Source organism: Aeromonas aquatica (assembly GCF_000764655.1).
Classification (GTDB): domain Bacteria; phylum Pseudomonadota; class Gammaproteobacteria; order Enterobacterales; family Aeromonadaceae; genus Aeromonas; species Aeromonas aquatica.
Genome location: NZ_JRGL01000005.1, coordinates 1 through 56,513, shown reverse-complemented (window position 1 = coordinate 56,513; position 56,513 = coordinate 1). Strand labels below are relative to the sequence as shown.

General features: G+C 63.0%; 52 protein-coding genes and 1 riboswitch (1 of these 53 running past the window's edge). Of the genes, 34 read left to right on the top strand and 18 right to left on the bottom strand.

What is annotated here, in order from left to right:
- On the top strand, positions 1-1,981 hold the 3' portion of the coding sequence (ligA, locus tag LG30_RS0100270; RefSeq protein ID WP_081965919.1) for an NAD-dependent DNA ligase LigA. Its footprint begins 164 nt before the window's first position; 1,981 of the gene's 2,145 nt are visible here — the last part of the coding sequence; its start codon lies off the left edge, out of view; the stop codon is at positions 1,979-1,981.
- Between the two features lie 61 nt (positions 1,982-2,042).
- Here ligA and LG30_RS0100265 read toward each other — a convergent pair whose 3' ends face one another.
- Positions 2,043-3,020, bottom strand: coding sequence for an ABC transporter substrate-binding protein (locus LG30_RS0100265; protein WP_033128707.1), 978 nt, complete (start codon positions 3,018-3,020; stop codon positions 2,043-2,045).
- A gap of 432 nt (positions 3,021-3,452) precedes the next feature.
- On the opposite strand from LG30_RS0100265, the gene nrdD reads away from it, so the two are divergent.
- From nrdD to LG30_RS21225, 3 genes are all read left to right on the top strand, one after another.
- A complete protein-coding gene (nrdD, locus tag LG30_RS0100260) occupies positions 3,453-5,570 on the top strand; it encodes an anaerobic ribonucleoside-triphosphate reductase (RefSeq protein WP_033128706.1) in 2,118 nt (705 codons plus the stop codon).
- Positions 5,571-5,656: 86 nt separating this feature from the next.
- On the top strand, positions 5,657-6,172 hold the full coding sequence (gene nrdG / locus LG30_RS0100255; RefSeq protein ID WP_033128705.1) for an anaerobic ribonucleoside-triphosphate reductase-activating protein: 516 nt from the start codon (positions 5,657-5,659) through the stop codon (positions 6,170-6,172).
- A gap of 224 nt (positions 6,173-6,396) precedes the next feature.
- On the top strand, positions 6,397-6,567 hold the full coding sequence (locus LG30_RS21225) for a YqaE/Pmp3 family membrane protein (RefSeq protein ID WP_033128704.1): 171 nt from the start codon (positions 6,397-6,399) through the stop codon (positions 6,565-6,567).
- Between the two features lie 98 nt (positions 6,568-6,665).
- On the opposite strand, the gene LG30_RS0100245 is transcribed toward LG30_RS21225, so the two are convergent.
- From LG30_RS0100245 to slyA, 5 genes are all read right to left on the bottom strand, one after another.
- Positions 6,666-7,025: an MliC family protein gene (locus LG30_RS0100245; RefSeq protein ID WP_033128703.1), complete on the bottom strand. Its 360-nt coding sequence runs from the start codon at positions 7,023-7,025 to the stop codon at positions 6,666-6,668.
- A gap of 109 nt (positions 7,026-7,134) precedes the next feature.
- Positions 7,135-8,007 (bottom strand): beta-1,6-N-acetylglucosaminyltransferase, encoded by an 873-nt coding sequence (locus LG30_RS0100240; RefSeq protein ID WP_033128702.1) that lies wholly within the window; start codon positions 8,005-8,007, stop codon positions 7,135-7,137.
- Between the two features lie 525 nt (positions 8,008-8,532).
- Positions 8,533-9,561 (bottom strand): DUF2955 domain-containing protein, encoded by a 1,029-nt coding sequence (locus LG30_RS0100235; protein ID WP_033128701.1) that lies wholly within the window; start codon positions 9,559-9,561, stop codon positions 8,533-8,535.
- A gap of 10 nt (positions 9,562-9,571) precedes the next feature.
- Positions 9,572-10,627, bottom strand: coding sequence for an HlyD family secretion protein (locus LG30_RS0100230; RefSeq protein WP_033128700.1), 1,056 nt, complete (start codon positions 10,625-10,627; stop codon positions 9,572-9,574).
- Position 10,628: 1 nt separating this feature from the next.
- The gene (gene slyA, locus LG30_RS0100225) at positions 10,629-11,102 is read right to left on the bottom strand and encodes a transcriptional regulator SlyA (protein WP_033128699.1); all 474 of its coding nucleotides are present in this window, start codon (positions 11,100-11,102) and stop codon (positions 10,629-10,631) included.
- 271 nt (positions 11,103-11,373) lie between these two features.
- On the opposite strand from slyA, the gene LG30_RS0100220 reads away from it, so the two are divergent.
- The 4 genes from LG30_RS0100220 to LG30_RS0100205 are packed head-to-tail and all read left to right on the top strand — an operon-like array spanning position 11,374 to position 16,526.
- Entirely contained in the window at positions 11,374-12,684 is a 1,311-nt protein-coding gene (locus LG30_RS0100220) for a 2-hydroxycarboxylate transporter family protein (RefSeq protein WP_033128698.1), read from the top strand.
- Positions 12,685-12,696: 12 nt separating this feature from the next.
- Positions 12,697-14,247, top strand: a complete 1,551-nt coding sequence (gene maeA / locus LG30_RS0100215) for an oxaloacetate-decarboxylating malate dehydrogenase (RefSeq protein WP_033128697.1) — start codon at positions 12,697-12,699, stop codon at positions 14,245-14,247.
- A gap of 17 nt (positions 14,248-14,264) precedes the next feature.
- Positions 14,265-15,830, top strand: coding sequence for an ATP-binding protein (locus LG30_RS0100210; RefSeq protein ID WP_033128696.1), 1,566 nt, complete (start codon positions 14,265-14,267; stop codon positions 15,828-15,830).
- A gap of 3 nt (positions 15,831-15,833) precedes the next feature.
- On the top strand, positions 15,834-16,526 hold the full coding sequence (locus LG30_RS0100205) for a response regulator (protein ID WP_033128695.1): 693 nt from the start codon (positions 15,834-15,836) through the stop codon (positions 16,524-16,526).
- Between the two features lie 347 nt (positions 16,527-16,873).
- Here LG30_RS0100205 and LG30_RS0100200 read toward each other — a convergent pair whose 3' ends face one another.
- Positions 16,874-17,773, bottom strand: a complete 900-nt coding sequence (locus tag LG30_RS0100200) for a DMT family transporter (protein ID WP_033128694.1) — start codon at positions 17,771-17,773, stop codon at positions 16,874-16,876.
- 95 nt (positions 17,774-17,868) lie between these two features.
- On the opposite strand from LG30_RS0100200, the gene LG30_RS0100195 reads away from it, so the two are divergent.
- Positions 17,869-18,663 carry an AraC family transcriptional regulator gene (locus tag LG30_RS0100195; protein ID WP_033128693.1) on the top strand — a complete coding sequence of 265 codons (795 nt, stop codon included), beginning with the start codon at positions 17,869-17,871 and terminating at the stop codon, positions 18,661-18,663.
- 90 nt (positions 18,664-18,753) lie between these two features.
- Here LG30_RS0100195 and exaC read toward each other — a convergent pair whose 3' ends face one another.
- Complete coding sequence (gene exaC, locus LG30_RS0100190; RefSeq protein ID WP_033128692.1) at positions 18,754-20,271, bottom strand: acetaldehyde dehydrogenase ExaC; 1,518 nt, start codon at positions 20,269-20,271, stop codon at positions 18,754-18,756.
- 234 nt (positions 20,272-20,505) lie between these two features.
- Here exaC and LG30_RS0100185 point away from each other — a divergent pair, with 234 nt between their 5' ends.
- From LG30_RS0100185 to LG30_RS0100120, 14 genes are all read left to right on the top strand, one after another.
- Positions 20,506-22,155 (top strand): sigma-54-dependent Fis family transcriptional regulator, encoded by a 1,650-nt coding sequence (locus LG30_RS0100185; protein ID WP_033128691.1) that lies wholly within the window; start codon positions 20,506-20,508, stop codon positions 22,153-22,155.
- A 327-nt stretch (positions 22,156-22,482) separates the two neighbouring features.
- On the top strand, positions 22,483-23,763 hold the full coding sequence (locus LG30_RS0100180) for a GGDEF domain-containing protein (protein ID WP_033128690.1): 1,281 nt from the start codon (positions 22,483-22,485) through the stop codon (positions 23,761-23,763).
- An 86-nt stretch (positions 23,764-23,849) separates the two neighbouring features.
- The gene (locus LG30_RS0100175) at positions 23,850-24,260 is read left to right on the top strand and encodes a VOC family protein (protein WP_033128689.1); all 411 of its coding nucleotides are present in this window, start codon (positions 23,850-23,852) and stop codon (positions 24,258-24,260) included.
- Between the two features lie 102 nt (positions 24,261-24,362).
- Entirely contained in the window at positions 24,363-25,052 is a 690-nt protein-coding gene (gene phoB / locus LG30_RS0100170) for a phosphate regulon transcriptional regulator PhoB (protein ID WP_033128688.1), read from the top strand.
- Between the two features lie 8 nt (positions 25,053-25,060).
- On the top strand, positions 25,061-26,356 hold the full coding sequence (gene phoR / locus LG30_RS0100165) for a phosphate regulon sensor histidine kinase PhoR (protein WP_033128687.1): 1,296 nt from the start codon (positions 25,061-25,063) through the stop codon (positions 26,354-26,356).
- A 340-nt stretch (positions 26,357-26,696) separates the two neighbouring features.
- Positions 26,697-27,671 (top strand): PstS family phosphate ABC transporter substrate-binding protein, encoded by a 975-nt coding sequence (locus LG30_RS0100160; protein WP_033128686.1) that lies wholly within the window; start codon positions 26,697-26,699, stop codon positions 27,669-27,671.
- A gap of 157 nt (positions 27,672-27,828) precedes the next feature.
- Positions 27,829-28,638, top strand: a complete 810-nt coding sequence (locus tag LG30_RS0100155; RefSeq protein ID WP_152598955.1) for a M48 family metallopeptidase — start codon at positions 27,829-27,831, stop codon at positions 28,636-28,638.
- Positions 28,626-29,132: a GNAT family N-acetyltransferase gene (locus LG30_RS0100150; RefSeq protein WP_033128684.1), complete on the top strand. Its 507-nt coding sequence runs from the start codon at positions 28,626-28,628 to the stop codon at positions 29,130-29,132. Before LG30_RS0100155 ends, LG30_RS0100150 begins: the two co-directional genes overlap by 13 nt.
- A gap of 110 nt (positions 29,133-29,242) precedes the next feature.
- Complete coding sequence (locus LG30_RS0100145) at positions 29,243-30,145, top strand: ROK family protein (RefSeq protein ID WP_033128683.1); 903 nt, start codon at positions 29,243-29,245, stop codon at positions 30,143-30,145.
- Between the two features lie 41 nt (positions 30,146-30,186).
- Positions 30,187-30,912 (top strand): copper homeostasis protein CutC, encoded by a 726-nt coding sequence (locus tag LG30_RS0100140; protein WP_033128682.1) that lies wholly within the window; start codon positions 30,187-30,189, stop codon positions 30,910-30,912.
- A 297-nt stretch (positions 30,913-31,209) separates the two neighbouring features.
- Positions 31,210-31,821, top strand: a complete 612-nt coding sequence (locus tag LG30_RS0100135) for a BamJ family beta-barrel-assembly machinery protein (RefSeq protein WP_033128681.1) — start codon at positions 31,210-31,212, stop codon at positions 31,819-31,821.
- Positions 31,822-31,943: 122 nt separating this feature from the next.
- A complete protein-coding gene (locus LG30_RS0100130) occupies positions 31,944-32,825 on the top strand; it encodes an ABC transporter ATP-binding protein (RefSeq protein ID WP_033128680.1) in 882 nt (293 codons plus the stop codon).
- Positions 32,822-33,856: an ABC transporter permease gene (locus LG30_RS0100125; RefSeq protein ID WP_033128679.1), complete on the top strand. Its 1,035-nt coding sequence runs from the start codon at positions 32,822-32,824 to the stop codon at positions 33,854-33,856. Before LG30_RS0100130 ends, LG30_RS0100125 begins: the two co-directional genes overlap by 4 nt.
- Positions 33,853-34,155, top strand: a complete 303-nt coding sequence (locus LG30_RS0100120; RefSeq protein ID WP_152598954.1) for a DUF2845 domain-containing protein — start codon at positions 33,853-33,855, stop codon at positions 34,153-34,155. Before LG30_RS0100125 ends, LG30_RS0100120 begins: the two co-directional genes overlap by 4 nt.
- A 275-nt stretch (positions 34,156-34,430) precedes the next feature.
- Here the strand turns inward: LG30_RS0100120 and LG30_RS22840 are convergent, their stop codons facing one another.
- Positions 34,431-34,556 carry a hypothetical protein gene (locus LG30_RS22840; protein ID WP_274518473.1) on the bottom strand — a complete coding sequence of 42 codons (126 nt, stop codon included), beginning with the start codon at positions 34,554-34,556 and terminating at the stop codon, positions 34,431-34,433.
- A 28-nt stretch (positions 34,557-34,584) separates the two neighbouring features.
- Here LG30_RS22840 and LG30_RS0100115 point away from each other — a divergent pair, with 28 nt between their 5' ends.
- The 4 genes from LG30_RS0100115 to LG30_RS0100100 all read left to right on the top strand — a co-directional run bounded on the left by LG30_RS0100115 (position 34,585) and on the right by LG30_RS0100100 (position 38,833).
- Positions 34,585-35,604 (top strand): amino acid ABC transporter substrate-binding protein, encoded by a 1,020-nt coding sequence (locus tag LG30_RS0100115; protein WP_033128677.1) that lies wholly within the window; start codon positions 34,585-34,587, stop codon positions 35,602-35,604.
- 68 nt (positions 35,605-35,672) lie between these two features.
- Complete coding sequence (locus LG30_RS0100110; protein WP_238566361.1) at positions 35,673-36,860, top strand: amino acid ABC transporter permease; 1,188 nt, start codon at positions 35,673-35,675, stop codon at positions 36,858-36,860.
- A gap of 9 nt (positions 36,861-36,869) precedes the next feature.
- A complete protein-coding gene (locus tag LG30_RS0100105; RefSeq protein WP_033128675.1) occupies positions 36,870-37,964 on the top strand; it encodes an amino acid ABC transporter permease in 1,095 nt (364 codons plus the stop codon).
- 125 nt (positions 37,965-38,089) lie between these two features.
- The gene (locus LG30_RS0100100) at positions 38,090-38,833 is read left to right on the top strand and encodes an amino acid ABC transporter ATP-binding protein (protein ID WP_033128674.1); all 744 of its coding nucleotides are present in this window, start codon (positions 38,090-38,092) and stop codon (positions 38,831-38,833) included.
- An 88-nt stretch (positions 38,834-38,921) separates the two neighbouring features.
- Here the strand turns inward: LG30_RS0100100 and LG30_RS0100095 are convergent, their stop codons facing one another.
- A complete protein-coding gene (locus LG30_RS0100095) occupies positions 38,922-39,137 on the bottom strand; it encodes a DUF1107 family protein (RefSeq protein WP_033128673.1) in 216 nt (71 codons plus the stop codon).
- A gap of 230 nt (positions 39,138-39,367) precedes the next feature.
- Here LG30_RS0100095 and yfcD point away from each other — a divergent pair, with 230 nt between their 5' ends.
- From yfcD to LG30_RS0100080, 3 genes are all read left to right on the top strand, one after another.
- Positions 39,368-39,874: an NUDIX hydrolase YfcD gene (gene yfcD / locus LG30_RS0100090; RefSeq protein WP_033128672.1), complete on the top strand. Its 507-nt coding sequence runs from the start codon at positions 39,368-39,370 to the stop codon at positions 39,872-39,874.
- A gap of 127 nt (positions 39,875-40,001) precedes the next feature.
- Positions 40,002-40,475, top strand: coding sequence for a peroxiredoxin (locus LG30_RS0100085; RefSeq protein WP_033128671.1), 474 nt, complete (start codon positions 40,002-40,004; stop codon positions 40,473-40,475).
- Positions 40,476-40,598: 123 nt separating this feature from the next.
- On the top strand, positions 40,599-41,567 hold the full coding sequence (locus LG30_RS0100080; RefSeq protein WP_033128670.1) for a calcium/sodium antiporter: 969 nt from the start codon (positions 40,599-40,601) through the stop codon (positions 41,565-41,567).
- A 150-nt stretch (positions 41,568-41,717) separates the two neighbouring features.
- Here the strand turns inward: LG30_RS0100080 and LG30_RS0100075 are convergent, their stop codons facing one another.
- Complete coding sequence (locus LG30_RS0100075; protein WP_033128669.1) at positions 41,718-42,866, bottom strand: type III PLP-dependent enzyme; 1,149 nt, start codon at positions 42,864-42,866, stop codon at positions 41,718-41,720.
- 508 nt (positions 42,867-43,374) lie between these two features.
- Positions 43,375-43,485, top strand: a riboswitch (glycine riboswitch).
- Between the two features lie 249 nt (positions 43,486-43,734).
- Between LG30_RS0100075 and LG30_RS0100070 the strand changes: the two genes are divergently transcribed.
- Complete coding sequence (locus tag LG30_RS0100070) at positions 43,735-45,105, top strand: alanine/glycine:cation symporter family protein (protein ID WP_033128668.1); 1,371 nt, start codon at positions 43,735-43,737, stop codon at positions 45,103-45,105.
- 208 nt (positions 45,106-45,313) lie between these two features.
- Here the strand turns inward: LG30_RS0100070 and LG30_RS0100065 are convergent, their stop codons facing one another.
- Both LG30_RS0100065 and LG30_RS0100060 read right to left on the bottom strand, forming a co-directional pair.
- Positions 45,314-46,009 carry a lipoyl protein ligase domain-containing protein gene (locus tag LG30_RS0100065; RefSeq protein WP_033128667.1) on the bottom strand — a complete coding sequence of 232 codons (696 nt, stop codon included), beginning with the start codon at positions 46,007-46,009 and terminating at the stop codon, positions 45,314-45,316.
- A 90-nt stretch (positions 46,010-46,099) separates the two neighbouring features.
- Entirely contained in the window at positions 46,100-47,500 is a 1,401-nt protein-coding gene (locus tag LG30_RS0100060; RefSeq protein WP_033128666.1) for a nucleobase:cation symporter-2 family protein, read from the bottom strand.
- A 245-nt stretch (positions 47,501-47,745) separates the two neighbouring features.
- On the opposite strand from LG30_RS0100060, the gene LG30_RS0100055 reads away from it, so the two are divergent.
- The gene (locus LG30_RS0100055; RefSeq protein ID WP_033128665.1) at positions 47,746-48,876 is read left to right on the top strand and encodes a GGDEF domain-containing protein; all 1,131 of its coding nucleotides are present in this window, start codon (positions 47,746-47,748) and stop codon (positions 48,874-48,876) included.
- A gap of 94 nt (positions 48,877-48,970) precedes the next feature.
- Here the strand turns inward: LG30_RS0100055 and LG30_RS0100050 are convergent, their stop codons facing one another.
- Both LG30_RS0100050 and LG30_RS0100045 read right to left on the bottom strand, forming a co-directional pair.
- Positions 48,971-49,219, bottom strand: a complete 249-nt coding sequence (locus tag LG30_RS0100050) for a DUF2498 family protein (protein ID WP_033128664.1) — start codon at positions 49,217-49,219, stop codon at positions 48,971-48,973.
- A gap of 120 nt (positions 49,220-49,339) precedes the next feature.
- The gene (locus LG30_RS0100045) at positions 49,340-50,719 is read right to left on the bottom strand and encodes an MATE family efflux transporter (protein WP_033128663.1); all 1,380 of its coding nucleotides are present in this window, start codon (positions 50,717-50,719) and stop codon (positions 49,340-49,342) included.
- A 120-nt stretch (positions 50,720-50,839) separates the two neighbouring features.
- On the opposite strand from LG30_RS0100045, the gene LG30_RS0100040 reads away from it, so the two are divergent.
- Together LG30_RS0100040 and LG30_RS0100035 are read left to right on the top strand one after the other, a co-directional pair.
- Complete coding sequence (locus LG30_RS0100040) at positions 50,840-51,697, top strand: helix-turn-helix transcriptional regulator (RefSeq protein WP_033128662.1); 858 nt, start codon at positions 50,840-50,842, stop codon at positions 51,695-51,697.
- A 55-nt stretch (positions 51,698-51,752) separates the two neighbouring features.
- Positions 51,753-53,450, top strand: coding sequence for an NAD-dependent malic enzyme (locus LG30_RS0100035; RefSeq protein WP_033128661.1), 1,698 nt, complete (start codon positions 51,753-51,755; stop codon positions 53,448-53,450).
- Between the two features lie 82 nt (positions 53,451-53,532).
- On the opposite strand, the gene LG30_RS0100030 is transcribed toward LG30_RS0100035, so the two are convergent.
- The 3 genes from LG30_RS0100030 to LG30_RS0100020 form a co-directional block, all read right to left on the bottom strand.
- Positions 53,533-54,600, bottom strand: a complete 1,068-nt coding sequence (locus LG30_RS0100030; protein ID WP_033128660.1) for an OmpA family protein — start codon at positions 54,598-54,600, stop codon at positions 53,533-53,535.
- Between the two features lie 230 nt (positions 54,601-54,830).
- Positions 54,831-55,829, bottom strand: a complete 999-nt coding sequence (locus LG30_RS0100025; RefSeq protein WP_033128659.1) for a porin OmpA — start codon at positions 55,827-55,829, stop codon at positions 54,831-54,833.
- A 433-nt stretch (positions 55,830-56,262) separates the two neighbouring features.
- The coding region (locus tag LG30_RS0100020; protein WP_033128658.1) for an OmpA family protein at positions 56,263-56,513 on the bottom strand (251 nt) is incomplete at its 5' end.

Below are 56,513 nucleotides of genomic sequence, written 5' to 3'. Positions count from 1 at the left end.
CCAGCTCAGTGAACTGCTTACTGACTACGGCCATCAGTACTATGTGCTGGACAATCCCACAGTACCGGACGCCGAATACGATCGCCTGATGCGCGAGTTGATCGCGCTGGAAGCCGAGCACCCCGAGCTGAAGACTCCGACCTCCCCCAGCGTGCGGGTCGGCGGCCAGCCGCTCTCGGCCTTCAAGCAGGTTCGCCACGAGATCCCCATGTTGAGCCTGGACAACGTGTTCAGCACCGAGGAGCTGCTGGCGTTCGAACAGCGCATGGGCGATCGCCTCAAGCGCGAGATCAGCTTCCTGTTCTGCTGCGAGCCCAAGCTCGACGGTCTGGCCGTCAGCCTGCTCTATGTGGATGGCCAGCTGGTGCAGGCCGCCACCCGGGGGGATGGCGCCAGCGGTGAGGAGATCACCGAGAACGTGCGCACCATCAAGGCTATCCCGCTCGCCCTGCGGGGCACCGGCTGGCCCGCTCGCTTGGAGGTGAGGGGGGAGGTCTTCATGCCCAAGGCCGGCTTCGAGGCGATGAATGCAAAAGCCCTGGCCGCCGGCGAGAAGGTGTTCGTCAACCCGCGCAACGCCGCGGCAGGCAGCCTGCGCCAGCTCGATTCCCGCATCACCGCCAGCCGCCCCCTGAGCTTCTACGCCTATGGGGTCGGGATCGGCGGTGATGAGTTGGGGAATTCCCACTTCGGCCGTCTGAAGAAACTCAAGGAGTGGGGACTGCCGCTCAGCCCCGAGGTGAAACTCAAGGAGGGCGCCGCCGGCTGTCAGGCGTTCCATGACGACATCCTGGCGCGCCGCGCCGCGCTGCCCTACGAGATCGACGGCGTGGTCTACAAGGTGGACGACATAGCGCTGCAGCTGGAGCTCGGCTTCGTGGCGCGGGCCCCGCGCTGGGCCACCGCCCACAAGTTCCCGGCAGAAGAAGAGATGACCCTGCTGGAAAACGTCGAGTTTCAGGTTGGCCGCACCGGTGCCGTGACCCCGGTGGCCAAGCTCAAACCCGTGTTCGTCGGTGGTGTCACCGTCTCCAACGCCACTATGCACAACGCCGATGAAATTGAACGCCTCGGGGTCATGATCGGCGATACCGTGATCGTGCGCCGGGCGGGGGACGTGATCCCGCAGATCGTCGCCGTGGTGGAGGCCAAGCGCCCGGCCGACGCCCGCGAGATCCTGTTCCCCAGCCAGTGTCCGGTGTGCGGCTCCGCCCTGGAGCGGCTGGAGGGGGAAGTGGTGACCCGCTGCTCCGGCGGCCTGTTCTGCGAGGCCCAGCGCAAGGAAGCGATCAAGCACTTCGCCGCCCGCCGCGCCATGGACGTGGACGGTCTCGGCGACAAGATAGTGGAGCAGCTGGTGGACAAGGGGCTGGTGAAGACGCCGGCAGATCTGTTCCGCTTAACCGCTATCCAGCTGGCGGGGCTCGAGCGGATGGGGCCAAAGTCCGCGCTCAATCTGGTGGCCGCCATCGATGCGGCGCGCAGCACCACCTTGCCGCGCTTCCTGTTTGCACTCGGCATTCGCGAAGTGGGGGAGGCGACCGCGCTCAACCTCGCCAACCACTTCCTGACCCTGGATGCCCTGCGCGCCGCCACTGTCGAGCAACTGCTGGCGGTGGCAGACGTGGGAGAGGTGGTGGCCAAGCACGTCTACTACTTCCTGCGCCAGCCCCACAACGTCGAGGTGCTGGAGGCCTTGCTGGCCGCCGGTATCCACTGGCCCGCCATCGAGAAGAAGGCTGCCGCCGAACAGCCGTTCGCCGGCAAGACCTTCGTGTTGACCGGCACGCTCACCCAGCTCTCGCGGGGCGATGCCAAGGCGGCGCTGCAGGCGCTCGGTGCCAAGGTGGCGGGCTCGGTCTCCGCCAAGACAGATGTGCTGGTGGCCGGTGAGGCGGCCGGCTCCAAGCTGGCCAAGGCCCAGGAGCTGGGCATCACCATCTGGACCGAAGAGGAGTTACAGGCGGCGATCCAGCCCTGATGGGTTGTGGATAGCGCCAAAAACAAACCCGGCTCATGGCCGGGTTTGTCATTTTCAGGGATCAGTTGTGCCATTGGATCTTCGTCTGCCACTTCGGCGGCACCTCGAGCCGCCAGCGTGCCAGCTCGTCCCGGCTGAACACGTACTCACCGCGCAGGGCGGCGCGCGGTGACAGGGCGCCGGGGGTGGTGCCCGCCAGTATGGTATTGACCAGCTCCGCCGCCTTTTCCCCCTGCGCGTGGCCGTTGAGCACCAGGCCGCCAATGGCCCTGCCCTTGCCGACCGAGAACTCCCAGAAGGAGAACAGCGGGACCGGGCTGTGCTGGTTGGTCCATTCGATCACCTGCTGCTCGCTCACATGGGCCCCCTGCTCGTCCACCAGGGTGTGGTAGAGGCCGATGAAGAGCGCCCCGTAGCCGCGCTCCCTGCTGGTGAGCACTATCTCTTGCCAGCGTTTGTAGTCGTCGATTTGCTGGTTGCTGACCAGGGTATGACCAACCCGTTGATCCGTGCTGCCGTTGAATTCATCTTCGATGGCGGTGCGCGAGACCTCGCTTTTATCGAACAGGACAAGCGCCTTGTCGAGCCCCCCCATCAGCTGGCTCATCTCGCTGATGTTGCGTTTGAGCAGCGGTCGCTCCAGCACGCCGGTGATGTTGGGGTGACCGACCAGCCCCTTGTGGCGGGGGTTCTCGTTCATGCCGAGGAACACCACAGGGGTGCCCTGGGCCGCGATCCTGCGGGCGAGGGCATTGATGGCATTGTCGTCGCCGAGCACCACCAGATCCGGTTTGAGCTGCCGGTAGGCGTTCATCGCCCGCTCGGCGATCTGGGCCAGCTCCTGACGGGGCTGGCGCTTGGTGTCCATGTAAAAGTAACTGAGCTGATGGTCCCCCTTGAGATGCTCCTTCAGGCTGGCGCTATAGCTCTGATCCCACAGATTGGCGGGATGGTAGCTGCTGATCACCAGGATCTGGGCGGCCTGGAGCGGGAAAGGCAGCAGAAGTACTAGCAGTAGCCACAGCTTGGTCACATTCATTCTCCGTTGGCGGAAGACTGCCCCCATTATGTGTGTTTTGTGCCAAACCTGCCTTGGTCAATTGTTGTCGGATGACAACGCGGTGACGTCGGCAGCCCGATCGGACGCCAGCCCGCACCCCGTCTGGGATCGCCTCGAAGGGGCGTTTTTTTGACTGGTCGTGAACTGTTCCACTCCTCTCAAAACCTGTTCTGGATCAAGAAATGCGGTATCGCTTTGGTGCCTAATAGACACCACATATAGGGTTGCATTCAAAAAAAACACCCATATATTGTGTTGTTAAGCTGTGTATAAGCTGTTTCCTTCTCATCGTCAGCCCAGGCTTGTCAAGTCTCGGCTGAATTTATTTGCGCCGGGGACCGGGCGTGGAGGAGGGGACCCAACAAGGGTAAGCCGAGGGCGATAGCCTGGCCTTTAAAACGGGGAAAACGCATGAAACCGGTTGTGATCAAACGTGATGGATGTCGCGCACCATTCGATGCCCAGCTGATTGCCGAGGCGGTGGGCCGAGCGGCAGAGGCGGTCGGCCAGGCCAATCCGGCGCTGGGTGAGCGGGTTGCCACCGCCGTCAGTCAGGAGCTGGAAGGGCGCGGTGAGGTGGACATCCACGAGATCCAGAACCGGGTCGAGAACCATCTGATGGCGTCCGACGACAAGGCCATTGCCCGTGCCTATATCGAATACCGTCACGACCGGGATCAGGCCCGCGAGGCCCGTGGCCGCCTGGCCCAGGAGATCCGTGGCCTGGTGGAGCAGACCAATGCGGCCCTGCTCAACGAGAACGCCAACAAGGATTCCAAGGTGATACCGACCCAGCGCGATCTGCTGGCCGGCATCGTCGCCAAGCACTACGCCATCAGCCACATGCTGCCCCGTGACGTGGTGCAGGCCCACGAGAGCGGCGATCTGCATTTCCACGATCTCGACTACTCCCCCTTCTTCCCCATGTTCAACTGCATGCTGATCGACCTGCAGGGCATGCTGACCCATGGCTTCAAGATGGGCAATGCGGAGATCGACACCCCGAAATCCATCAGCACCGCCACCGCGGTGACTGCCCAGATCATCGCCCAGGTGGCGAGCCACATCTATGGCGGCACCACCATCAACCGCATCGACGAGGTGCTGGCGCCCTATGTGACCATCAGCTGGCAGAAGCACAGAGAAGTGGCCGAGGAGTGGGGCATAGCGGACGTGGACGCCTATGCCATGGCCCGCACCGAGAAGGAGTGCCACGACGCCTTCCAGTCGTTGGAATACGAGGTGAACACCCTGCACACCGCCAACGGCCAGACCCCCTTCGTCACCTTCGGCTTTGGCCTCGGCGACAGCTGGGAGTCCCGCCTCATCCAGCGTGCCATCCTCGGCAACCGCATCGCGGGCCTTGGCAAGAACAGGAAAACGGCGGTGTTCCCGAAGCTGGTGTTCGCCATCAAGGATGGCCTCAACCACAAGCCGGGGGATCCCAACTACGACATCAAGCGGCTGGCGCTGGAGTGTGCCTCCAAGCGCATGTACCCGGACATCCTCAACCATGACCAGGTAGTGAAGGTGACCGGCTCCTTCAAGACCCCCATGGGCTGCCGCTCCTTCCTCGGCGCTTATGAGGAGAATGGCGAGCTGATCCATGAAGGACGCAACAACATAGGGGTGGTGAGCCTCAACCTGCCGCGCATCGCCCTGAAATCCCGTGACGAGGCGGATTTCTGGGACAAGCTGGATGCAGCGCTGGCGGTCGCCAAGACGGCGCTCATGTATCGCATCGAGCGGCTCGACGGCGTCAAGGCGCGGGTCGCCCCCATCCTCTACATGGAGGGCGCCTGTGGCGTGCGGCTCAAGGCCGACGACAACGTCAGCGAGATCTTCAAACATGGCCGCGCCTCCATCTCGCTCGGCTATATCGGGGTGCACGAGACCATCAATGCGCTGTTCGGCACCGACACCCATCTGTTTGACAGCGAGGCGCTGCGCCAGAAGGCCATCGCCATCATAGCGCGGCTCAAGGCGGCGACCGACGAGTGGAAGGAGGAGACCGGCTACGGTTTCAGCCTCTACTCCACCCCGAGCGAGAATCTCTGCACCCGCTTCTGCCGCATCGACGCCAAGGAGTTCGGCGTGGTGCCCGGGGTGACCGACAAGGGTTACTACACCAACAGCTTCCACCTCGATGTGGAGAAGCAGGTGAATCCTTATGACAAGCTGGACTTCGAGGCACCCTATCCGCCCATCGCCAGCGGCGGCTTCATCTGTTACGGCGAGTACCCCAACATCCAGCACAACCTGGAGGCGTTGGAGAACGTCTGGGACTACAGCTATGACAAGGTGCCCTACTACGGCACCAACACCCCCATCGACGAGTGCTACGACTGCGGCTTCACCGGCGAGTTCGAGTGCACCTCCAAGGGCTTCACCTGCCCCCGTTGCGGCAATCACGATCCCGCCAAGGTGTCGGTGACCCGCCGGGTGTGCGGCTACCTCGGCAGCCCGGATGCGCGCCCCTTTAACGCGGGCAAGCAGGAAGAGGTCAAGCGCCGCGTCAAGCACATGTAAGGCCGGTTGCTGGCGGTGAGATGGCTCCTGCTGAGGAGCCATTTTTATTGGCGGGCGTGATGTCCGTGACGGGTTGAGGAGAAAAGATGCACTACCACCAGTACTACCCGGTCGATGTCATCAACGGGCCAGGCACTCGTGCCACCCTGTTCGTGTCGGGCTGCGAGCATCAGTGCCCCGGTTGCTACAACCAGGCCACCTGGCGGCTCGATGGGGGCAAGCCGTTCGACCAGGTCATGAGCGATCGCATCATCAACGATCTCAACGACAGCCGCATCAAGCGCCGTGGCCTGTCGCTCTCCGGCGGCGATCCGCTCCACCCTGCCAACGTCCCCCATGTGCTGATGCTGGTGAAACGGGTGCGGGCCGAGTGCCCGGGCAAGGACATCTGGTGCTGGACCGGCTATCTGCTCGGCGAGCTGTCGGCAGCCCAGCGTGAGCTGGTGGCCCTGCTGGATGTGCTGGTCGACGGCAAGTTCGTGCGGGGGCTGGCGGATCCCGGCCTGCTCTGGCGTGGCAGCAGCAACCAGCAGATCCACGATCTCAACGCCTGGCGTGAGAGTATGGAAGAACGGATCCCCTGCGTGACGCTGGTGCGCTGACTGGGATTATCTGACCCCTATTTCGATGTCTGGCGAGAGGGAACGGGAGAACGGATCCCTTGTGTGGCTCCAGTGCGGGTGCGCTGACCGCAGCCAGCTGAACCCTGGCTCAATGCCAGGCGAGAAACGAGGGAAAGGATCCCTGTCGGGTTTGCAGTTGCAGGCAAGGCTGTTTATGGTTAGCCCATCCGAATCACGCGACATCTTTCATGAGGAACCATGAGATGAACAATCTGCTCAAGATCCTGCTGGCCATCTTCCTGCCCCCCGTGTGTGCTTTTATCCAGGTGGGGTTGAGCCTCCATTTCTTTATCAACATAGTGCTGACCCTGCTCGGCGGTCTGCCCGGCATGGTCCATGCGCTCTGGCTGGTAGTCACCGACAAGCGTGCCTGAGCCATCAGGTGCGCAAGAAGGCCGGCCTTTCAATAACAAACACCCCGGCCTGGCCGGGGTGTGTCGTTTAGGGGAAGTGCAGCGCCGCTGGCTGCCGATCACTGCTCTTTGCAGTCGTTATAGAGGCTCTGCCACTCGCCATCCTTGTCGCGCATCTCCACGAAGCCCTCCTTCCCCTTGTTCCACCAGACCACCTCGTGATCGTCGGTATAGCGGGCGCCGGACGCTGAGACCGCTTGCGGCAGGGTGTAGTCCTTGCCATCGGGCAGGGACAGTTTGATGAAGTTCAGGCTGTCGTCCGAGAGAGCGAAGTAGCGCACCTGTACCTTATTGTTCTGCTCACAGAGGTAGGTGATGGGGTCGCCGCCGGTCACGCTCAAGGTGGTGGCCCCGCGTTCGCAGCCGCTCAGCAGGGTCAGAGCCGTGATGCCCAGCAACAGAATATTGGCGTGTTTCATCTTGGGTTCTCCATCGGTGTCATCCGGGCTTGAGCCTACCAGCTTGTTCCCAAGTCGCAATCTTCCCGGGGGTGGATTGCGTCGATAAGTGTCCGGATGAATCACATCATCAGACCAACGCAGCCTGTCGGATGACAGGTGTGTCGAAGGGGCATCTCATGGCGCGCTCCAGGATATCCAGGATGTCGCTGTCGATGGTCTCATCAAACTTGCGGGCGAACAGGTGCTCGCTTTGCTGCAGGGCGTCGGCATCCTGCACCGTGTAATCGCGCGGGCGCAGCTTGATGTCACCCATGGGGATCCAGTCGATGGCACGCTTGTCATCGTTGACTATCTGCCCCTGATAGCTGGTGTTCATGATCACCGTCTGGAAGAAGCCCTCGTCGGCGATCAGGGTGTGGCGGTAGAAATCCTTGAAACGATCGACCTCGGGGCTGTGGCTGACGAATTCACAGAAGGCCCGGCTCAGGATCATCCACTGGTTGCCAATGTAGGGGGTCACGCCTGCCAGGTAGGGGCGGGTCTTCACCGGTTCACACACCAGCTCCGTCGCGGTTTCGGTCACATAGTGATCGATGCGGTGCAGGGTGTCCGGTCTGTGCTGACGCTGATCCGCGACTTTGAGAAAATCCTTGCCCTTGTGAGCGCGCAGGAAGTCGTGAATGTCGCGCTGGGAGCGCAGCGGGAAGTCCTGGGCGCTCAGATTGATGAAGAACTCCCACTCCTTTTTTTGCTCCAGCAGCGCCGCAATGCCGCGCAGCTCCACATCCACCAGGCTGTAGCCGCCCCAGAGCGCATTCTTGCTGGGTAGCAGGCCGGCGTTGGGGTAATCGGCCAGAAAGCGGGCTATCTCCTGCTGCAGAGCCGGGCCCGAGCGCTTGTCCACGTGGATCAGGTAGTGGTTGCTGTCGTGGTAAATCGCCTTGAACAGACGCTTGAACTGACCGGGATAGCGATGAACCAGAATGAGGTAGGCAATCATGGCAGTTGTCCTGTGTTGGCGGCAGGGCTGCGCCAAACAGAAAGTGCCTCAGGCGGATGGCTTGAAGCTGGTTCCCGTCGGGATGGCCGCTGTCGCAGTAAAAAAGAGTGGATAGCAGATAACAACAGTGAGAACAGGCTGCGGCAGGGAGGGATGCGCCTTATGGCATCGGGTCAATACAGCGGGTCCGGCGACGTCGGGTTGAGGGTGAGAGGTGGGCAAGGGCTGCCCTGGCTGGCGACTCTTTTGCATGACAAGCCTGTCATCAGGTGCAGAGCGCAATCGGCCGGTGAGTGAGGGGCCACAGTAGCACGGTTCGGGCCAGCGTCGTCATATATCGCCGGTGCCGCAGAAAAACCATTCAATGGAGTCCAAGTCTGGCTTCGACGTCCCATACCAGCCCTTACCAGCATCGTTATCGTTGTCGTCAGACAAGAAGGGTCGATCTGCAACACGCGAGCAAAAAAACGCCCCGCAGACGTGGCGGGGCGAAAGGCAGCAGATCCTTTGCTATTGGAAAAGGGTTCAATAACCGAATCGGGTCGCCTCGAAGCGGTTGAGCAGACGGTGGATGAGATAACAGGCCAGCAGGGTGGCGACGATGGCGAACAGGATGCTGCTCACCCGGTACAGGGCGCTGAACACCAGATCGTTGCCCGGGGTCAGGTACTGGCCAAACAGAATGCCGAGGGTGGTGAGGGCGCCGAAGCCGACCCCCGAGCCGCTGGCCTCCTTCACGTGGGCATGGCTGAACAGCATGGCGCCGAGCCAGAGCAGGGGGGTGACCAGCAGCAGCAAACCGGACCAGTCGTACAGCACCAGCTGGCCCAGGATGCCGAAACTCACCCCCAGCAGGGTGCCCATGGCGCGCTTGCGGGCGTAGCTCAGCGCCCCGTCCCAATGCATGGGGAACAGCACCAGCAGGGTGGTGGCCTGGGCGGACATGGAGTCGCGCAGATCGAACAGCTGGAATACCAGGAACGACAAGGTAGCGATGCTGGCGCCGAGCAGCGCCTCGTGCCGCATCCGGTGCGGGGCCTTGGGGGAGGCGGCGGGTTTGGGCCGCTCCTCCACATCCGGGATCAGGGCCGTCATCAGGTAGGCGATGAGCACCGACAGGACGCTGGCCCACAGGTTGCTGAAGATCAGATCGTTCAGATCGGTCTGGGGGTAGCTGGCAAAGTGCAGCATGATGCTGAGGCTCAGCACGCCGTTGGCGCCGAACAGGAACAGGCTGCCGCGGGACATGGCGGCGAAACGGTAGAGGAACAGCAGGAAGACGATGGGGGTCATCAGGCCGGGATGGCCACCGAACAGGCCGCCGAGCAGGCCGACCTCCAGCCCGCACGACGCGGCGGACGCGATGAGCTGGCGCGCGGCGTGACCGTTCATCACCGGTATCATCCCCAGCAGCAACACAGGGGTGACGGTGAAGAAGACCCCGTTGCTCCAGCCGAAGGTCTTGCAGAGCAAGAACCCCAGGGTGCAGCCAAAGGCGATGCGCAGGCACTGGCGCAGCTCGTTGGCGGTGAGGGGCCTGTGCCACAGGTTCATGGTCGTCATCTCAGTAGATGTAGTGCAGCAGGCTGAGCAGGCGGATTTGGCCGCGTGCCAGCAAGGCGGTGAGGGCGTTGTCCGGCAGCAGCTGGACGGTGGCGCGAGCCCCGGCCGGCAGATGCTCGGGCAGCTGCTCGAGGGCCAGATGCAGGCGCAGGCGCTGGGCATCGCGCACCCAGCGATCCGATTCGATGGGGTTGGCCAAGAGGCCGTTGGCATCGAACTGGCCGGCGCTGACCCCGGCATCCAGGCTGGCGACCCGGGCGGCATAGAGGCGGCCGGGCTCGCCGTCGAAGGCGATCAGGGCCTGGCTGCCGGGGCTGACATGGCGCAGGCTCTTCTCGCGAAAATCGGCGATCACGTCTACCTGCTCCGAGACCAGGGCCAGCAGGGGCGCCCCCGCGCTGGCCACGCTGCCCGGCTTGAGCTGCAGGTTGGTGATGATGCCATCCTGGCTCGCATGGACCTGGCTGTAGGTGAGGTTGAGCTCGGCCTGGGCAAGGCGGTTGCGCGCCTGGCGCAGCAGCAGGTTGTCGTCACCGGCCAGGCCACGATTGACCCTGGCCTGCTCCATGCGGGCCTGGCTGGCCAGCAGGTTGGCCCGGGCGGTGCGGGCGGCGCTGTCCGCGTCATCTTTCTGCTGCTCGGACACCATGTGGCGGCGATAGAGCGCATCAATGCGCGCCGCCTCCCGCTGTTTCTGGGCACCCAAGGTTTGCAGCGCGCTATATTCGGCGAGGGAGGCGCTCAGGGTCGCGTCCAGCTGGCGATTCTGTTGCCCGGCCTGAGCCAGGGCGAGGCGAGCCTGTTCGACTGCGAGCTCAAAGGGGACGGGATCCAGCGTGAACAGCAGATCCCCCTGCCTGACGTGCTGGTTGTTCGCCACCGCGACCTCGACCACCTTGCCGCTGACCTGGGGGGCCATCTTGGTGACGACCCGGGTCGCCATGGCCTGCGGGGTGAGCGGCATCTTGAGATCGGCCAGCAGGAAGTAGCCGAACACCAGGATGAAGCATGCCATGGCCCACTTGATCCAGCGCTTGAATTGTTGATCCGGGGTCATCTTATTCTCTCTCTTTATGCTGGGCGCCGATCTTGCCAAGGGCGTTGGCGCTGATGCGGTGCACGATTTCTTCAAATTGCGTCAGCTCCTGCTGACTGATGCCGGCGAGCAGCTCCCGACGCACCCCTATGATGCGATCCTCGATCTGATCGAGCAGCGCCTTGCCGGCCTCGGTCAGGGTGACGATGCGGGCGCGCTTGTCCTGGCTGCAGCAGTGGCGCTCGATCAGGGCCTGCTCTTCCAGCTGGCCCAGGGTGCGCATCAGGGAGGGCAGCTCTATCTCCAGCGCCTCGGCCAGGGTCTTCTGGCTGAGGTGACCGCCGAGCTGGCTGAGTTTCCACAGCGCCGTCCAGCGCGGATGGGTGAGCCCAAGTGGGGCCAGCTCGATATCGGCCACGGTACGCCACAGCCGGTGCAGTCGCCCCAGTTGTTCGGCGAGGGAGAGCTCGCGCAACATCTCCAGATCCTTTTTCATGGCAGACACCTCATATACTTAGCCTGCTAAGCATTATATTTATTTCGCAGGCTAAGTAAAGCGTGATTCAGCTCACATTAAGGTTGCGGCGACGAGAGGCGCAAGAAAGAGGCGGTGACGGGGGCAGGGGCATTCGGCGGGGCCGGGCCGGTGTCCGGTGCTGAATGGTGCTTAAGGTTTCAATGTTTTTATATGGCTTTGCAAGCCTGCTAACCGACAGCGCCGGGGGGGATCACTAGAGTAGCGCCACACCACACGCTGGAGCATAACAATGAAAAACCTCTCTACCCCCCAAGCACAAGCCAAGGTCGCCTGGAGCGACCAACAGATCGCCGGCATGCCCATGATGATCTTCCTCGGGCTGGCCACCTGCGTCCTCTTCTCCGGCTGGAACGGCTCCCTGCCGCTCGGCATGGTCGGCGCCCTGGCGCTGATGTTCGTGCTCGGCACCCTGCTGACCGAGCTCGGCGAGCGCATCACTCCCATCCGCGAATACCTGGGGGGCGGCACCATACTCGCCATCTTCGGTGGCGCCGCGCTGTTTGAGTACCGGGTCCTGCCGGTCGAGGCGGGCCAGGTGATCATCGGCTTCATGAAGGAGGGGGGCTTCCTCAACTTCTTCATCGCCAGCCTGGTGACCGGATCTGTATTTGGCATGAGCGGCGCCCTGCTGAAAAACGCCGCCATGCGTTACCTGCCGGTGATCCTGGGGGGCGTGGCCCTGGCGCTGCTCAGCGTCGGCCTGGTCGGCTCATTGCTGGGTTACGGCTTCAAGAATGCGGTGCTGCTCATCGGCCTGCCCATCATGGGTGGCGGCATGGGGGCCGGCGCCGTGCCGCTGGTGGAGATCCTCTCGGGCCCCTTGCAGATGTCCAGCGCCGATCTGCTGTCACGCATGGTGCCGGCGGTGGTGATCGCCAACACCCTGGCCATCCTGGTGGGCACCCTGCTGGCCCGCCTCGGCCGTCGTTATCCCTCACTGACCGGCAACGGCAAGCTGATGATCAAGGAGAGCGGCGAGAGCGTGGCCGACGAGAAGGTCCAGGCCCCGACCCTGGAGAGCCTGGGGCTCGGGCTCTTCATCAGTTCCAGCATGTTTGTGCTGGGCTCCCTGCTCGGCAACTTCATCCCCATGCACCCCTTCGCCCTGATGATCCTGGCGGTGGCCATCATCAAGGTGAGCGGCGTGCTGCCCCGTCGCTACGAGCAGGCGGCCGCCGACTGGTACCAGTTCGTGGTGAGCAACCTCACCCCTTCCCTGCTGGTGGGCATAGGCGTCGCCTACACCAGCATCCCCGAGCTTATCGGTGCCTTCTCGGTCAACTACTTCATCATGGTGCTGGTCACCGTCGTCGGTGGGGCCCTGGGGGCGGCCATCGTGGGGCGGATGATCGGCTTCTATCCCATAGAGGCGGCCATCACCGGCGGCCTGTGCATGGCCAACATGGGAGGCACCGGCGACGTGGCCGTGCTGTCGGCGGCCCAGCGCATGAAGCTGATGCCGTTCGCCCAGATCTCTTCCCGTCTCGGGGGGGCCGTGATGTTGATCCTGGCCACCCTGCTCATCTCGCTGCTGGCATAAAAGGAATCGACAATGAACGACATCATGATGGGCACCAGCCTGCCCTATGCCGAACGCAAGCGACAGGGCCTGATGGGGCGCATGCCCCACAAGGAGGAGTCACTCTCCCAGCAGCGCCGCCGCATCTACCGCCTGGTCTCGGCCATGCAGAGCCCCTTCGATCAGCACCTGCTGCTGCGCCAGCTGCAGGAGGACAACCCGGTGCTGTTCTACGATCTGGTGCGCCACCACCTGCCCGAGCTGCTGCCCATCATCTACACCCCCGTGGTGGGTGAGGCCTGCCAGCGGCACAGCGATCTCTACCTGCGCAGCCACGGTCTCTACCTCTCCTGGCACGACAGGGACGATCTCGACGACATCTTCGCCGCGGTGGAGCAGGAGGTGGACGTCATCGTCATCTCCGACGGTGAACGGGTGCTGGGGCTCGGCGATCTCGGCATCGGCGGCATGGGGATCTGCATCGGCAAGCTGGCGCTCTACTCCGCCGCCGGTGGCATCAACCCGGCGCGCACCCTGCCCCTGTGCGTGGACGTGGGCACCAACAACCCGGAACTCTTGGAGGATGATTCCTACCTCGGCTGGCAGGCGCCTCGAGTGGACGGTGAGCCCTACTACCGCTTCATGGACAAGGTGGTGGCCGCCATTCACAAACGCTGGCCCCAGGTGGTGCTGCAGTTCGAAGACTTCGCCGGCAAGCACGCCGCGAACCTCTTGGCCCGCTACCGGGACCAGCTCTGTATGTTCAACGACGACATCCAGGGTACGGCGGCCGTCGCCTCGGCCTGCGTGCTGGCAGGTTTGCAGCAGGCGGGCAGCACGCTTGCCGAGACACCGGTGCTGATCGTCGGCGCGGGTTCGGCGGGCTGCGGCATCGCCGCCATGTTGGCTCAGCTGGCGGGTAGCCCTGAGGGGGTTCAGCTGTTTGATCAGGACGGGCTGGTCTGCCGGGATCGCCTCAATCTGACCCCCTCCCAGCAGCCCTTCGCCAGGGCGCCGGAGGAGGCGTGCCTATCCCTGCCAGAGCTTATTCAGCGACTGCGGCCAGGGGTGCTGGTCGGGGTAAGCGGCCAGGGTGGCCTCTTCACCGACACGGTACTCAACGCTATGGGGGAGGTGTGCGAGCGACCGGTGATCCTGCCGCTCTCCAACCCGACCCGCAGCGCCGAGGCGACCCCGGCCGAAGTGTGGCAGGCTACGGGCGGGCGTGCCCTGCTCGCCACCGGCAGCCCTTTTGCCCCGGTGGTTGTCGCGGGGGAGGCGCGGGTGGTCTCCCAGTGCAACAACGTCTACGTCTTCCCCGGTATCGGCCTCGGCGCCTGCGCGGTCAAGGCGCGCCGCATCAGCGATGGCATGTTGCAGGCGGCGGTGCGGGCGGTGGGAGCCTATCCGCTGGCAACCGGTCGGTTACTGCCTCCCATCGAGCAGGTGGGGGAGGTGGCCCGCGCCGTGGCGAGGGCGGTGGCGCTCTGCGCTCGCGAGGAAGGCTTGGCCGAATTTATGGGGGATCCCGCCCCGCTGATTGACCAGACCTGGTGGCGCCCTCACTATTGGTCCGTCCCCTGAGTCTGCAAGGTTAATCGATGAAACTGCGCCATCAACTGGTCACCCTCTCTCTTGGCATGTCGCTGCTGTTGGTCCTGATCCTGGGCGGGCTGCTCGCCCTCTTCATTCGTCACCTGCTGGAGAACAGCCTGGAGGAGAAGGGCAGCGATCTGGCGCGGGTGCTGGCGGCAGATACCCGGGTGGTGCAGGCTCTGCAGCTGGGCAAGGATCCAGGCTTGCGGGACTATGTGCAGGGGATCTGCAAGCGCACCGACGCCGCCTACATGGTGGTGACCGACGAGCATGCCAGGCGCCTCAGTCACCCCTCACCGGAGCTGGTGGGCCAGACCTTCCGCGGGGAGGATATCTGGCCGGCCATTCAGGAGCGGCGTAGCTACTGCTCCAAGGATGTGGGCACCCTCGGGCCGTCCATTCGCTGCTTCTCCCCGGTGGTCGGGGCGGATGGGCGCACCATCGGCGCCGTGGTGGTCGGTTACCTGATGCAGACGGTGGAGGGCATCTATCTGGAGCGCATCGCCCTGCTCATCAGCGCCATCGGCGCCGTGCTGGGCTGCGGCCTGCTGCTGGCGTTCTGGCTGCAACACCGGCTGAAGCGCACCCTGCTGGATCTGGAGCCGGAGACCATAGTCAACCGCTTCGCCCAGCAGGATCTGGTGCTGGAGGGCATCTCGGAGGGGATAGTGGCCCTCGATGGCCAACACAGGATCAAGATGCTCAACAGCGCGGCCTTCTATCAGCTGCGCCTTCCGGGCACCGGCCGCCATGCCCTGCTGGGGCAATCCCTGGCCGAGCTGGCCCCCAGCCTGCTGCCGGCCCTGAGTCAGGAGGGCGGGGTGCACTTCACCGTACAGGGGGAGGACTTCGTCGGCCACTGGCAGGAGCTCAGCGGCCGCGAACCCGGACGCATGCTGATCTTCAGCCGACCGGATGGCACCGGCAGCCTCGGCATGCAGGTGACTCACCTGCGCCAGTACGCCGAGATGCTGCGCATCCAGACCCACGAGTTTGCCAACAAGCTGGGCAGTCTCTCCGGCCTGTTGCAGCTCGGTCACGTGGACGAGGCGGTTGAGCTTATCCAGCAGGAGAACGAGGCCTGCCAGAACATGCTGCAAGACCTGCTGCGAGCCATCGAGAACAAGCCGGTGGCCGGGCTCATCCTCGGCAAGTTCAGTCGGGCGCGGGAGCTCGGGGTCGAGCTGGTGCTGGATCCGGGCTCGACACTCGGGGAGTACCCGGCCGAGGTGTCGGCGGATCTCATCACCTGTATCGGCAACTTGCTGGACAACGGCCTGCGCGCCGCCTGGGCGAACCGCGAGCACTGCCCTCCCAGGGTGCTGCTCTCCCTCGACGACTTCGGCCGGCGGCTGGTGATCGAGGTGGAGGACAGCGGGGTGGGGGTGGACGAGGCGCTGGCGGATCATCTGTTCGACTACGGTATCAGTCGCCAGACCGGCGATCATGGCGTAGGTCTCTTTCTGGTCAAGAAGACCGTGGCCCGTCGTGGCGGTGTGATAGAATGGCGACGCACCGCCGAACAGACAACATTGTTCGGTATCTATTTGAATAAAAACCAATTGGTGTGAGCCATGAAGCCAATCTTCACGCTTATTATCGAGGACGACGATCGGATCGGTGCCATCCTGGCCGAGCTGGTTTCCTCTACCCCGGGTTACTCCCTGTTGGGACGGGCCGAGAGCCTGGCCCAGGCCGATCTCATGATGCGCGCCACCGAACCCCAACTGCTGGTGGTGGATATCTCTCTGCCCGACGGCTCCGGGCTGGAGTGGGTGAACCGGCTGCGCAACCACAATCGGGAGGTGTTCGTGGTCATGGTCACCGCCTCCTGTGACGTGGAGACCATACAGCAGGCCCTGAACCTGGGGGTGCAGGACTACATCATCAAGCCGCTGCGGTTGTTTCGCATCCAGCAGAGCCTGGACGAGATACTGACCCTGCATCGCCGCCTGTGCGAGCGCGGCCTGCTGGAGCAGAACGATCTCGATCGGCTGATGGGCAAGGGGCGGATCCAGCCGAGGGAGGTGCGCGACACCCCCAAGGGCATCGACGCCATCACCTTGCGCCAGGTGCTGGAGCTGCTGGCGGGGGAGCCGGATACCGCGTTTTCCACCGATACGGTGGCGCTGCGCCTCTCCCTGAGCCGCACCACGGCGCGCCGCTATCTGGAGTTTCTGGAGTCCGAAGACAAGCTGGACGTGGATCTCAACTACGGTCAGCGCGGTCGCCCAGAGCGCCGTTATCACTGGCGCCGTGTGGGTTAGGATCGCAGAGAAAACGCTGGCGCCAGGGGACAAACTGGCCGTGGATCTCAGCTATTTACAGCCAGCGCGGTCGGCCGGAGCGGCGCTATCACTGGCGTCGTGTGGGTTAGGATCGCAGAGAAAACGCTGGCGCCAGGGGACAAGCTGGCCGTGGATCTCAGCTATTTACAGCCAGCGCGGCCGGCCGGAGCGGCGCTATGACTGGCGTCGTACCGGCTGAGACGCGCAAGCGAGTCGCGGCAACATAAGTAAAAACAACGAGGGAGCCTGGGCTCCCTCGTTGTTTTAGCGTGTTTTTTGCAGCATAGCCTGTCGATATTTACAGGAATTCCTGCCTTTCTCGCTGCCTAGGCCTCTTCCAGCAGTGGAGTACGTCGCCGTGCCTTGAGCTGGGAGCACATGACACCTCCCAGGATCAGGCCGCCGCCGAGCAGGTGATAGCCGTGGATGGGCTCCCCCAGGCTGCTGACCGCGATCATGGCGGTGAACAGCGGGATCAGGTTCATGAACACCGAGGTGCGCTCAGGGCCGAGGCTCGCCAGGCCGCGCATCCAGCAGTAGGCCGCCAGCAGGGAGGAGGCCAGCCCGGCGAACAGCACCATGCTCCAGCCTTCCCGCGGCACCGCCAGGGAGTCGGCGCTGAGGGCGACCGGGATGAGCAGCAGCACCGCCAGCAGGATCTGCACATAGAGGTTGAGCCAGGGGCCGAACGGCAGCTGCCAGCGGCGGATCAGCAGGCCATAGAGCGCATAGCTCGCCGCTCCCAGCAGCATCATGCCATCCCCCGGGTTGATGCCGTTGTGCAGCAGCGCCAGGGGCTGACCCTGACTCAGCAGCCAGAACACCCCGAACAGGGAGACGCTCATGCCCCCCAGCGCCTGCTTGCCGGGCCGCTGGCCGAAGAAGCAGGCGCCGATCAACAGGGTGAGCAGCGGCAGCAATGAGCCGATCACCCCCATGTTGGTGGCCGAGGTGCTGTGGGCGGCGTAGTAGGCCAGACACTGGTAGAGCACCATGCCGAGCAGGGAGAGCACCAGCAGCTTGCCGAGCCAGAGGCGGACCTCGGCGCGGCGGCGCCACAGCTGCGGCAGGCAGAAGGGGGAGAGCGCCAGGGCGGCGAGCACCCAGCGGTAGAACGAGATGGCGGCGGGATCGACGACACCGGCCGCGGCCTTGGAGACCACGGTGTTGGTGGCCCAGATCAGCACCGCCATCAGGGGGAACAGGAGGGGGGAGAAGATACGCATTAAAGACTCCTTAGCATCAGGCCATCAGTCTACTCTTGTCTTTTTGTTGGCAAGTAACGTAAAACTGACAATCTATCCCGCAGAAAGGACAACCCATGCAGCCGCGTCCCCATCAGCGCCAGGATGCCGAACTGGCCGAGCCCAATCCGCTCTACCTGCGCTATCAGCAGATCCAGGCCGACAGCGCCTGCGCCTCCCACAGCCACCCCTGGGGCCAGCTCAGCATGATAAGCCTCGGGGTGATGGAGATAGTGTTGGACGAGCAGCGGCTGCTGGCGCCGGCGGACTACCTCATCTGGGTGCCGGCCGGGCTGGAGCACGCCTCCTACAACCAGCAGGCGCTGGACTACACCTCCATCTACGTCAACGACAGCCTGGCCGCCCGGCTACCCACCGAGCCCAGGCTGCTGGAGATGACGCCGCTGATCCGGGCCATGCTGGCGGATTTTTGCGAGCGACGGCTCGGCCACATGGAGGACGAGTGGGACAGGCGCCAGGCCGAGCTGCTGGTAGAAAAACTGAGCCGGACCCGCTGCCAGGAGAGCTACCTGCCGATGAGCCAGGACAAGCTGTTGGCCCCCATGCTGGCGGCCCTGCGCAGTGATCCCGCCGATCCCCGCACCCTGGCCCAGTGGGCCGAGCAACTGCACAGCACCGAGCGCACCCTGGCCCGGCGCTGCGTGCGCGAGCTCGGCATGAACTTCGGCCAGTGGCGGGCCCGGCTGCGGCTGCTCAAGGCGCTGGCCTGGCTCAAGGGGGAGCTGCCCATTCAGGAGATAGGCTGGCGGCTCGGCTACGGCTCCACCTCTGCCTTCATCGCCATGTTCAACCGGGAGCTGGGCTGCTCCCCCCAGCGTTATCGTCAGCAGCTGGCCCAGCCAGGGGGCTGAGCCCGGGCTGGCGGCCTGCCGGGATGAGATCGACGGACAAAGAGAGGCGCCATAAGGCGCCCTTGTCGGTTGGGATGAGCGACTGCCTGGCTAGAAGAAGCCGAGGGGGTTGATGTCGTGGCTCACCAGCAGGTTCTTGGTGTTCTGGTAGTGATCCAGCATCATCTTGTGGGTCTCGCGGCCAATTCCCGACTTCTTGTAACCGCCGAAGGCCGCGTGGGCCGGGTAGGCGTGGTAGCAGTTGACCCAGACCCGACCGGCCTGGATGCCGCGCCCCATGCGCCAGGCCAGGTTGCTGTCCCGGGTCCACAGACCGGCTCCCAGCCCGTACTGGGTGTCGTTGGCGATGGCCAGGGCCTCCGCCTCGTTCTTGAAGGTGGTGACCCCGAGCGCCGGGCCGAAGATCTCCTCCTGGAACACCCTCATCTTGTTCTGACCGTGGAAGATGGTGGGCTGGATGTAGAAGCCCCCCTCCAGTCCGCTCACCCTGGCGGCGTTGCCGCCGATCAGCATCCTGGCCCCCTCGCCACGGCCTATCTCCATGTAGCTCAGGATCTTGTCGTACTGCTCGCGGGAGACCTGGGCCCCGACCTGGGTCGCGGTGTCGAGGGGGTTGCCCTGCACGATCGTGCGGGCACGGGCCAGCACCCGCTCCATGAAGTCGTCGTAGATACTCTCCTGCACCAAAGCGCGGGAGGGGCAGGTGCACACCTCGCCCTGGTTGAAGAAGGTCATCAGCATGCCCTCCACCGCCTTGTCGATGTAGCTGCTCTCGTGGTGCATCACGTCGGCGAAGTAGATGTTGGGGGACTTGCCACCGAGCTCGACGGTGGAGGGGATCATCTTGTCGGCGGCGCAGCGCAGTATGTGGGCCCCTATCTCGGTGGAGCCGGTGAAGGCGAGCTTCTGGATCCGATCGCTGGTGGCGAGCGCCTGACCGGCCTCGTTGCCAAAACCGTTGACCACGTTGACCACGCCGGGGGGCAGTATGTCCTTGATGAGATCCATCAGCAGCATGATGGTGACAGGGGTCTGCTCGGCGGGCTTGAGCACGCTGCAGCAACCGGCTGCCAGTACAGGCGCCAGCTTCCAGGCCGCCATCAGCAGCGGGAAGTTCCAGGGGATGATCTGGCCGACCACCCCGATGGGCTCCTTGAAGTGGTAGCTGACGGTATTCTGATCCAGCTCGGCGGCCGAGCCCTCCTGGGCACGGATGCAGCCGGCGAAGTAGCGGAAGTGATCCACCACCAGCGGCAAGTCGGCGGCCAGAGTCTCGCGCACCGCCTTGCCATTCTCCCAGGTCTCGGCGACTGCGAGCCGCTCTATGTTCTGCTCGATGCGATCGGCGATGCGCAGCAGCAGGTTGCTGCGCTCGGTGACGCTGGTCTTGCTCCAGCTGGCGAACGCCTTGTGGGCGGCATCCAGCGCCAGTTCGATGTCGGCGGCATCGGAGCGGGCTACCTCGCAGAACACCCGGCCATCCACCGGTGAGATGTTTTCGAAATAGCGCCCGGCGCGGGGAGCCACCCAGTCGCCGCCGATGAAGTTGTCGTAACGGGACTTGAAGCTGACCAGGGCGCCTGCCTGGCCGGGAGCGGTGTAGATCATCTCATCATCCTTATGTGTGTGGTCCTGGCCGGCCCCATCGAGAGGGTCGGTTGCGATCCGTTATCGCAAGGGGCGTGCCAGAGGGTCTGATCAGCGTGCAAAAGTTACAAAAACGTTATCAAAAAGGGCGTGGCGGCGTATCTTGATTAACCAATGACCCCGGTCGTGGCGATGAGACTGTGCCGTTTCTGGACAGTGGCCGCGACACTGTGCCCTTTGTGAACAGGAGGCCCGATGAGCGAACTTCCCCAATCCAGCCCCATCCAGCGCTCATGGCAGCGCTGCCTGCATCAGGGGCTCAGCCGCCAGCAGAGCGCCGAGCTGGATTTGCTGCCCCAGGGGGAGCTCAGGGCGAGGCAAGAGGAGCACAGGGATCTCCTCGCCTGTTTCCAGCGCTTCGTGCTGCCGCTGTTCGCCCAGCTGCTGGCCGGGCGGCCCTGCCGGCTGCTGCTGTGCGACGCCGAGGGGGCCATCCTGGCGGCCAGCGGCGACGACGGCTTCGCCCGTCACGCCGAGCGCATCTTCCTGCGCAGCGGCGCCCGCTGGGGGGAGGGGAGCAAGGGCACCAACGCCATCGGCACCGCGCTCGCCGAGCAGAGCGAGGTGCAGGTGCTGGGGGCCCAGCACTTCTTCGCCCAGCACAGCTTCCTCAGTTGCAGCGCCTGCCCGCTGCTCGGCCCCGATGGCCGTCTGCTCGGGGTGCTCGACATCTCCACCGATGCGGCCCATCACGGCGGTGACATGCTGGGCACGGTGCGGCTGCTGGCCATGACCCTCGAGAACGCCTTGCTGGCCCGCCAGCCGGGCTGGCTGGTGGATCTGGAGCCCCAAAGCCTCTGGTCTGCCCGGCTGCTGCTGGGGGAGGCGGGGGAACTGCTCGGCGCCAACCGGGCCGGACGACTCTGGCTCGACCAATACCCCTTCGATGGTCGGCAATTGCTGCGCGAGCGCCGTGGTCTGAAACTGGAGGTCAGTGCGACGCCAACACCCGTCTCAGTGCCGCAAGATCAGGGGGCTGTGCCCCTCAAGATGCTGGAGCGGGGTATCTCATTGCTCATCGAGGGGGAGACCGGCAGCGGCAAGGAGCACCTGGTGCGGGCGCTGCATCGCCAGTCGAGTCGACAAGGGCAACCCCTGATGTGCATCAACTGCGGCGCCCTGCCGGCGGAGTTGGTGGAGGCCGAGCTGTTCGGCTACGTGGGCGGGGCCTTCAGCGGCGCCCGCAGCCAGGGCAGTCAGGGCTACCTGCGGGCGGCCCACGGCGGCATCCTGATGCTGGACGAGATCGGCGAGCTGCCGCTGTCGGCCCAGACCCGGTTGTTGCGGGTGTTGCAGGAGCGCGCCGTCACCCCGGTCGGCAGCCACAGGCCCGAGCCGGTGGACTTCTGGCTGGTCAGCGCCAGCCACCGGGATCTGGCCGCCATGGTGCAGGCCGGCACCTTCCGCGAGGATCTCTACTACCGCATCTGCGGCTGGCGCCAGTCGCTTGCGCCGCTGCGGTCGCGACCGCTGGCCGAGCGCAGGGCCCTGATCCTGCACCTGCTGCGGGAGATGGATCCCGCGTTGCGGCTCGATGAGGCCGCCGAGCGCCAGCTGCTGGCCCACTCCCTGCCCGGCAACGTACGCCAGCTCAAGCAGGTGCTGGAGGTGGCCTGCGTGCTGGCGGAAGGGCTGGGCAACATCCTGCCCTCGCAACTGCATCTGCCCGAGGAGCAGACGCTGTCGCGAGCCCAGTGTGTGGGGGAGGCCGCCACCCTGAGGGAGCAAAACCGGCTGCGGGTGCAGCAGACCCTGGCGGCGTGCGACGGCAACGTGAGCGAGGCGGCGCGCCGACTCGGCATCAGCCGTACCACCCTCTACCGGACGTTGCGAACGGGCGGCTGAGGGCGCTATCGCTTCCTGCCCGCCTTGTGTACTATGGGGCGCAAGACGATTTCTCTTTATTTTTCCGTAGCATGGAGTGCTCTGTGGTAAAGATATCAAGACGTTGGCCCGCGCCCTCCCACCCCGAGCATGGATCTGATTCCGAACGGAACTCAAGCAGGGTTATCCCTGCGTCTGGGAGCGGCGGCCCCGCATGCCCCTAGGCATGTCAGCGGTCCGTTAGCCCCATGGTGCCCGCGGCGGCGCGTGTAATAACCTTCGGATCCGGATCAGGTTGGAGCCGGATCGGAAGGTGTAGAGTAAGAGTCCTGTTTAGGCGTGATACATATGCTTCCTTCCTATTCTCGCGTGACCAACCTGCTGTTCTGGGTGTTGCTGGTATTGAGCCTGCTGGCGATCCTGCTGTTTGAATTCGGGCCGGATCGACGGCTGGAGATGGTGGCGAATACCGAACTGTCCGTCACCGTGCATGATGATCGCCCGCTGGGGGGCCATTCGGTCACCTCCCTGCTCCCATCACGGGAGCAACCCGCCATCGACTGCCAGTTGCGCGCCGGCTACGAATTTCCCTTCTGTGAGCTGGCTCTGACCCTGGCCAAGCCCGAGCAGGGAATCGATCTCTCCCATTTCGACGGGGTGCGTATCAAGTTGCGGGTCGAGGGCGAGGGGGAGCAAGTATGGCGACTCTATCTGCGCAACTATCACCCCGCCTACTCCAAGCCCGGGGATGAGACCTCCCACAAGTTCAACGAGGTGATCTTCCGCCCCGACGATTACGGCCGTGTCCAGGACGTGCCGCTCAAGGTGTTTACCCCGGCCACCTGGTGGGTGCAGCAGTACAAGATCCCGCTCTCCCAGCAGGGGCCGGATCTGCACCATGTCTATGCCATCGAGATCGCCTCCGGTGTCGGCATGAAGCCCGGCCACTACCGGCTGGTGCTGGAGCAGATGGAGTTTTATGGCCGCTGGGGACGGGCTGGCTCCTTCTACCGTCCCCTGCTGCTGAGCTGGCTGGCCTACGGGCTCACGCTGTTTCTGGTGCAGCACTTGCTGATGCGGGACCGGCTGCGCAAGGCCAGGGCGGCCAAGCTGGCGGCCGAGGAGCTCAGTCAGAGCCTGAGCGAGCAGAACAGGCGCACCGAGGAGGAGGCCCGCTACGATCCTCTGACCGGGGCCCTCAACCGGTTCGGCGGCGAGAAGCTGCTCAGCGAGCTCGGCGAGATACCGCTCTCCTTCATCTATATCGACATCGATCACTTCAAGCAGGTCAACGACAACCACGGCCACCCCATGGGGGACGAGGTGCTCAAGCACATGGTGAGTGAGGTGTTGCGTCACTGTGACAGCCTGTGCCGGCTGGTGCGCTGGGGGGGAGAGGAGTTTGTGCTGGTCTGCCTGCACTATGAGCAGGACAAGGCCCTGGCGCTGGCCGAACGGCTGCGGGCCGCGCTGGTCGCCTATCCGCACTGGCCAAGGGGCCTGAAGATCACCGCCTCCTTCGGGGTGGCGGAGCGACATGGCGATCCGCTGGAAAGAGCGCTCAAGCGGGCCGACGAGGCGCTCTATCAGGCCAAGAAACGGGGCCGCAACCGGGTCGAGGTGGAATAACTCCTGCTGCCGCGCGGGTCGGGCTGGTGACAGGGCCGGGTTGCCGTTATGCTGCGCCCGTGACTCATCTGACGAGGAACCTCTGCATGCCACAACACCTTGGCGCTCTGACTCTGCTGGTGGCCGACTACGACGCGGCCATCGCCTTCTTCACCCAAGGACTCGGCTTTGAGCTGCTCGAAGACAGTCTCCTCGAGGAGCCGGGCAAACCGGGCAAGCGCTGGGTGCGGGTCGCCCCCCGTGGCGCACCAGGTTCGGCCCTGCTGCTGGCCCGCGCCGCCAATCCCGAGCAAGCGGCCGCCATCGGCAAGCAGGGCGGTGGCCGGGTCTTCCTGTTCCTCGAGACCGACGACTTCTGGGGGGATTACCAGCGGATGCAGGCCCATGGCGTGCATTTTTGTGAACAGCCCCGCCTCGAGTCTTACGGCACCGTGGTGGTGTTCGAGGACCTCAGCGGCAATCGCTGGGACCTGCTGCAACGCACCGCTGCCAACTGAAACTGAAAACGTTTATCATCTCGCCTGTCATAAAGTCATAAAAGTGTCACAGAAAGTTCTAATAATTGGCGCACCCATCTTCACAGAGGAGAGAGAAGGGATATGGCTAAGCGAATTCTGGTGGTCGAGGACGAGGCACCCATCCGCGAAATGCTCTGCTTCGTGCTGGAGCAAAAAGGATATGAAACGGTTGAAGCGGAAGACTATGCCGATGGACTGGCGAAGGTGCGCGAGCCCTACCCCGAGCTCATCGTGCTGGACTGGATGATGCCAGGTGGCAGTGGCATCCAGTTCATCAAGCAGCTCAAGCAGGATGAGCTGACCCGCCAGATCCCGGTGGTGATGCTGACCGCCCGTGGTGAAGAGGAGGACAAGGTCCGTGGTCTGGAGGCGGGTGCCGATGACTACATCACCAAGCCGTTCTCTCCCAAGGAACTGACCGCCCGCCTGCACGCCGTGATGCGCCGGGTTTCCCCCACCTCGGTGGACGAGGTGATCGAGGTGCAGGGGCTCAAGCTGGATCCGGTGTCCCACCGCGTCAGCGCCGAGGACAAGGCGTTGGACATGGGGCCGACCGAGTTCAAGCTGCTGCACTTCTTCATGACTCACCCGGAGCGTGTCTACAGCCGTGAGCAGTTGCTCAACAACGTCTGGGGCACCAATGTCTATGTGGAAGACAGAACCGTGGATGTGCACATCCGTCGCCTGCGCAAGGCCATCGAAGAGACGGGGCACGACAAGTTGATCCAGACGGTGCGTGGAGCCGGATACCGCTTCTCAATCCGCCTCTAGGGGACGATATGTTGCAACCTTACGCCTGGCGGCGACAGTTGTGGCGAATGGCGTTCTTCTACGCCCCCTTCGCCCTGGTCGGCTGGCTGGTCGATCACCTCGCCCTCTGCCTGCTGGTGGCGACGCTGCTGCACCTGGGCTGGCACTACCGCTTCCAGAAGCGGCTGTCAGACTGGCTGTGGCACGATCGCAGCCTGGTGCCCCCCAATGGCAGCGGCAGCTGGGAATACATCTTCAACGGTATCTACAAGCTGCAGCAGCGTCACCGGGCCCGTCGCCGTGAGCTGGCGGGCCTCATCCGCCGCTTTCGGGAGGGGGCCGAGGCGCTACCCGATGCGGCCGTGGTGTTTCGCACCGATGGCAGCATCCTCTGGTGCAACCGGCTGGCGGAGCAACTGCTCGGCTTTCGCTGGCCGGAGGATGCCGGTCAGCACATCGGCAACCTCATTCGGCATCCCGCCTTCGTCGCCTACCTGAACAAGGGACTCTATGACGAGCCCTTCGAGATGAGCTCCCCCATCAATGAGGAGAAGTTTCTCGAGTTCCGGATCATGCCCTATGCCGAGGATCAGGCGATGCTGGTGGTGCGGGACGTGACCCGGCTGCGCAGTCTGGAGAAGACCCGCAAGCACTTCGTCTCCAACGTATCCCACGAGTTGCGCACCCCGCTCACCGTGCTCAAGGGCTATCTGGAGATGACCGAGGAGCCGCCGCCCGCCGCCATGTGGGCCAAGGCGCACAGGGTGATGATGGAGCAGACCATCCGCATGGATAATCTGGTCAATCAGCTGCTCACCCTGTCGCGTATCGAGGCGGCGCCCTCGGTGGATCTCTCCCATCTGGTGGACATGCCCGCCATGCTGGGACTGCTTGAGCAGGAGGCGCGGGCACTGTCGGGAGAGAGCGCGCATCAGTTTGAGTTCAAGGTGCAGTCCAACCTGTTCGTGCGCGGCGATCGGGACCAGCTGCGCAGCGCCGTCTCCAACCTGGTCTACAACGCCATTCATTACACTCCGGCGGGTCGCAAGATCAGCGTGGAGTGGCGCAAGCAGGGGGCCATGGCGCTGTTCCTGGTGCAGGACGAGGGGGAGGGGATCGCCCCCGAACATCTGACGCGGCTCACCGAGCGCTTCTACCGGGTCGACAAGGCGCGCTCTCGCCACACCGGCGGCTCGGGGCTCGGCCTTGCCATCGTCAAGCACGCCCTGAGCCATCACGACGCCCAGCTCGAGATTGAGAGCCGGGTCGGTGTCGGCAGCCGTTTCAGCTTCCTCATCCCCGGCCGCATGGTGGTGGTTAAATAACCATTTGAGTCAATTGGTTAGTCTCAATATCAGGGCCGCTCACGCGGCCCTTTTTGCATTTGTCATAATCCTGCGCCATGTCATTAAAGTGTCACATTAAATCCATAAATTTGTCACTGCCAGGTCAGATACTGGCGCCGTCTTAAGAACGGACCTTCTGGCACTCTGGAGACGAGAGGGTACGGAATGAAACTTAACAATCTGACTGATGCAGTCGGGTTGACCACAGCAAGACAGTGTTAATCGGCGCCATGTATTGGCAATAGCCTTCTGTCACCTTGGAGAGAGGAGACAGAATGAAACTCAAGGTAATCGCCTTTTGTAACTTTGGAGAGATTGGATGAAACTCAACAAACTGGCCGGTGTGATCGGATTCACCGCAGCAACCCTGTTTTCTGTCAGCGCCCTGGCTGCCGGTGTGGATAAAGACCTGCCGGATTACACCCCGACCAGCGGCATCTCGGGCAACCTGTCCTCTGTCGGCTCGGACACCCTGGCCAACATGATGACCCTGTGGGCCGAAGAATTTAAGCGCATGTACCCCAACGTCAACGTGCAGATCCAGGCCGCCGGTTCTTCAACCGCCCCGACCGCGCTGACCGAAGGTGTCGCCCAGTTTGGCCCCATGAGCCGCGCCATGAAGGCCGGTGAAGAAGAGGCATTTGAGAAGCGCTATGGCTACAAGCCGACCGCCATCCGCGTCGCGGTCGATGCTCTGGCGGTGTTCGTCAACAAGGACAACCCCATCAAGGGGCTGACCATGCCGCAGATCGATGCCATCTTCTCCAGCACCCTCAAGTGCGGCGAAGCCAAGGCGGCCACCAAGTGGTCTGATCTGGGTCTGGATGGCAGCTGGTCCGCCAAGGATCTGCAACTGTTCGGGCGCAACTCGGTATCCGGTACCTATGGCTACTTCAAGGAGCACGCCCTGTGTAACGGCGACTTCAAGAGCGGCGTGAACGAGCAGCCGGGTTCGGCTTCCGTGGTGCAGTCCGTCTCCTCCTCCCTGAACGGCATCGGCTACTCGGGTATCGGTTATGTCACCTCGGGTGTGCGCGCCGTGCCGCTCTCCAAGGATGGCAAGACCTTCATCGAGGCCACCTCGGACAACGCCATCACCGGCAAGTACCCGCTGTCGCGCTTCCTGTACGTTTACGTGAACAAGCACCCGAACAAGCCGCTCTCCCCGATGGAGCAAGAGTTTGTGAAGATGATCCTGTCCAAGGCCGGTCAGAACATCGTGGCCAAGGACGGTTATGTACCTGTCCCGGCCAAGGTGGTCCAGGCCGACCTGAAGAAGCTGGGCGTGATGTAATACTCCCGTCTTCTCATGACAGACAAACGAGCCCCATGTGGGCTCGTTTTTATTGGTGTTTCGGGACCTTTTTGGTCGCAGGACATGGCAGCCTGCTTGCACCGGACGGCTGCATTTCCGAGAATAGGGCAATCACCTCATGGTAAAGGATCCCTTCATGCGTGCCTCTTCTCTGTCCAAATTCGGCCTGGCTGCCCTGTGCAGCGCCCTGCTGGCCGGTTGTGCCCAGTCTCCGACCGGCCGCAGCCAGATGCTGCTCTTCTCCCCCCAGCAGATGAACCAGCTGGGGGCCGACTCGTTCGAACAGATGAAGAAGCAGGAGAAGGTAAGCACCGATGCCAAGATAAATGCCTATGTCTCTTGCGTGGCCAAGGCGGTCACCGCCCAGGTGCCGGCGAGCTACGGCATCACCAGCTGGGAGGTGGTGGTGTTCGACTCCAAGGAGGTGAACGCCTTCGCCCTGCCCGGCGGCAAGATCGGGGTCTACAGTGGCCTGCTCAAAGTCGCCAAGAATCAGGATCAGCTCGCCACCGTCATCGGCCACGAGCTGACCCACGTGCTGGCCCAGCACTCCAACGAGCGGCTCTCTCGCGAGCAGCTGACCGGCATCGGGCTGGCGGTGGCCGATGCCGCCATCGGCAGCAGCCAGGGGGGCGGTGCCACCATGGCCGCGCTCGGCCTCGGGGTTCAGGTCGGCATTACTCTGCCCTATGGCCGTGAGCAGGAGAGCGAGGCCGATCGGCTTGGGCTGGATCTGATGGCCCGTGCGGGCTTCGACCCGGCCCAGGCCATTCCCCTGTGGCAGAACATGAGTGCCGCCTCCGGTGGCAAGGCGCCGCCGCAGCTGCTCTCCACCCACCCGAGTGATCAGAACCGCATCGCCGAGCTGCAAGCCCAGCAGGCCGAGGCGCAGCCCCTGTATCAGCAGGCCCGTGCAGCCGGTTTGACTCCTCAGTGCAAGGCATAAGCCTGCGGCTGGCCCGTCCCGCCGATGCCGCCGCCATGACGGTGATGCAGCGGGCCAGCTGGCTGGCGGCCTATGGCGAGATGCTGGGGGAAGATTTGCTGGCCCAGCTGGCCGTCACCGATCATCTGCAGATCTGGCATCGCCGGCTGGCAGAATCTGGCCCCACTCCCATGCTGCTCTGCCTGGATGAGGTCATCATCGGCCTGCTCTACTGGCAGCCGGCGCTGGAGGGCACACTGATGACGGCGCGCATCCGTGCCCTCTATCTGCATCCCGGTCATTGGCGCCAGGGCCATGGCAAGCGGTTGTGGCAGGCGGTGGCGATGCAGATGCGTCGGGCTGGCTGTGAATGTGTCAGGTTGTGGCTGCTCGATGGCAACGAGATCGGCGAGGGGTTCTACCTGCGCCGTGGCTTCGTGTTCGATGGGGAGGAGCGTACCTTGCAGAGCCTGGGGCAACCTTGCCTGCAGCGGCAAATGTTCCGTTTGCTTTGAGCTGGCTCCCATTTTTTCCCCATGGTGACTTTATTTTTTTTGCGAATTAATACAATGTGCCCCTTCTGGACAGACTGAGGTGGACAGGTTCACCGGCAAGGGAGTGTGGCATGTATTACGGCTTTGATATTGGTGGCACCAAGATTGCGTTTGCGGTCTATGACGGCGCTCTGAACCTCTGTCACGAGGAGCGCATGAGCACCCCAGGTGATGACTACCCAGGATTGCAACGACTCATTCACAGCCGGGTTATGGAGTCTGACGCCCGTTTTGGTACCAGAGGGGCGGTCGGTATCGGCTTTCCCGGCATTCTCAATCGCCAGGATCGCAGCATAGTGGCGGCGAACCTGCCCGCCATCCACGGCCGTCATCTTGGGGCCGATCTGGCCACATTGCTCGGTCGCCCCGTCAGCGTCGACAACGATGCGAACTGCTTCCTCTGGTCTGAAGTGCATCAGGGGGCGGCGGCCGGCGCCGAGAGCGCGCTGGGGATGACCATAGGCACCGGCATCGGCGGCGCCGTCTATCTGGCGGGCAAGCTCATCCAGGGGCGCAACTGGCTGGCGGGGGAGATAGGTCACTACCCGCTGCCGGCCACCATCCTGATGATGTATCCCGAGCTGCCCCGCCCCCGTTGTGGTTGCGGCCGACCGGTCTGTTTTGAAACTTATGCCTCGGGCACCGGCCTGGAGCGGCTCTATCTGCATTTTCACGGCGAGCGCGCCAGCGGCCACCAGATCGTCGCCCGTGTTGAGGCCGGTGAGGCGAGTGCCCTGGCCACCCTCGATTGCTGGCTGGAGATCCTGGCCGCCGGGCTCGCCACCGCCATCTCGGTGATCGATCCCGAGGTGGTGGTGCTGGGAGGAGGGCTAAGCGGCCTGCCCGTGTTATACGAAGAGCTGCCCCGGCGTCTGCCCGGCCACCTGCTGCCAGGGGTCGCCCTGCCTGCCGTTCGTCAGGCCCGTTTCGGCGGTGCCGGCGGCGTGCGCGGCGCGGCTCTGCTCAATTTATGAGATCAGACACAGGGTCTGATCTCCCCGGATAAGGAGTCATCATGACCCGTCTTGAAATCTGTATCGACAACCTGGAATCCCTGTTTACCGCCCAACAAGCCGGCGCGGATCGCATCGAGCTCTGCTCTGCGCTGGGACTCGGCGGCCTCACCCCTTCCTATGGCTTCATGCAGCAGGTGGCGCGCCATGCGACCATCCCCGTATACGCCATGATCCGCCCCCGTGCCGGGGATTTCTGTTTCAGTGCCGCCGAATTTGAACTCATGCTGCTGGATATCGCCGCCGCCCGCGCCGCTGGCCTGCAAGGGGTGGTGATAGGCCTGCTGGACGAGACCGGCCGGGTGCCCGCCGGGCAGCTCCGGCAGTTGGTGGAGGCGGCCGGCCCCCTCGGCGTCACCTTCCATCGCGCCATCGATCTCAGCTCCAACTGGCGTGCCGATCTGGAGACCATAGTGGCGGCCGGTTGTGAGCGGATCCTGAGTTCCGGTCATGCCCCGACCGCCCTGGCGGGGCTGGAGACCTTGCAAGCCATGCAGCAGACCCTGGCGGGCCGGGCCAGCCTGATGCCGGGGGCCGGCGTCAATGCCGACAACGTGCGCACCATCCTCGAGTTCACCGGCGTGGACGAGGTGCACATGTCCGGCATGGGCTGGCGTGGTGGCATGGTGCCCCACGGAGTGAACATGGGCACCTCGGACGACGGCCGGGTCAATATCACCGACGGCACCAAGGTGGCCGCGGTTAGGGCTTTGCTGGATCGCGCCTGATAAGACATTGGTGCGGTGGCCGGGTGTCTCTCCTTGTCACGGTGTCAACATGGGGACCATAGGACGATGGCCGGGTCAATATCACCGACGGCACCAAGGTGGCCACGGTGCGAGCCTCGCTGAACAGCACGGTAAACAGATCGCCGTCGATGGGCGGCGTTTATCCCTGACTTGTGTGAACTCTCTCCCACGAGCGGGGAAATCAGGGCGGCCACCCGCAGCACCTCGGGAAAAAGTCTGATATCATCCCGTCTCTTTTTTTAATGCCTCATTACTTGGATCTGGAGCTAACTCTCAATGTCCCAATACGACTCTATCGAACAGAAGGCCAGCTATGGCATCGGCCGCAACATGGGTGATCAGCTGGCGCAGCAAGCCTTCGCCGGTCTGGATATCCCGGCCCTGCAACAAGGCCTGGCAGATGCCCTGAATGGTCTGGAGTTCGCGGTTAGCCGTGATGATATCAACGATGCCTTCCAGGTCATCACCGCCCGCATGCAGGAAGAGCAGGAAACGGTTGCCAAGGCCGCTGCCGCCGATGGCGAAGCCTTCCTGGCCGACAACGCCAAGCGTGCCGACGTGAAAGTGACCGACACCGGTCTGCAATACGAAGTCATGGTCGAAGGCGATGGCGCCGTGCCGGTGGCCGGTCAGTCCGTGCGCGTGCACTACCACGGTACCTTCACCCACGGTGGCGTGTTCGACAGCTCGGTTGCCCGTGGCGAGCCGGCCGAATTCCCGGTGACCGGCGTCATCGCCGGTTGGGTGGAAGCGCTGCAGATGATGCCGGTTGGCTCCAAGTGGAAGCTCTACATCCCCCACGATCTGGCCTACGGTGCCCGTGGTGCCGGCTCCATCCCGCCGTACTCCGCGCTGGTCTTCGAAGTGGAGCTGCTGGACATCCTGTGATCCGGCTGGCTTGATGCAAACGGCGGCCCCAGGGTCGCCGTTTGTTTTTGGGCTCTCGGGCCGAGCAATGGGCAGATGTGGGGCTTTTGGATATAGTCAGGTCAGCTCCCGGGAGAGAGATCATGACGCCCATCCTCGAAGTCGTTGACCTTATCAAGCATTTCCCCGATGTGAAGGCGGTGGACGGGCTCAGCTTTGCCATCCCCGCCGGCAGCTGTTTTGGCCTGCTCGGCCCGAACGGGGCGGGCAAGACCACCACCATTGAGCTGCTGGAGGGGATCCACACCCCGGACGGCGGCCAGATCCTGTTTCATGGCGCCCCCCGTGGCCCCGATTACCGCTCGCGCATCGGCATCCAGTTTCAGCACACGGCGCTGCAGGATTTTCTGACGGTACGCGACACCCTGCGCCTGTTCGCCAGCCTCTACCCCAACCCCTTGCCACGGGAGCTGCTGATCGAGCTGTGCGCCCTCGGCGAGTTTATCGACCGGGACAGCCGCAAGCTCTCCGGCGGCCAGCGTCAACGGCTGCTGCTGGCGCTGGCCCTGCTCGGCGATCCCGAGCTGCTGTTTCTGGACGAACCCACCACAGGGCTGGATCCCCAGGCGCGCCACCACTTCTGGCAGCGCATCGAGGCCGTCAAGGCCCAGGGCAAGACGGTGGTGCTCACCACCCACTACATGGACGAGGCGCAGCAACTGTGCGATCGCATCGCCATCGTCGATCACGGCCACCTGCTCAGCCTGGATACACCGGCGGCTCTGCTGGCCCAGCACTTTGACGGTGTGCTGGTGCGGCTGATGGATCACCCGGCCCTCGCGAGTCTGGGGCATCCGCTGCAGCGCCACGGGGAGCTGGTGGAGTTGAGCTGCCCCGATGTGGCCGCCCTGCTGCCACAGCTGCTCGCTCTGGGGGTGCCGCTCACCGGCATGCAGGTGCGATCTCCCAATCTGGAGGATCTCTTCTTGCATCTGACCGGCCATAGCCTGAGGAGTGGCGCATGAGCGATACCATCCAGCGTGCCAGTGGATCCATCAAGCGCATCGGTGCGCTCTTCTATGCCCGCAACCTCGAATTCGTGCGGGACAGGGCGGCGCTGGTCTGGAACCTGGTGTTTCCGCTGTTGCTGGTAATAGGCTTCTCCCTCATCTTCTCCGGCCCCCCCAAACCCCTGGTGCAGATCGGGGTGTTGGGAGTGCTGCCCGCGGCCTATCAACCCCTGCAGCGCATTCCGCTGCTCAAGCTGATCCCCTATGACGACGAAGGGAGGGGCCAGCTCAAGGTGCGCCATCATCAGCTGGATCTGCTGCTCGCGCCGGCACTGAGCCGTTACTGGGTCAATCCGGATGCCCCTCAGGGCGCCATGGCGGAATACCTGCTGCGCCAGGCTGTCCCAGTGTCACTGCACAAGGAGACCCTGAGCGGTCAGGCCATCCGCTACGGCGACTGGCTGCTGCCAGGCGTCATCGGCATGAACCTGATGTTCTCCGGTCTGTTCGGGGTGGGCTTCGTCATAGTCCGTTATCGCAAGAACGGGGTGCTCAAGCGGCTGCGGGCCACGCCGCTTTCTGCCGCCGAGTTTCTCTGTGCCCAGTTGCTGTCACGGGTGCTGATCACTCTGGTGGTGAGCCTGCTGGTGTTTCTGGTGGCTTACTGGCTGCTGGGGGTGCCGCTGCTCGGCTCGGGCTGGCTGCTGCTGCTGATCGCCCTGGTCGGTGGCACTGCCATGGCGTCCCTCGGGCTGCTCATCGCCGCCCGCATCCAGAATGAAGAGCTGGCGAGCGGTTTGCTCAATCTCATCAGCCTGCCCATGATGTTCTTATCCGGCGTCTGGTTTTCGCTGGAAGGCGCTCCCCCCTGGTTGCAGGGCATCGGGGCCCGCTTGCCGCTGAGCCAGATCATCGAGGCGGCTCGGGCCGTGATGCTGGAGGGGGCGGGCTGGCAGCAGGTGGCGGGGCCCCTGGCCCAGGTGATGCTGTTCGCGCTGGTGTGCGTCGCACTGGGCGCTATGTTGTTCAAATGGAGCGCCAAATGAAATCAACTCTGTGGTTGTTGCTGATGGCTGCCGCACTGCCGGTGAGCGCCGGCACCCTGCGTTGCAAGAGCGCCCTGCTGACCGAGGGGGATACCACGGCCGAACTGCTGATCCGCTGCGGTCAGCCGATGCTCAAGGAAGATCTTACCCGCTACGAGGAGAACGGCTTCGGCGCCCGGATGACGGTCAAGTATGCCGAGCGCTGGACCTACAACTTCGGTAAGAGCGAGTTCATGCAGTTTGTGACCGTCGAAAACGGTGTCATCACCGAGATCGAAGACGGCCCGCGCGGCGGTTGAATCCCCTTTCCACCCCACCTCTTTCCCGCCGGTCAGGCGCCTATCGAGCAAGGGCTCATGGCCATGACGCCAGCTCCCGGGGCATCTTGCCCAGGGGCGGGCCATAGAATTAAAACTCAATATTAATGAGTCAGTTAACAATTCATGCCGTGCACCACTGTTGTGCAGATCCATTTTGCCGAAAAAATAATCTCCCTGGTCCGAGGGGGATATTTCAGTATGCTATTTTGTCGATAAGGGTCTATTTTTTATTCATAAGGCGTATATCGGTCCCCTCAAACATTTTGTGCTGTTGCACCAGAGTTGGGCTCGATTGCACCGATTGACAGGTTTTCGACCGGCTGGATAAGCTGCAAAAAAGCAGGGAAAACGCTGGCATCTTGCAGGATTTTTGGTGCCATCTTGAATCAAACCACAGGGAAGAGTGACATGAAGCAGATACACAAGGCGGGTATGGTGATAGTGCTGTCGCTGACGGCAGCCAATGTCTGGGCAGACGGCACCCTGGATGCGGTCAAGAAGAAGGGGTTCGTGCAGTGCGGGGTCGGCGATGGGCTGCCCGGCTTCTCCAACCCGGATGCCAAGGGCACCTGGACCGGTCTGGACGTGGATGTCTGCCGCGCCGTGGCCGCCGCCGTGCTGGGGGATGCCACCAAGGTCAAATACGTCTCTCTCACCGCCAAGGAGAGATTTACCGCCTTGCAGTCGGGTGAAGTGGACCTGCTCTCTCGCAATACCACTTGGACGCTGACACGTGATGGATCCCTGGGCCTGACCTTCGCCGGGGTGAACTACTACGACGGCCAGGGTTTCTTGGTCAAGCAATCCCTCGGGGTCAAGGGCGCCAAGGAGCTGGACGGCGCCGCGGTGTGCATCCAGTCCGGTACCACCACCGAACTCAACCTGGCGGATTACTTCCGTGCCAACGGCGGCATGAAATATACCCCAGTGGTGTTCGATACCTCGGATCAGACCGTCAAGGGGTTCGAGGCGGGGCGCTGCGATGTGCTGACCTCGGATCAGTCCCAGCTCTACTCCCTCAGGATCAAGCTGACCAAGCCGGAAGAGGCGCTGGTATTACCTGAAGTCATCTCCAAGGAGCCGCTGGGCCCGGCGGTGCGTCAGGGGGATGAGCAGTGGTTCAAGGTGGTGCGCTGGAGCCTGTACGCCATGCTCAACGCCGAAGAGGCTGGGGTGACCAGCGCCAACGTGGACGAGATGCTGAAATCCACCAATCCGGACATCCGCCGTCTGCTGGGGCTGGAAGAGCCCAAGGGCAATGTGCTGGGACTGGATGACAAGTGGGCCTACAACATCGTCAAGCAGGTCGGCAACTATGGTGAATCCTTCGATCGCAACGTGGGGGCCGGTTCTCCCCTCAAGATCGATCGCGGTATCAACGCACTCTGGAACAAGGGCGGCCTGATGTACGCACCGCCCATCCGTTGAGTCGATGAGTTGTTGGGGGGCTTGGCCCCCCATGTTCCCCTTGCCTTGGCTTTGTCGGAGTCATCCTGATGGCGTTACATGCATCAAACCATAGGAAGAAACAGGGCCGCTGGTGGTATGACGCTAAGGTGCGGGCCCTGATCTTTCAGTGCTTGGCCGTCGCGGCCGTTATCGCGTTTCTGTTCTACATCATCAACAATGCCCTGACCAATCTGGCGACCCGTGGTATCACCACCGGCTTCGATTTTCTGGGCAATGCGGCCGGGTTCGGCATTCTGCAGAGCCTGATCCCCTACGACGAGACCTATACCTTTGGCCGTACCTTCGTGGTCGGGCTGCTCAACACCCTGCTGGTCTCTGTGCTCGGCATCCTGTTTGCCACCCTGCTGGGCTTCGTGCTCGGGGTTGCTCGCCTGTCGAGCAACTGGCTGGTGGCCAAGATTGCCACCCTCTATATCGAGACCTTTCGCAACATTCCACTGCTGCTGCAGATCTTCTTCTGGTACTTCTCGGTGCTACGCACCCTGCCATCGCCCCGCCAGAGCGTGGAGATGGGGGGAATCGCCTTCCTCAACGTGCGGGGCTTCTACCTGCCCAAGCCGTTGTTTGAAGCAGGATTTGGTTATGTGCTCTGGGCCTTGCTACTGGCGGTGCTGGTCAGCTGGGGGCTGCGACGCTGGGCTCGCCGTCGCCAGGAACTGACCGGCAGGATCTTCCCGGTCTGGAGCTGCAGCATGGGACTTGTCGTCCTGCTGCCCCTCATCACCTTCCTGCTGGCGGGGAGCCCGCTTGCCTGGAGCATCCCGACCCTGCAAGGCTTCAACTTCCGGGGCGGGTTGACGGTATTGCCCGAGCTCGCGGCGCTGCTGCTGGCGTTGACCATCTATACGGCGGCCTTCATCGCCGAGATAGTGCGATCCGGCATCCTCGCCATCAGCAAGGGCCAGACGGAGGCGGCCTCCGCGCTGGGACTGTCACCTACCAAGACCCTGCGGCTGGTGGTCATTCCCCAGGCGATGCGGGTCATCATACCGCCGCTCACCAGCCAGTATCTGAACCTCACCAAGAACTCGTCCCTGGCCACTGCCATCGGCTACCCGGATCTGGTCTCGGTGTTCATGGGCACCACCCTCAACCAGACGGGGCAGGCGATCGAGGTCATCGCCATGACCATGGGTGTCTATCTCCTCATCAGCATCACCACCTCAGTCCTGATGAACATCTACAACCGCAAGATGACGCTGGTTGAGCGCTAGGGAGCTTCCATGTTCGTGAACGATCTACAAGAGGCGCTGCCACCTCCCGACAACAGGCGCGGTGTACTGGCCTGGTGCAGGCAGAACTTGTTCCCCAACTGGTGGAATGGGCTGCTGACCCTGGTGCTGGCTTACCTGCTGTTGCCCCTCATCTGGTCCGCGCTGGACTGGGCGCTGTTCTCGGCCACCTGGCAGGGGAGCGGCCGCGCCGACTGTGTTGCGGGCGGGGCTTGCTGGATCTTTATCGAGAGCCGGCTGGGGCAATACCTCTACGGTTTCTACCCGGCGGATCAGTATTGGCGCATCAATCTGACCTTCGTCGGGCTGGCGGCGCTGCTGGCGTTGCTCATCTGGCCACGCACACCGCGCAAGGGCTGGCTGGCGTTATTTACCCTGCTGGTATTTCCGGTCATCGCCTTCTTGCTGATCCACGGCGGCGCCGGGCTGGAGGTGATAGATACCAACCGTTGGGGCGGGCTGATGCTGACCCTGGTGCTGGCGGTGGTGGGGATAGCGGTCGCGCTGCCATTCGGGATCTTGCTGGCGTTGGGGCGTCGCTCCCACATGCCGGTGATCTCCAGTCTCTCCACCGTCTATATCGAGTTCTGGCGCGCGGTACCGCTCATCACGGTGCTGTTCATGGCGTCCGTCATGCTGCCGCTGTTCATGACCAGCGAGGTGGAGCTCGACAAGCTGCTGCGGGCGCTGATCGGCATCATCTTGTTCCAGGCGGCCTATGTGGCGGAAGTGGTGCGCGGCGGCTTGCAGGCGATCCCCAGGGGGCAGTACGAGGCGGGGGAGGCGCTGGGGCTCTCCTACTGGAAGCTGATGGGGCTCATCATCATGCCCCAGGCCCTCAAGATCACCATCCCCTCCCTGGTGAACACCTTTATCTCTCTGTTCAAGGACACCAGCCTGGTGCTGATCATCGGCCTGTTCGACTTGCTCGCCATCTCCAAGGTGGCGCTGGCGGATCCGGCCTGGCTGGGTTTTTCCACCGAGGCCTATGTGTTTATCGCCATGATCTTCTGGATGTTCTGTTTTGGCATGTCCCGCTACTCCATCTATCTGGAGCACAAACTCAGCACGGGTCACAAGCATTAGGAGTAGTTCGAGATGAGAAGAGACCCTGTGATGGCACTCAGGTCAGTTAACAAGCGATATGGCGGTTTTTTTGAGTTGCACAACATCAATGTGCGGGTGAGCAAGAGAGCAGGAGTTGTTTCGAGATGAAAACAGACGCTGTAGTAGAACTTAAATCTGTCAATAAGTGGTACGGCGAGTTTCATGTGCTGCGTAACATCAACCTGCAGGTGGGCAAGGGCGAGAAGATCGTCATCTGCGGGCCATCCGGCTCGGGCAAGTCCACCATGATCCGCTGCATCAACCGGCTGGAGGAGCACCAGAGTGGCGACATACTGGTTAAGGGCACGGCGCTCACCTCGGATCTCAAGAACATTGAGATGGTGCGCCGCGAGGTGGGCATGGTGTTCCAGCACTTCAACCTCTTCCCCCATCTGACGGTGCTGGAAAACTGCTGCCTGGCCCCCATCTGGGTCAAGCAGTTGCCGCGCAAGGAGGCCGAGGAGATCGCCATGACCTTCCTGCGCCGGGTCAGGATCCCGGAGCAGGCCCTCAAGTACCCGGGCCAGCTCTCCGGCGGCCAGCAACAGCGGGTGGCCATTGCCCGCAGCCTCTGCATGAACCCGCAGGTGATGCTGTTCGACGAGCCGACCTCGGCGCTGGATCCCGAGATGGTGCGGGAGGTGCTGGATGTCATGGTGGAGCTGGCCCATGAGGGGATGACCATGCTCTGCGTCACTCACGAGATGGGCTTTGCCAAGCAGGTGGCGGATCGGGTTATATTTATGGACCGTGGTCAGATCATCGAAGAGAACGTGCCGGATCAGTTCTTCGACCATCCCCAGTCGGAGCGCACCAAGCTGTTCCTCTCCCAGATCCTGCAGCATTGAGCGCAGGCCTCGTGGGATGAAAATAGCCCGCTCGCTCGATGAGCGGCGGGCAAAGACATGCATGGAAGCAGACTACAGACGGAGTATGTCAGCCCGGCAACAGGGTCGTGGTGCGCAGATCGCGCACCGCCAGATTGATCTGCCGGGCCAGGCGTAGCGCCTGATGGCAGCTCAGTGTCCTCAAGTCGATGGCCCCACCCTGAAATTCGAATCGCCCCAGCGCTTCTACCATGAAGCTCCCCTGATGAAAGCTCTTGATATGGCGGGCAATCTGGCGAGGAGACAACTGCTTGAACACCTTCATGGCAAAACACCCTGTTGCTTGGACAGGGCACACTATGCCGCCCTTGCGTGACACCAGTGTGACATTTTATGGAGGGTTGTATGAATCCATTTTTTCCTTGCAGCCTGCCTCGGCGTGGGCTTCCACCTAGGATTGAAAACCTTCTCCCCGTGTGTTGAAAAAGTAGTGCCGCGCCGGGCCCTGGCCTCGATATACTGCTGCTCATCGAGGGTTTCAACGGGGTAGCGTGCGTGGAGTGGGTAGACGTAGTGGATGAGCAGGACCGAGTGATCGGGGTCGCCGAGCGGGCCAGGGTTCGGCGGGAGAATCTGCGTCATCGTGCCAGCTATATCCTGGTGCTCGATGACGCCGGGCGCGTGCTGGTGCAGCGCCGCACCCTCGGCAAGGACTTCTGTCCCGGTATGCTGGACGCCTGCGCCGGTGGCGTGGTGACCCAGGGTGAGGCGATGGAGCCCTCAGCCCGGCGCGAGCTGGCGGAGGAGTTGGGGATCCACGGTGTGCCCCTGCAAAGCTTTGGCACCTTCTACGCCGAAGGAGAGCTGGACGGAAAGGGCTACCGGGTCTGGGGAGGCCTGTTCAGTTGCCGCTATCAGGGTCCCTTGCAACTGCAGGCGGAAGAGGTGAGCGCCGTGCACTGGATGAGCCTCGCCGAGATAGGGTTGCGGGCCCATGAGTTCACCCCGGATTCCCTGCTCGCCATCGCGACCTGGCTGGCTCGGCGATCCGATCGAGCATAATGATTCAGGTCTGTCTCCCGGCTCGCCATCCAAATCGGTCAGGGGCGCAGGTACTCTTGAGCCGGTGTCACCCCTTTCTGACTTGGCGTAGACTGGGCTTCTTTCATCCACTTAAGGACGAGACATCATGATCACAGTCGGCCAATCCCTGCCCGCGGGCGAATTTACCTTTATCACCGGCGAGGGCAAGCAAGTCCAGGACACCCAGGCCCTGTTTGCGGGCAAGAAGGTGGTGCTGTTTGCGGTACCCGGCGCCTTTACCCCCACCTGCTCCAACGCTCACTTGCCCGGTTATGTGGTGCTGGCGGACGAGTTCAAGGCCAAGGGCGTCGATGCCATTTATTGCCTGTCGGTGAACGACGCCTTCGTGATGAAGGCGTGGCGCGAGGCGCAAAATGCCGAGGCCATCACCATGCTGGCGGACGGGGACGGCAGTTGGACCCAGGCGCTCGGCCTGGCCAAGGAGACCGGGTCTTTTGGCGGCCTGCGCGCCCAGCGCTTCGCCCTGATCGCCCGGGACGGCGTGGTGCAGCGGCTGTTTGTGGAGGCGCCCGGCAAGTTCGAGGTGTCCGATGCCCAGAGCCTGCTGGCCGCGCTATAAAATGTTAATCATTGTTTGATTTCATCTTGAAATAGCAAGGCGGCCCGCTACACTGAGCCCGCTTTTGGGTGGAGCCAGGTTTGCAGCCTGGCTCTCGTGTTTGAGTGGATGGGATAGACGATTATGACCCTGGCTTTTGTTGCCCTGATTGCCGGACTGGCGCTGCTGGTCTGGAGTGCGGATAAATTTGTGGATGGCGCCGCCGCGACCGCCCGTTACGCCGGCATGCCGCCCTTGCTCATCGGCATGGTGATTATCGGCTTTGGTACCTCGGCCCCGGAGATGGTGGTCTCCGCGCTGGCAGCCGCCCAGGGCAACCCCGGGCTGGCGCTGGGCAACGCCTATGGCTCCAACATCACCAACATCGCCCTGATCCTGGGGCTGACCGCCCTCATCAGCCCCATCGCCGTCTCCTCCCAGGTGGTGCGCAAGGAGATCCCCATACTGCTCGGCATCACCCTGCTCTCCGGTGCCCTGCTGATTGACGGTCATCTGGGGGGCACGGACGCCCTGATCCTGGGGGCCGTGTTCCTGGGGCTGATGGGCTGGTCCATCTGGGCGGGCATGCGCGGCAAGGGGGATGCGCTCGACGCTGACACCGAGGACGACATCAGCAGCGAAGGCATGTCACGCAAGCGGGCGCTGATCTGGCTGGTGGTCGGTCTGGTGCTGCTGGTCCTGGCCTCCCGCCTGCTGGTGTGGGGCGCCGTCACCATAGCCCAGGCGCTCGGCATCAGTGATCTGGTGATTGGCCTGACGATCGTGGCGGTGGGCACCTCATTGCCGGAGCTCGCCTCCTCCCTCATCGCCATTCGCAAGAAGGAGCACGATCTGGCCCTCGGCAACGTGCTCGGCTCCAACCTGTTCAACACCCTGGCGGTGGTCGGCATCGCCGCCGGCATAGCGCCGCTGGAGGTGGACTCCATGGTGCTCTCCCGTGACTGGTCGGTGATGATGGGGCTGACCCTGTTGCTGCTGATCATGTGTCTTGGCCGCAAGGGGCAGGGGCGGATCAACCGCTGGGAAGGGGGCCTGCTGCTCGCCATCTTCGTGGCTTACACCTCCTGGCTGCTGGGTAGTCAATTTATCTAAAAGTGTATTTATCGGTGGTCGTTTATGCTGTGGAGTGGGCAGATTTTGCCACTATTGAGAGAGGGTCGCCGACCTTATCGATCAGCGGATTGACATGAAGAAGGGGGAAGCATCGGCTTCCCCCTTCTTATTGGCGCGCTCGATGGTGGCTCAGGCCACGGCCACCAGTTTCTGCTTCTGGGCGCTGTCCAGTATGAGGATGCTCGCCTTGGGGAAGAAGTTGAAGGTGGAGGCCGAGGCCCAGGTGTAGGCCCCCATCACCCGACCGATGACCAGCTCGCCGATCGCCAGATCCGGCAGCATGATGCCGTCGCGGATCACGTCCACGCTGTCGCAGGTGGGGCCGGAGAGCACCGCATTGTGCAGCTCGCCGTGGGCATAGGGAGTGCTCACCGGGTAGGTGACATGGTCATAGAGCTGACCGTTGTAGCTGCCGTAGAGGCCGTCATCCAGGTAGTACCAGATCTTGTCACCGCGGTGGGCCTTGCCCATCACGCTGGACACCGAGGTCATGGCCGGCGCGCTGATGAAGCGGCCCGGCTCGGCGATCTTCTGCACTGTGGCGGGCAGCTTGGCCAGCGCCGCGCGGATCGGGGCGCAGAAGCCGTCGATGTCGAACTCGCCACCCTCATAGTCCACCGGGAAACCGCCACCGATATCCAGCACCCAGGGCTTGAGCCCGAGATCCCAGGCCTGCTCCATGATCTCGCGGCAGGCGTCGATGGCCTGCACGTGGCGACGGGAGTGGGGCACCTGGGAGCCGACGTGGAACGACAGCCCCATCACCTTGATCCCCTTGGCCTGAGCCAGTTGCAGCAGCGGCAGCGCCTGCTCCGGGGTGCAGCCAAACTTCTTGGAGAGATCGACCTTGGTCTCCGGGTTCGGGAAGCTGACTCGCAGCAGCAGCTTCACCTCGTCCTTGTAGGGAATGAACTTCTCCAGCTCCAGCGGGTTGTCATAGACAAAGACGGTGCAACCGAATTCCAGCGCATAGCGGATGTCGCTGTCGCGCTTGATGGGGTGAGTGTGAATGCAACGGCCCGGGCGAACCCCTTGGCTGCGCACCAGATCCACTTCGCCATTGGTGGCCAGATCGAAACAGGCCCCCTCTTCCTTCAATACAGAGACCACCGCCTCGTGAGGCAGGGGCTTGAGTGCATAGTGCAAGCGCACATCGGGCAGGGCGGCTGCCAGGGCCCGATACTGTTTGCGGACGGCTGCCTTGTCGAGCAGCAGCAGGGGAGAGCCAAATTGTTCAACCAACTGACGGTAATCTTGTGCGACCAGAGTCTCGTTCATTCTCTTTTGAAGATCCTTAGGGGGCGTGATAGGCCCAAGCCATATGCGATTGAACCGGCGACGGCCGGCTCAGGCGAGTGGTCCGGAGGGACCCACCAGGCACAGTGCATAACTTCGGTGCAAAGTGCTTAGTTATGCGCGGAATTATCTTCTTATTGCGTTTCTGTGCAAGCATTTTGATTGGATATGTTGGCAAGTTTTTCTGGTCGAGACGAAAGGTGCTGTCGATATAAAAGCCACCATCGGGGCCCCGATTGGAGTGCGCCGGGAAAGGTGCTCTAACTCATTGACGCATAACGAACATTTAACATTATGTCAGGAAAGGAGCTGCCTGGAAAAAAGTGCGCGCACCTAGGGGGTGAGTGCGAGACAGCTCACAGTTTTTTGATTAATATGCCCGCTTCCTAATCCAAACTAGTTCGGATGAAGGTAGCAGGAGAGCGATGGGGGACCATCCACCGAAGAAGTGAATCTTTCAGGTACCGGGCAACCGGTGTGGACTGCTACTGGACGATACTCTGGAGAGACCCGTTAGATCGGGCGCCGAAGGAGCAAGGCACTATGACTGCATCGCAGGCAGGTGTCGGAAACTCTCAGGCAAAAGGACAGAGGGGATGGGATGGTTGTACCTGAGCTTGAAACTGTTCACGATCTGTAACGAGAGGTCGTCAGCAAGGTAAAGAGCAGCGCAGGAACCGGAGCGTATAGACATACGTGAGGATTCCGAGCAGCGCATGAGCCTTGATCACGGCCTCGCAGTAAGAGTGTGAACACGTTCTTGGCCCGCATCCGATCACCTCTGGCGATCGCGACACCTATGGGAAGATCATCCTTCTCCTCCTTAATTGTTGTTTTTTAAGGAGGATGCATGTCATCAATTCAATCGGCGTTAACCGCCATCGATAGCTTTATCTGGGGTCCGCCCCTGCTGATCCTGCTGGTCGGGACCGGTGTCTATCTCACCCTGCGTCTGGGTTTGCTTCAGGTCGTGCGCTTGCCGCTCGCCCTGCGACTGGTATTTGGTCGCGATCAGGGCCAGGGCAAGCAGGGGGATGTCTCCAGCTTCGCCGCGCTCTGCACCGCGCTCTCCGCCACCATAGGCACCGGCAACATCGTCGGGGTTGCCACCGCCATCAAGCTCGGCGGCCCGGGTGCCCTGTTCTGGATGTGGATGGCGGCCCTGTTCGGCATGGCGACCAAGTACGCCGAGTGCCTGCTGGCGGTCAAATATCGCGAGCAGGATGCCAACGGCCAGATGGCGGGCGGCCCCATGTACTATCTGGAGAAGGGGCTCGGCTCCAAGCCGCTGGCCAAGCTGTTCGCCCTGTTCGGCATAGGGGTGGCCTTCTTCGGTATTGGTACCTTCCCCCAGGTCAACGCCATCTCCGACGCCATGAGCCTCTCCTTCTCGGTGCCCCGCGAGGCGACCGCCGTGGTGCTGACGCTGATCGTGGCGCTGGTGACCCTGGGGGGCATTCAGTCCATCTCCAGCGTGTCGAGCAAGGTGGTGCCCTTCATGGCCATCTTCTACATCCTCGCCTGTGGCGGTGTGCTGGTGAACAACGCCGGCGCCTTGCCGGAGGCGGTGATGTTGGTCATCAATAGCGCCTTTACCGGCCATGCCGCCACCGGCGGCTTCGTCGGGGCCGGTATCATGCTGGCGATCCAGTCCGGGGTGGCGCGCGGTGTCTTCTCCAACGAGTCGGGGCTGGGCTCGGCCCCCATAGCCGCGGCGGCGGCCAAGACGGATTCCTGCGTGGAGCAGGGGCTGGTCTCCATGACGGGCACCTTCATCGACACCATTATCATCTGCACCATGACGGGCCTGACCCTGGTGGTGACAGGGGTGTGGAGCGGGGACCTGAGCGGTGCCGCCATGACCAGCGCCGCCTTCGCCCAGGGACTGGATGCGCAGATAGGCCAGTATCTGGTGAGCATAGGGCTGCTGTTCTTCGCCTTCACCACCATTCTCGGCTGGAACTACTACGGCGAGCGCTGCACCGAGTACCTGTTCGGGGTCAAGGCCATCAAGCCCTACCGCCTCATCTATCTGGTGCTGGTGGCGAGTGGCGCCTTCCTCCATCTGGACATGATTTGGCTGCTGGCCGACATCGTCAACGGCCTGATGGCGGTGCCGAACCTCATTGGCCTCATCGGCCTGCGCCACGTGGTGATCGCCGAGACCCGCGCCTACTTCAGCCGGGATCTGGATGCGGAGTCCGAGCCCCAGACGGCATGAGTCTCTGTTGGGATCCCATGCTGTGACAGCCGAGACCCTGGTCTATTGCTTCAGCCGGGACCAGGATACAGAGTCAGAACCCGAGCCGCAGACGGCCTGAGCCTGTCTTTGCTCCGTGCAGGAAATGACAAAGCCACGACCCCGGTCGTGGCTTTTTCGTTGGCGTCCTAGTGGTTAGCTCTCCTGCCCGTTGGAGAAGGGCAGGGGCCTAGCCGCCGATCAGCAGCACCTGCAGCCGCCGCCGGACCTGCGCCACCAGCTCCTCGGGACTGCCCTGCCAACCGATCTGCTGTGCCAGCGTGGTGGAGGTGCCGGGCAGGAAGCGCAGCTCTCCGCCCGCCAGCTCATAGAAGCGGCTCGCCATCCTGGTGCCCTCATCTACATCGCCCGCCACCAGCAGCATGGCCTGGGCCAGTACGGCGCCCTGATGATCCTGGCCCGGCGCCAGCCAGCGCTGGGCGGTACCGGTTACCTTGCGACCCCCGATCACCAGATTGTACTGGCCGTCGCAAAACGAACCGGGCACGAAGTCGTAGCCGCCCTGCAGGCCATAATCCGCCAGCAGGGTCAGCAGCGGCTCCCCCAGCAATTGGTAGTAGTGGCCAAGATCCGTGGTGGTGCGCGGCAGGATAAGCGACAGATTGAGGATGCCGGCGCCGTGGGGCACGGCGGTGCCGCCGCTGTCGCGCACATGGACGGGCCAGCCCTCGGCGGCGAGTTGCTCGCAGGCGGCCTGATAGCGGGGCAGCCGCATGTCCTTGCGGGTGACGATGAGGCACTGGGGCGCCTGCCAGAGGTGGGCGCGGGCCAGACCGTCACGGGTACAGTCCCGCAGCCACTGCTGCTCCTGGGCCAGTGTCTGATCGGGCGTGTCTGAGGGGGAGGAAAGCAGGCGATAGGGCATGAGGGCATCCTTGGGCAGAGGCTGCCAAGCACAGTACTCGCGGCAGGAGGCGAGGTAAAGCCCCGCACGGCGGGGCTTTGGTTGGGCAGGTTAGTCGTGGGCCTGGCTGCGCTTGGGCAGCAGCAGATTCATGATGATGGCGGTGAGGCCGCCGGTGGCGACGCCGTAGGAGAGCACGCTTCGGGCGAGCTCCGGCAGGTGTTGCAGCACCTCTGGCACCTGCGCCACCCCCAGTCCCATGGCGAGCGACACCGCCAGTATCATCAGGGCGCGGCGGTCGAGCTCCTCGCGGGAGATGATGCGCACCCCGGCGGCGGCTATGGTGCCGAACATGACGATAGTCGCGCCGCCGAGCACGGGCTCGGGTATTTGCTGCACCAGGCTCGCCACCGCCGGGAACAGGCCGAGCAGGGCCAGCATGGCGGCGATGAAGAGGCCGACGTGGCGGCTGGCCACCCCGGTCAGCTGGATGACGCCGTTGTTCTGGGCGAAGGTGGACATGGGGAAGGTGGAGAAGACCGCCGCCAGCATGGAGTTGACGCCGTCGGCCAGCACGCCCCCCTTGATCCGCGCCATGTAGACGGGCCCGTCCAGCGGCTCGCCGGAGATGTCCGAGGTGGCGGTCATGTCGCCGATGGCTTCCAGCGCCGTCACCACGAAGATGATGGCCAGCGGCACGAACAGCTGCCAGTCGAAGCCGAGGCCGTAGTGCAGCGGGATGGGCACCATCACCAGCGGGCCCTCGAAGGTCGGTGCGCTCACCTTGCCCAGCAGCAGGGCGGCGCCATAGCCCACCAGCATGGCGAGCATGATGGCGGAGAGGCGCAGCCAAGGGTTGCGGCTGCGCTGCAGCAACACGATGAGGCCGAGCACCAGCAGGGAGAGGAAGAGGTTGCTGTGGCTCGCGAAGCTGCCGTCGGCCAGCGCCCCGTAGCCGCCTCCCATGCTGATGAGACCGACCTTGATCAGAGTCAGGCCGATCAGCAGCACCACTATGCCGGTCACCAGCGGGGTGATGATCCGTTTGACCAGGTGCAGGAAGCGGCTCATCACGACGATGGTGAGGGCCGCCGCCAGCATGGTGCCGAACAGGGTACCCAGCAGATCCTCGGTGGGCATGGCCGCCTGCTTGAGGGCGAGGCCTGAGGCGATGATGGGACCGAGGAAGTTGAAGCTGGTGCCCTGCACCGACAGCAGGCCGGAACCGAGCGGGCCGAAGCGGCGGGTCTGGATGAAGGAGGCGATGCCGGACATGACCAGGGACATGGAGACGATATAGCGGGTGTCGGCGGCGGGGAGGCCGAGGGCATTGGCGATGATGAGGGGCGGGGTGATGATGGCGACAAACATGGCGAGCATATGCTGCAGGGCGGCGAACAGAGTCTGGGGCAGGGGCGGGACCTCTTCTATGCCGTAGACCAGTTCGCTGTGGGGTCGCCTCGGGGGATGTGCCTCTGCGACGGGGGGGCGCGCGACGGCTGCCTGTTCCATAGATACCTCAAGTTTTGTAGGGGAGGGGGAGAAAATTGGGCGCTATTGTAGTGGCTGAAATGAGGCTGACCAGCGCTAATTGAGCAGGATCATGTTTATTTCTCGATGGGTTGAAACGTTTGCGTGTGGCGATTATGATCCGCCGGTTTGTGTGAGGCCCTTCTCGTTTTTAATGGGGCGAGTGCTGATGCATCTCTGTAGTGGCGGTGTAGAATGAGCCCTCAATTGTTATGTGGAGACTCTGGATGCTGAAGCTGTCGGAGTTTTGGAGTGCCAGGGCTCACTCCGAAGATTTTACCCTGACCCGCATGGGTTTCATGACGGTGCGGCTGCGGCTGCTGACCTGTCTGCTGATGATAGGCCTCCCCGCCTGGGCGCTGGTCGATTGGCTGACCCTGCCCGGCGCCCAATTTGACGTCCTGCTCAAGGCGCGCATTTTCTGTTTGCTGGCTCTCTCCCCGCTTATCCCCTTCTCCTATCTCATCCACTTCAAGCGCGAACGGATGAAGCTGGCGCTCGGCTATCTGATGGCGGTGATGGTGCTGTTCTCCCTCGTCTGCCTGGGCAGTTTCGGGGCGGAGCAGGAGCCGCAGGCGGGTTATCTGGCCTTCCCCTATCTGCTCATCAGCCTGTTTGCCATCTTCCCCATCCCGCTCTCACTTAGTCTGCAACTGGCAGGCGGCATTTTGGTCACCATGCTGGCGGGCAACTGGTGGGTGCAGGATCAGTCACTGTGGAGCCTGCAGACCCTCAACCAGATCTGGCTGCTGGCGTTGTTCACCGTGGCCAGCGCCTGGGTGCAGTGCGGTCAGCTCAACATGCTGTTGCAGCTCTATCGGGAGTCCACCACCGACGAGCTGACAGGCATGATGAACCGCCGCCTGCTGATGAAGCGGCTGGAAAAAGCCAGGGTCACCATGATCCGCAAGCAGGCACCCTTTGCGGTCTTGTTGCTGGATCTGGACCGCTTCAAGCGGATCAACGATAACTTCGGCCATCTGGCGGGGGATGCGGTGCTCAAGGAGGTGGCGGCGACCCTGGCGGAGCAGCTGGAGCCCGGCATGGTGCTCGGGCGCTACGGCGGAGAAGAGTTTGCCGTCCTGCTGCCCAACTGCGGCGAGTTGAACAAGGCGAAACGGGTCGCCGAGCGGCTGCGCATCGCGGTGGAGGCGCGGCTGGTGAAGAGTCCCACCTCTGATGAGCTGCTGGAGGTGACGGTGAGCATAGGCCTGACCCTGGCCCGGCGCGGCGAGAGCATAGAGGATCTGTTCAATCGGGCCGACGAGTGTCTCTACCTGGCCAAGATGGCGGGGCGCAACTGCGTGGCGGGGGACAACGAGCTCCCGCCCAAGCCGGCCAACACCGACGCTGCCTGAGGGGCGGCATCCTGATGGGCGGCTCGCCGCCTGCTCGCAGCCAGAAAGAGAGATGCCACCTCAGGGGTGGCATCTTGGCAAGCAGTGCTGGCGTTTACGCCAGACGATACTTGCCTGACAGCTGCTGGGCCAGCAGCTTGAACATGTTGAACACCGCCATGGTCTTGCCGGTCGGGGTACCGTCTTCGCCGAGGAAGTATTCCCCCTTGAACACCAGGATCTCCCCCTTCTGCTCCACGGCGTCGGCACGCATGCCGTGGATGAAGTCCTCGTGCTCCTTGATGATCTTGTTGGCCATCTCCAGCAGGGCAGTCTCGGTGATCAGCTCTTTTTCTGGTTGCATGCTCGTCTCCTTAAACGACTACTGACAGGGATGCCCCCGTCGCTGATTGAAGAGGGGCCAAGCATACTGCAAAGGGGGATTTTCTGTCATTGATATGACCCCGTTTTTTGCCCCATCCCATCAGCCCATCACCAGATTTTTGAGCCAGCGGCGCTGGCGAATGCGGCGCTGCACCAGCAGCACCTTGCACAGCTCCTCCAGCAACACCACCGCCACCACCCAGGAGAGGGGCCAGCCCAGCAGGCTGACCGCCGCCCAGGCGAGCGGCAGGCCTATGCACCACATAGCGACTATGTCGATGAAGATGCTGTAGTTCACGTCCCCCCCTGAGCGCAGTACCCCGACTATGCCCACCATGTTGAACACCTTGAGCAACATGCCGAGGCACATGATGGCAAGCACCTGACCCGCCTCCCCCATCAGCTCGGGGGGCAGGTTGCCCACCCACTGCAGCAGATTGGCCTGCAGCAACCAGACCACCAGCCCCACCAGCATGGCGCCGACCGGGGCGAGCAGCAGGAACAGCTGGGAGTGTTGCCAGGCGGCATCATATTCCTCGGCCCCGAGCCGGTGACCGAGCAGGGTGGAGCAGGCCACCGCCAGCCCGAAGAACAGGGAGATGAGGATGCTCTCCAGGGTGCCGAGCGTGGTCATGATGGCCAGGGAATCGGTGCCGAGATGGGCGTAGAGGAAGCCGTAGAGCAGCATGCCGAAGGCCCAGAGCCCGTCGTGCAACAGCAGCGGCAGGGCGATCAGGGTGAAGCGCACCACCTCCTTGCGTTTGAAGGCCGCCAGCCAGTCCAGCCTGCGCGGCACCAGCCGGGGCTCCTGGCGCAGCACATAGAGCAACAAGAGCGCGGTCTGCAGCAGGCGGGCCAGAGTAGTGCCCCAGGCCGAGCCCGCGACCCCCATGGCCTCGAAGCCCAGGTTGCCGAAGATGAGGGCATAGTTGAGGATGACGTTGGCGATGATGGCAATGATGCCGATCCGGGTCGGCGCCACGGCGTTGCCCACGGAGCGCAGGGCCGCCTCCAGCGGCACCACCACGGCGGTGCAGAGGATGGTAGCGCCGGTGATCATCAAAAACTCGTCGGCAAGCGGGCGCAACACAGGATCCTGGCTGGCAAAGCCCAGCACGCTGCCCGGCGAGAACACATAGATGAGCGCAAAGGGCAGGCTCACCAGCAGGGCGCCCACCAGCGCCAGCGCCAGGGAGCGGCGCACCCCGGCCAGATCCCCCCGGCCGTAAAATTGCGCCGCCAACACCGAGACCCCGCCCGAGAGCCCCGCTATCACCAGCAGGTTGAAGAAGAAGACCCGGTTACCCAAGCCGACCGCCGCCACCTCAGTGGTACCAAGCTGGCTCACCATCATGATGTCGATGAGACCGAGCAGGGAGAACATCATGGATTGCAGCGAGACCGGCAGGGCCAGCCGCCACAACCGGGTCATGAACTCGCGGTCGGTGGTTTGTTTTAAAATCGCTTGCCAATAATTCATATCTGTTAACCGGGTTGGTAAAAGATGACACATTTCGAGGGTATGATAGGCGTGAGCCCGGGCTGACCCACTGTGAGCGACTCTCGGCTTTATTGTGCAAAACTATCCTGTTGAGGAGCCATGAGCTTTACCAGCGAATGTTTGGAAATCGCCCCCGGCTGCGATGAGCGGATGCTGGGGCGCGAGGGGCTGCCCCTGCTCGGCGAGGCGGGCATCTTCCTGACCGGTCTCTCCCAGATCCGGGATCACTACCTGATCCGCCGCAACAGACCCGAGTTTCACATCCTGATGGTGAGCCACGACGAGGGCGGCGTCCTGCTCACCGACGAAGGGGAGCAGCTCATACCGGCGGGGGCCCTGGTGTTCCTGCCCGCCGCCGTGCCGGGCGGGTTGCGCCTCGCCGGGGAGCATTGGCAGACCAGCTGGATCCTGCTGGACGACGTGCCGCGCTGGCGCCATCTGCACCGGCTTGGCCACCGCATCTGGCAGGGGGAGGAGGGGGAGCAGCTCTATCATCTGCTCAGCCTGATGCAGGGGGAGGGCGTACGCTCCCCGCTGCAGCCCCAACTGCTCAGCCTGCTGCTGGCGCTGCTGGACAGAACCTTGCAGGGGGAGGCACGCGGCACCCCGGAGCTGCGGCTGCAGGCGCTGTTTCGACGGGTGGAGGCGCGCCTGGACGAGCCCTGGAGCGCGGCCCTGCTGGCCGACCAGATGGCCTGCTCGGTGCCGCATCTGCATCGCCTCTGCCGGCAGGCATTCGGCATGGGTCCCATGGCCTGGCTCACCGGGCTTCGGATGAACAAGGCGCGCCAACTCCTGCTCTACACCAACTGGCCCTTGAGCGAGCTCGCCAGCCGGGTCGGTTACAGCGATGGGGCGAACTTTGCGAACCGTTTTCGCCGCCTCACTGGTCAGACCCCCGGCACCTTTCGTCGCCTGGGTCGCAAACCTTTTGCAACGGATGTGCAAACTCTTTGAAATTAATGGCCCAAGCCCATAGGATCGGCGGGCCACACAGTCAAGGTACAGATCCATGTTTGAAGAAGATAATAATCAGAAACGTCCTCTCTACATTCCCTACGCCGGCCCGGCCCTGCTGGAGACGCCCCTGCTCAACAAGGGCAGCGCCTTCACCAGCGAGGAGCGCAGCAGCTTCAATCTGGAAGGCCTGTTGCCCCAGAATATCGAGACCATCGAAGAGCAGGCCGTGCGGGCCTACCGCCAGTTCATGGCGTTTGGCAACGACATGGACAGACACATCTATCTGCGCAACATCCAGGATACCAACGAAACCCTGTTCTACCGTCTGCTGACCAACCACCTGACCGAGATGCTGCCGGTCATCTACACCCCGACCGTCGGCAAGGCGTGCGAGGAGTTCTCCAACATCTACCGCCGTGCCCGCGGCCTGTTCATCTCCTATCCGGACAAGGACAGGATCGATGACATGCTGCAAAACGCCACCAAGCAGAACGTCAAGGTCATCGTCGTGACCGACGGCGAGCGGATTTTGGGCCTGGGCGATCAGGGCATCGGCGGCATGGGTATCCCCATCGGCAAGCTGTCGCTCTACACCGCCTGTGGCGGCATCTCCCCCGCCTACTGCCTGCCGGTGGTGCTGGATGTGGGCACCAACAACCAGCAGTTGCTGAGCGATCCCTTCTACATGGGCTGGCGCAATCCGCGTATCTCGGGGGAGGAGTATGACGACTTCGTCGACGCCTTCATCCAGGCGGTCAAGCGCCGCTGGCCCGATATTCTGTTGCAGTTCGAGGACTTCGCCCAGGGCAACGCCACGCCGCTGCTCAACCGCTACAAGAACGAGCTGTGCTGCTTCAACGACGACATCCAGGGCACGGCCGCGGTCACCCTCGGCAGCCTCATCGCCGCCTGCAAGGCCTCCGGCGCCAAGCTCTCCGAGAAACGGGTCGCCTTCCTCGGCGCCGGTAGCGCCGGTTGTGGCATCGCCGAGCAGATAGTGGCGCAGATGAAGGCCGAAGGGCTGACGGACGCCGAGGCCCGTGGCCGGGTGTTCATGGTGGACAGGTTCGGCCTCATCACCGACAAGATCCCGAACCAGCTCCCGTTCCAGCGCAAGCTCTCCCAACCGGTGGAGCGCATTGCCGACTGGCCGGTAGGGGACAACATCTCCCTGCTGGAGGTGATGGAGCACGGTCGTCCCGATATCCTGATCGGCGTGTCGGGCCAACCGGGTCTGTTCACCGAAGAGGTGGTCAAGACCATGCACAAACACTGTGCTCGTCCCATCATCTTCCCGCTCTCCAACCCCACCTCCCGGGTGGAGGCCACCCCGGCGGATCTCATTCGCTGGACCGACGGCCAGGTGCTGGTCGCGACCGGCAGCCCCTTCGCGCCGGTGGAGCACAAGGGCAAGCGCTACGTCATCGCCCAGTGCAACAACTCCTTCATCTTCCCGGGGATCGGGCTCGGCGTCATCGCCTCCGGCGCTACCCGGGTGACCGATGCCATGCTGATGTCGGCCAGCCGGGCGCTGGCGGAGTGCTCGCCGCTAGTGAAGGGGGAGGATGGCTCCTTGCTGCCGGATCTGGCGGATATCCATCAGGTCTCCCGCTACATCGCCAAGATGGTGGCCAAGACCGCCATGCTGCAGGGCAAGGCAGTTCAGACGCCGGATGAGGTGATCGATCAGGCCATAGAGGCGAACTTCTGGCGGCCGGAATACCGGCGCTATCGTCGCACCTCCTTCTAAGAGGGCAGAGACAAAAAGCAAAAGGGATGCGCAGGCATCCCTTTTTTGTGCACGGCAGAAGTGGGTGAGGCCGGTGTGGCCCTTATTGTGCCGGTTGTTCGGCCGCCGGCTCCGTGGCCGCGGGTTCGGCGGCGGGGGCGTGGACACCCGTGACCCGTACCTCGACCCGGCGATCCGGAGCCAGGCAGTCGATGAGGGCGGCTTTCGCCTTAACGGCGTCACACTGGTTGCCGGTCACAGGGTTGCTCTCGCCATGCCCCTCGATGCTGACCTTGTCGGCGGGCAGCCCCTTGCCAATCAGGAAGTTCGCGACCGTGCTGGCACGGGCCTCGGACAGTGCCTGGTTGTTGGTATCCGAGCCGATGCGGTCGGTGTAACCCATCACCACGGCGTTGCCATCCTTGGGTTTGACGTCGGCGATCTGTTGATACAGATCCTCCAGCGCGGCCATACCCTCCGGCTTGAGCTCCGCCTTGCCGAAGGCAAACAGCACGTCCGAACTCAGGTTGAAGGTCTGATCCACGGGTGCCGGAGCCGGGGGCGGCACCACTATGGGGGCGGCGACCACGGCCGCGGCGACGGTGCGGTTGGGGTGCAGCACCAGCTCTAAGGTGGCGGTGCTGATGTCGCTGACCCAGCGCTGGGTGCCGCTGCCCACCTTGTCGTTGTCCGAGTCATCGCCCACCCGCACCATATAGCGATAGCGGGCCTGGATGTCGATCCAGTCGGTCAGCCTGGCGGTCATGCCAAGCCCGGCCAGCGGCGCCAGGTTGTCCTCGCTGCCGTTGATTGACTTGACGTGGTAGAGATAGCCGCCACCCTCGGCGAACACCGAGAAGATGTCGTTCAAGGGCAGTCGGCCCAGGATCGACAGGGTTGCCCCCTGGTTGCTGAATTTGTCCCCATTGATATCCCATTCGCCGCCGGACAGATAGCCCAGTTCGGCGCCCAGGTTTTCGGTGAAGTTATAGCCAGCGAAGGCGTTGTAGGCGGTGTCATCGTTGCTGGCGTCCTTGCTGAAGTCATCGAGGTCGTGGGCCCATGCCCAGCCCGCCCCTGCCCCGACATACCAGTCGTGAACGGGCGCCGCCTGGGTGGCGGTCGTCGCCAATGCCAATGCAATCCACACGGGTTTCAGTCTTATGTTCATCGCGTTTCCTCGTCGATGTTGGGTGTTATAGGGCTCCCAGCCCTTTGCTATGTATAGCCACCATTATGTATAGGCGATATAAGAGGTTTAACCACTTAAGTGACGAGGGCATATAGGGAATTTGTGAGGAAGCAGGCAAAGATGACATCCTGGCCTGTGCGGATGGCGGGGAAAAAGGGCGATAAAAAAAGGGGCCGAGTGGCCCCTTTGTTGGATGCGAGTTGATCAGCTTATTGCTGGACTTCCTGTACACCGGTGACGCGTACTTCGACGCGACGATCCGGGGCCAGGCAGGAGATCAGCTGAGCCTTGCCCTTGACGCCATCACACTGGGTGCCGGTGACAGGATTGGCTTCGCCACGACCCTCGATGGCGACCTTGCCAGCCGGCAGGCCTTTGCCGACCAGGAAGTCGGCCACGGTGCGGGCACGCGCTTCGGATAGCTTCAGGTTGTAGGCGTCGGAACCGATGCGGTCGGTGTAACCCACCACCACGGCGCTGCCATCTTTCGGCTGAACGTCAACAATCTGCTGATACAGGGTGTTGAGGGCGGCGGTCCCTTCCGGCTTCAGGGTAGATTTGCCGAAGGCAAACAGCACGTCCGAGCTCAGGGAGAAGTTCTTGTCGACCACGACGGGAGCCGGTTCGGCGACCACGGGGGCGACGACCGGTGCGACATAGGAGGTGCGGTTCGGGTGCATCACCAGTTCCAGGGTCGCGACGCTCATGTCGGTTTGCCAAGTCTTCTGATCATCACCCAGATCCCACATATAGCGGTAACGGGCCTGTACATCGATGAGGTCGGAGAGCTTGGCGGTCAGACCCAGGCCGGCCAGCGGCGAGGTGCCGTTGTCGCTGTCGCCGTTGCCGTTGACGTGGTTGAAATAGGCGCCACCTTCGGCAAACACGGAGAAGATGTCACCCAGCGGCAGACGGGCGATACCGGACAGGGTCGCACCCTGGGTCTTGAAGTCGACCCCGTCGACGCCGCCTTTGCCGGCGTAGAGGTAACCCAGCTCGGCGGCGAAGTTTTCGGTGAAGTTGTAACCACCGAACAGGGACAGCGCGGTGGCATCCTTGTCGGCATCCAGACCGAAGGAGTCCAGATCATGGCCATATGCCCAACCGGCACCCATACCTGTGTACCAGTCGTCGGCCGCCTGGGCGGTGGAAGTTCCCATGGCTGCAATAGCCAGAGCAATCAGGGTTGGTGCCATTTTCATTTTCATCATTTTATCCTCGTTGAGTTGCCGTGCTAGGGCGTACTGCACTCTCTTGTTATACCGATCGCAGATGACATTTCATGTTGCGAGTCCGTGAGTGAGTCACGGGCGGCTTGAATAAAAAATGGATGGTAACCTGGATTCTCATGAAGCCGTTGCTTCATGGACAACTAACCGGGCAATTAAGCACTTTTAATAGTTCATCCAATGTCTTACAAGCGTGGCTACTGTATTCTTTTGACTCAGCTTGATCAAGTTTCTGCACAGATAAGCAGCGACGGGCCTGGGGCCTGAGGGGGAGAGTGTCGGGGGCGGGAAGATGAAAAGGAGGCGGTGAGACAGAAGATGACGCCAGTGGGGCCAGCAGATCGCAAAGAGCAGACAACAAAAGGGGGATGCCGTGGCATCCCCCTTTTCGCATTATCTGAACCGAGTCAGATTACTGCTGAACTTCCTGTACGCCGGAGATGCGGACTTCTACACGACGGTCCGGGGCCAGGCAGGAGATCAGCTCGTTCTTGGCCTTGACGCCGTTGCACTTGGTGCCGGTGACAGGGTTGGCTTCGCCACGACCTTCGATGGCAACCTTGCTGGCAGCCATACCCTTGCTGACCAGGAAGTTGGCAACGGTACGGGCACGGGCTTCGGACAGCTTCTGGTTGTAAGCGTCAGAACCGATGCGGTCGGTGT

Coding starts and splice junctions, on each gene's coding strand:
- LG30_RS0100105 (WP_033128675.1), top strand. CDS start 36,870: ATGTTCGTGAACGATCTACAAGAGGCGCTGCCACCTCCCGACAACAGG.
- LG30_RS0100110 (WP_238566361.1), top strand. CDS start 35,673: ATGGCGTTACATGCATCAAACCATAGGAAGAAACAGGGCCGCTGGTGG.
- LG30_RS0100200 (WP_033128694.1), bottom strand. CDS start 17,773: ATGCGTATCTTCTCCCCCCTCCTGTTCCCCCTGATGGCGGTGCTGATC.
- LG30_RS0100175 (WP_033128689.1), top strand. CDS start 23,850: ATGCCACAACACCTTGGCGCTCTGACTCTGCTGGTGGCCGACTACGAC.
- LG30_RS0100135 (WP_033128681.1), top strand. CDS start 31,210: ATGTCCCAATACGACTCTATCGAACAGAAGGCCAGCTATGGCATCGGC.
- LG30_RS0100045 (WP_033128663.1), bottom strand. CDS start 50,719: ATGAATTATTGGCAAGCGATTTTAAAACAAACCACCGACCGCGAGTTC.
- LG30_RS0100115 (WP_033128677.1), top strand. CDS start 34,585: ATGAAGCAGATACACAAGGCGGGTATGGTGATAGTGCTGTCGCTGACG.
- LG30_RS0100035 (WP_033128661.1), top strand. CDS start 51,753: ATGTTTGAAGAAGATAATAATCAGAAACGTCCTCTCTACATTCCCTAC.
- LG30_RS0100055 (WP_033128665.1), top strand. CDS start 47,746: ATGCTGAAGCTGTCGGAGTTTTGGAGTGCCAGGGCTCACTCCGAAGAT.
- LG30_RS22840 (WP_274518473.1), bottom strand. CDS start 34,556: ATGGCACCAAAAATCCTGCAAGATGCCAGCGTTTTCCCTGCTTTTTTG.
- LG30_RS0100075 (WP_033128669.1), bottom strand. CDS start 42,866: ATGAACGAGACTCTGGTCGCACAAGATTACCGTCAGTTGGTTGAACAA.
- LG30_RS0100140 (WP_033128682.1), top strand. CDS start 30,187: ATGACCCGTCTTGAAATCTGTATCGACAACCTGGAATCCCTGTTTACC.
- LG30_RS0100235 (WP_033128701.1), bottom strand. CDS start 9,561: ATGAACCTGTGGCACAGGCCCCTCACCGCCAACGAGCTGCGCCAGTGC.
- LG30_RS0100120 (WP_152598954.1), top strand. CDS start 33,853: ATGAAATCAACTCTGTGGTTGTTGCTGATGGCTGCCGCACTGCCGGTG.
- maeA (WP_033128697.1), top strand. CDS start 12,697: ATGAACGACATCATGATGGGCACCAGCCTGCCCTATGCCGAACGCAAG.
- LG30_RS0100060 (WP_033128666.1), bottom strand. CDS start 47,500: ATGGAACAGGCAGCCGTCGCGCGCCCCCCCGTCGCAGAGGCACATCCC.
- LG30_RS0100180 (WP_033128690.1), top strand. CDS start 22,483: ATGCTTCCTTCCTATTCTCGCGTGACCAACCTGCTGTTCTGGGTGTTG.
- LG30_RS0100050 (WP_033128664.1), bottom strand. CDS start 49,219: ATGCAACCAGAAAAAGAGCTGATCACCGAGACTGCCCTGCTGGAGATG.
- LG30_RS0100030 (WP_033128660.1), bottom strand. CDS start 54,600: ATGAACATAAGACTGAAACCCGTGTGGATTGCATTGGCATTGGCGACG.
- LG30_RS0100145 (WP_033128683.1), top strand. CDS start 29,243: ATGTATTACGGCTTTGATATTGGTGGCACCAAGATTGCGTTTGCGGTC.
- LG30_RS0100095 (WP_033128673.1), bottom strand. CDS start 39,137: ATGAAGGTGTTCAAGCAGTTGTCTCCTCGCCAGATTGCCCGCCATATC.
- nrdG (WP_033128705.1), top strand. CDS start 5,657: ATGCACTACCACCAGTACTACCCGGTCGATGTCATCAACGGGCCAGGC.
- slyA (WP_033128699.1), bottom strand. CDS start 11,102: ATGAAAAAGGATCTGGAGATGTTGCGCGAGCTCTCCCTCGCCGAACAA.
- LG30_RS0100195 (WP_033128693.1), top strand. CDS start 17,869: ATGCAGCCGCGTCCCCATCAGCGCCAGGATGCCGAACTGGCCGAGCCC.
- LG30_RS0100205 (WP_033128695.1), top strand. CDS start 15,834: ATGAAGCCAATCTTCACGCTTATTATCGAGGACGACGATCGGATCGGT.
- exaC (WP_033128692.1), bottom strand. CDS start 20,271: ATGATCTACACCGCTCCCGGCCAGGCAGGCGCCCTGGTCAGCTTCAAG.
- LG30_RS0100155 (WP_152598955.1), top strand. CDS start 27,829: ATGCGTGCCTCTTCTCTGTCCAAATTCGGCCTGGCTGCCCTGTGCAGC.
- LG30_RS0100265 (WP_033128707.1), bottom strand. CDS start 3,020: ATGAATGTGACCAAGCTGTGGCTACTGCTAGTACTTCTGCTGCCTTTC.
- LG30_RS0100210 (WP_033128696.1), top strand. CDS start 14,265: ATGAAACTGCGCCATCAACTGGTCACCCTCTCTCTTGGCATGTCGCTG.
- LG30_RS0100070 (WP_033128668.1), top strand. CDS start 43,735: ATGTCATCAATTCAATCGGCGTTAACCGCCATCGATAGCTTTATCTGG.
- LG30_RS0100130 (WP_033128680.1), top strand. CDS start 31,944: ATGACGCCCATCCTCGAAGTCGTTGACCTTATCAAGCATTTCCCCGAT.
- LG30_RS21225 (WP_033128704.1), top strand. CDS start 6,397: ATGAACAATCTGCTCAAGATCCTGCTGGCCATCTTCCTGCCCCCCGTG.
- LG30_RS0100160 (WP_033128686.1), top strand. CDS start 26,697: ATGAAACTCAACAAACTGGCCGGTGTGATCGGATTCACCGCAGCAACC.
- LG30_RS0100240 (WP_033128702.1), bottom strand. CDS start 8,007: ATGATTGCCTACCTCATTCTGGTTCATCGCTATCCCGGTCAGTTCAAG.
- nrdD (WP_033128706.1), top strand. CDS start 3,453: ATGAAACCGGTTGTGATCAAACGTGATGGATGTCGCGCACCATTCGAT.
- LG30_RS0100230 (WP_033128700.1), bottom strand. CDS start 10,627: ATGACCCCGGATCAACAATTCAAGCGCTGGATCAAGTGGGCCATGGCA.
- LG30_RS0100220 (WP_033128698.1), top strand. CDS start 11,374: ATGAAAAACCTCTCTACCCCCCAAGCACAAGCCAAGGTCGCCTGGAGC.
- LG30_RS0100185 (WP_033128691.1), top strand. CDS start 20,506: ATGAGCGAACTTCCCCAATCCAGCCCCATCCAGCGCTCATGGCAGCGC.
- LG30_RS0100245 (WP_033128703.1), bottom strand. CDS start 7,025: ATGAAACACGCCAATATTCTGTTGCTGGGCATCACGGCTCTGACCCTG.
- LG30_RS0100025 (WP_033128659.1), bottom strand. CDS start 55,829: ATGAAAATGAAAATGGCACCAACCCTGATTGCTCTGGCTATTGCAGCC.
- phoR (WP_033128687.1), top strand. CDS start 25,061: ATGTTGCAACCTTACGCCTGGCGGCGACAGTTGTGGCGAATGGCGTTC.
- LG30_RS0100100 (WP_033128674.1), top strand. CDS start 38,090: ATGAAAACAGACGCTGTAGTAGAACTTAAATCTGTCAATAAGTGGTAC.
- LG30_RS0100085 (WP_033128671.1), top strand. CDS start 40,002: ATGATCACAGTCGGCCAATCCCTGCCCGCGGGCGAATTTACCTTTATC.
- LG30_RS0100080 (WP_033128670.1), top strand. CDS start 40,599: ATGACCCTGGCTTTTGTTGCCCTGATTGCCGGACTGGCGCTGCTGGTC.
- phoB (WP_033128688.1), top strand. CDS start 24,363: ATGGCTAAGCGAATTCTGGTGGTCGAGGACGAGGCACCCATCCGCGAA.
- LG30_RS0100040 (WP_033128662.1), top strand. CDS start 50,840: ATGAGCTTTACCAGCGAATGTTTGGAAATCGCCCCCGGCTGCGATGAG.
- LG30_RS0100125 (WP_033128679.1), top strand. CDS start 32,822: ATGAGCGATACCATCCAGCGTGCCAGTGGATCCATCAAGCGCATCGGT.
- LG30_RS0100065 (WP_033128667.1), bottom strand. CDS start 46,009: ATGCCCTATCGCCTGCTTTCCTCCCCCTCAGACACGCCCGATCAGACA.